56 protein-coding genes (1 of these 56 running past the window's edge) are annotated in these 57,671 nt (G+C 48.2%); 23 read left to right on the plus strand and 33 right to left on the minus strand.

Going from position 1 to position 57,671, the window contains the following annotated elements:
* Positions 1–114: 114 nt before the first annotated feature.
* Both BWI93_RS19815 and BWI93_RS19820 read right to left on the minus strand, forming a co-directional pair.
* Positions 115–3,042: a PAS domain S-box protein gene (locus BWI93_RS19815; protein ID WP_094814499.1), complete on the minus strand. Its 2,928-nt coding sequence runs from the start codon at positions 3,040–3,042 to the stop codon at positions 115–117.
* Positions 3,043–3,104: 62 nt separating this feature from the next.
* On the minus strand, positions 3,105–3,593 hold the full coding sequence (locus BWI93_RS19820) for a methylated-DNA--[protein]-cysteine S-methyltransferase (protein WP_094814501.1): 489 nt from the start codon (positions 3,591–3,593) through the stop codon (positions 3,105–3,107).
* Between the two features lie 187 nt (positions 3,594–3,780).
* On the opposite strand from BWI93_RS19820, the gene rsmA reads away from it, so the two are divergent.
* The 8 genes from rsmA (at position 3,781) to BWI93_RS19860 (ending at position 9,252) form a co-directional block, all read left to right on the plus strand.
* Positions 3,781–4,554 carry a 16S rRNA (adenine(1518)-N(6)/adenine(1519)-N(6))-dimethyltransferase RsmA gene (gene rsmA, locus BWI93_RS19825; protein WP_094814503.1) on the plus strand — a complete coding sequence of 258 codons (774 nt, stop codon included), beginning with the start codon at positions 3,781–3,783 and terminating at the stop codon, positions 4,552–4,554.
* Positions 4,555–4,589: 35 nt separating this feature from the next.
* Entirely contained in the window at positions 4,590–5,951 is a 1,362-nt protein-coding gene (gene mgtE, locus BWI93_RS19830) for a magnesium transporter (RefSeq protein WP_094814505.1), read from the plus strand.
* Between the two features lie 39 nt (positions 5,952–5,990).
* Entirely contained in the window at positions 5,991–6,443 is a 453-nt protein-coding gene (dtd, locus tag BWI93_RS19835; protein ID WP_094814507.1) for a D-aminoacyl-tRNA deacylase, read from the plus strand.
* Positions 6,444–6,447: 4 nt separating this feature from the next.
* Positions 6,448–6,777: a nucleotide pyrophosphohydrolase gene (locus BWI93_RS19840; RefSeq protein ID WP_094814509.1), complete on the plus strand. Its 330-nt coding sequence runs from the start codon at positions 6,448–6,450 to the stop codon at positions 6,775–6,777.
* Between the two features lie 254 nt (positions 6,778–7,031).
* Positions 7,032–7,415 (plus strand): response regulator, encoded by a 384-nt coding sequence (locus BWI93_RS19845; protein ID WP_094814511.1) that lies wholly within the window; start codon positions 7,032–7,034, stop codon positions 7,413–7,415.
* Between the two features lie 78 nt (positions 7,416–7,493).
* Positions 7,494–8,258, plus strand: coding sequence for an MBL fold metallo-hydrolase (locus tag BWI93_RS19850; RefSeq protein WP_094814513.1), 765 nt, complete (start codon positions 7,494–7,496; stop codon positions 8,256–8,258).
* A 95-nt stretch (positions 8,259–8,353) separates the two neighbouring features.
* A complete protein-coding gene (locus BWI93_RS19855; RefSeq protein ID WP_094814515.1) occupies positions 8,354–9,037 on the plus strand; it encodes an HAD family phosphatase in 684 nt (227 codons plus the stop codon).
* A 5-nt stretch (positions 9,038–9,042) separates the two neighbouring features.
* Positions 9,043–9,252, plus strand: a complete 210-nt coding sequence (locus tag BWI93_RS19860) for a hypothetical protein (protein WP_094814517.1) — start codon at positions 9,043–9,045, stop codon at positions 9,250–9,252.
* A 63-nt stretch (positions 9,253–9,315) separates the two neighbouring features.
* Here BWI93_RS19860 and glmM read toward each other — a convergent pair whose 3' ends face one another.
* The gene (gene glmM / locus BWI93_RS19865) at positions 9,316–10,707 is read right to left on the minus strand and encodes a phosphoglucosamine mutase (protein WP_094814519.1); all 1,392 of its coding nucleotides are present in this window, start codon (positions 10,705–10,707) and stop codon (positions 9,316–9,318) included.
* Between the two features lie 239 nt (positions 10,708–10,946).
* On the opposite strand from glmM, the gene yidD reads away from it, so the two are divergent.
* Entirely contained in the window at positions 10,947–11,156 is a 210-nt protein-coding gene (yidD, locus tag BWI93_RS19870; RefSeq protein WP_094814521.1) for a membrane protein insertion efficiency factor YidD, read from the plus strand.
* Between the two features lie 4 nt (positions 11,157–11,160).
* On the opposite strand, the gene BWI93_RS19875 is transcribed toward yidD, so the two are convergent.
* From BWI93_RS19875 to BWI93_RS29005, 6 genes are all read right to left on the minus strand, one after another.
* The gene (locus tag BWI93_RS19875; RefSeq protein ID WP_094814523.1) at positions 11,161–12,228 is read right to left on the minus strand and encodes an ATP-binding protein; all 1,068 of its coding nucleotides are present in this window, start codon (positions 12,226–12,228) and stop codon (positions 11,161–11,163) included.
* Entirely contained in the window at positions 12,225–12,734 is a 510-nt protein-coding gene (locus tag BWI93_RS19880) for a PAS domain-containing protein (protein WP_094814525.1), read from the minus strand. The genes BWI93_RS19875 and BWI93_RS19880 overlap by 4 nt, the downstream gene beginning before the upstream one ends.
* 51 nt (positions 12,735–12,785) lie before the next feature.
* Positions 12,786–13,799 (minus strand): glycosyltransferase family 2 protein, encoded by a 1,014-nt coding sequence (locus BWI93_RS19885; protein WP_094814527.1) that lies wholly within the window; start codon positions 13,797–13,799, stop codon positions 12,786–12,788.
* A gap of 102 nt (positions 13,800–13,901) precedes the next feature.
* Positions 13,902–14,234: a YbaB/EbfC family nucleoid-associated protein gene (locus tag BWI93_RS19890; protein WP_094814529.1), complete on the minus strand. Its 333-nt coding sequence runs from the start codon at positions 14,232–14,234 to the stop codon at positions 13,902–13,904.
* Between the two features lie 91 nt (positions 14,235–14,325).
* Complete coding sequence (locus tag BWI93_RS29730) at positions 14,326–14,616, minus strand: T9SS type B sorting domain-containing protein (protein ID WP_369679192.1); 291 nt, start codon at positions 14,614–14,616, stop codon at positions 14,326–14,328.
* Positions 14,508–16,319 (minus strand): hypothetical protein, encoded by a 1,812-nt coding sequence (locus BWI93_RS29005; protein ID WP_255157965.1) that lies wholly within the window; start codon positions 16,317–16,319, stop codon positions 14,508–14,510. Before BWI93_RS29005 ends, BWI93_RS29730 begins: the two co-directional genes overlap by 109 nt.
* Positions 16,320–16,550: 231 nt before the next feature.
* Here BWI93_RS29005 and BWI93_RS19900 point away from each other — a divergent pair, with 231 nt between their 5' ends.
* The gene (locus BWI93_RS19900; RefSeq protein WP_094814531.1) at positions 16,551–17,783 is read left to right on the plus strand and encodes a bifunctional 3,4-dihydroxy-2-butanone-4-phosphate synthase/GTP cyclohydrolase II; all 1,233 of its coding nucleotides are present in this window, start codon (positions 16,551–16,553) and stop codon (positions 17,781–17,783) included.
* Positions 17,784–18,230: 447 nt separating this feature from the next.
* Positions 18,231–18,656, plus strand: a complete 426-nt coding sequence (locus BWI93_RS19905) for a hypothetical protein (protein WP_094814533.1) — start codon at positions 18,231–18,233, stop codon at positions 18,654–18,656.
* Between the two features lie 95 nt (positions 18,657–18,751).
* Here the strand turns inward: BWI93_RS19905 and BWI93_RS19910 are convergent, their stop codons facing one another.
* From BWI93_RS19910 to BWI93_RS19950, 9 genes are all read right to left on the minus strand, one after another.
* The gene (locus tag BWI93_RS19910) at positions 18,752–19,657 is read right to left on the minus strand and encodes a DUF4249 domain-containing protein (RefSeq protein ID WP_094814535.1); all 906 of its coding nucleotides are present in this window, start codon (positions 19,655–19,657) and stop codon (positions 18,752–18,754) included.
* Between the two features lie 28 nt (positions 19,658–19,685).
* Complete coding sequence (locus tag BWI93_RS19915) at positions 19,686–22,046, minus strand: TonB-dependent receptor (RefSeq protein WP_094814537.1); 2,361 nt, start codon at positions 22,044–22,046, stop codon at positions 19,686–19,688.
* Between the two features lie 174 nt (positions 22,047–22,220).
* Positions 22,221–23,546, minus strand: coding sequence for a DUF4270 family protein (locus BWI93_RS19920; protein WP_094814539.1), 1,326 nt, complete (start codon positions 23,544–23,546; stop codon positions 22,221–22,223).
* A gap of 60 nt (positions 23,547–23,606) precedes the next feature.
* Positions 23,607–23,921, minus strand: a complete 315-nt coding sequence (locus BWI93_RS19925) for a DUF4907 domain-containing protein (RefSeq protein ID WP_094814541.1) — start codon at positions 23,919–23,921, stop codon at positions 23,607–23,609.
* 15 nt (positions 23,922–23,936) lie between these two features.
* Positions 23,937–24,938 carry a galactose oxidase gene (locus BWI93_RS19930; protein WP_141217540.1) on the minus strand — a complete coding sequence of 334 codons (1,002 nt, stop codon included), beginning with the start codon at positions 24,936–24,938 and terminating at the stop codon, positions 23,937–23,939.
* 582 nt (positions 24,939–25,520) lie between these two features.
* Positions 25,521–26,234, minus strand: coding sequence for a LytTR family DNA-binding domain-containing protein (locus BWI93_RS19935; RefSeq protein WP_094814545.1), 714 nt, complete (start codon positions 26,232–26,234; stop codon positions 25,521–25,523).
* Between the two features lie 100 nt (positions 26,235–26,334).
* Positions 26,335–27,021 (minus strand): sensor histidine kinase, encoded by a 687-nt coding sequence (locus tag BWI93_RS19940; RefSeq protein WP_094814547.1) that lies wholly within the window; start codon positions 27,019–27,021, stop codon positions 26,335–26,337.
* A 2-nt stretch (positions 27,022–27,023) separates the two neighbouring features.
* On the minus strand, positions 27,024–27,407 hold the full coding sequence (locus BWI93_RS19945) for a hypothetical protein (protein ID WP_094814549.1): 384 nt from the start codon (positions 27,405–27,407) through the stop codon (positions 27,024–27,026).
* A gap of 37 nt (positions 27,408–27,444) precedes the next feature.
* A complete protein-coding gene (locus BWI93_RS19950; protein ID WP_094814551.1) occupies positions 27,445–28,152 on the minus strand; it encodes a head GIN domain-containing protein in 708 nt (235 codons plus the stop codon).
* Positions 28,153–28,348: 196 nt separating this feature from the next.
* On the opposite strand from BWI93_RS19950, the gene BWI93_RS19955 reads away from it, so the two are divergent.
* Positions 28,349–29,236, plus strand: coding sequence for a PorP/SprF family type IX secretion system membrane protein (locus BWI93_RS19955; RefSeq protein ID WP_094814553.1), 888 nt, complete (start codon positions 28,349–28,351; stop codon positions 29,234–29,236).
* Positions 29,237–29,332: 96 nt separating this feature from the next.
* Here the strand turns inward: BWI93_RS19955 and BWI93_RS19960 are convergent, their stop codons facing one another.
* From BWI93_RS19960 to BWI93_RS19975, 4 genes are all read right to left on the minus strand, one after another.
* Positions 29,333–30,946: a Na+/H+ antiporter gene (locus BWI93_RS19960; RefSeq protein ID WP_094814555.1), complete on the minus strand. Its 1,614-nt coding sequence runs from the start codon at positions 30,944–30,946 to the stop codon at positions 29,333–29,335.
* A gap of 186 nt (positions 30,947–31,132) precedes the next feature.
* A complete protein-coding gene (locus BWI93_RS19965) occupies positions 31,133–31,432 on the minus strand; it encodes a hypothetical protein (RefSeq protein WP_094814557.1) in 300 nt (99 codons plus the stop codon).
* A gap of 164 nt (positions 31,433–31,596) precedes the next feature.
* Positions 31,597–33,537 (minus strand): glucosamine-6-phosphate deaminase, encoded by a 1,941-nt coding sequence (gene nagB, locus BWI93_RS19970; RefSeq protein ID WP_094814559.1) that lies wholly within the window; start codon positions 33,535–33,537, stop codon positions 31,597–31,599.
* A 156-nt stretch (positions 33,538–33,693) separates the two neighbouring features.
* Positions 33,694–34,524, minus strand: coding sequence for an Fpg/Nei family DNA glycosylase (locus BWI93_RS19975; RefSeq protein ID WP_094814561.1), 831 nt, complete (start codon positions 34,522–34,524; stop codon positions 33,694–33,696).
* A gap of 202 nt (positions 34,525–34,726) precedes the next feature.
* Between BWI93_RS19975 and BWI93_RS19980 the strand changes: the two genes are divergently transcribed.
* Entirely contained in the window at positions 34,727–35,542 is an 816-nt protein-coding gene (locus BWI93_RS19980) for a TIGR02757 family protein (RefSeq protein ID WP_094814563.1), read from the plus strand.
* Between the two features lie 46 nt (positions 35,543–35,588).
* On the opposite strand, the gene BWI93_RS19985 is transcribed toward BWI93_RS19980, so the two are convergent.
* The 5 genes from BWI93_RS19985 to BWI93_RS20005 all read right to left on the minus strand — a co-directional run bounded on the left by BWI93_RS19985 (position 35,589) and on the right by BWI93_RS20005 (position 39,650).
* Positions 35,589–36,596, minus strand: a complete 1,008-nt coding sequence (locus BWI93_RS19985; protein ID WP_094814565.1) for a lipopolysaccharide assembly protein LapB — start codon at positions 36,594–36,596, stop codon at positions 35,589–35,591.
* Positions 36,581–37,054 carry a hypothetical protein gene (locus tag BWI93_RS19990; RefSeq protein ID WP_094814567.1) on the minus strand — a complete coding sequence of 158 codons (474 nt, stop codon included), beginning with the start codon at positions 37,052–37,054 and terminating at the stop codon, positions 36,581–36,583. Before BWI93_RS19990 ends, BWI93_RS19985 begins: the two co-directional genes overlap by 16 nt.
* 83 nt (positions 37,055–37,137) lie before the next feature.
* Entirely contained in the window at positions 37,138–37,893 is a 756-nt protein-coding gene (locus tag BWI93_RS19995) for a zinc ribbon domain-containing protein (protein WP_094814569.1), read from the minus strand.
* Positions 37,894–37,978: 85 nt separating this feature from the next.
* Positions 37,979–39,079: a Nif3-like dinuclear metal center hexameric protein gene (locus tag BWI93_RS20000; RefSeq protein ID WP_094814603.1), complete on the minus strand. Its 1,101-nt coding sequence runs from the start codon at positions 39,077–39,079 to the stop codon at positions 37,979–37,981.
* Positions 39,080–39,125: 46 nt separating this feature from the next.
* Positions 39,126–39,650, minus strand: coding sequence for a DinB family protein (locus BWI93_RS20005; RefSeq protein WP_094814571.1), 525 nt, complete (start codon positions 39,648–39,650; stop codon positions 39,126–39,128).
* A gap of 218 nt (positions 39,651–39,868) precedes the next feature.
* On the opposite strand from BWI93_RS20005, the gene BWI93_RS20010 reads away from it, so the two are divergent.
* The 3 genes from BWI93_RS20010 to BWI93_RS20020 all read left to right on the plus strand — a co-directional run bounded on the left by BWI93_RS20010 (position 39,869) and on the right by BWI93_RS20020 (position 43,220).
* On the plus strand, positions 39,869–40,294 hold the full coding sequence (locus BWI93_RS20010) for a response regulator (protein WP_094814573.1): 426 nt from the start codon (positions 39,869–39,871) through the stop codon (positions 40,292–40,294).
* Positions 40,295–40,779: 485 nt separating this feature from the next.
* A complete protein-coding gene (locus BWI93_RS20015; RefSeq protein WP_094814575.1) occupies positions 40,780–42,135 on the plus strand; it encodes a glycoside hydrolase family 105 protein in 1,356 nt (451 codons plus the stop codon).
* A gap of 131 nt (positions 42,136–42,266) precedes the next feature.
* Complete coding sequence (locus tag BWI93_RS20020; RefSeq protein ID WP_094814577.1) at positions 42,267–43,220, plus strand: helix-hairpin-helix domain-containing protein; 954 nt, start codon at positions 42,267–42,269, stop codon at positions 43,218–43,220.
* A 55-nt stretch (positions 43,221–43,275) separates the two neighbouring features.
* Here the strand turns inward: BWI93_RS20020 and BWI93_RS20025 are convergent, their stop codons facing one another.
* Positions 43,276–43,998 (minus strand): TIGR00730 family Rossman fold protein, encoded by a 723-nt coding sequence (locus BWI93_RS20025; RefSeq protein ID WP_094814605.1) that lies wholly within the window; start codon positions 43,996–43,998, stop codon positions 43,276–43,278.
* Positions 43,999–44,232: 234 nt separating this feature from the next.
* On the opposite strand from BWI93_RS20025, the gene rpiB reads away from it, so the two are divergent.
* Entirely contained in the window at positions 44,233–44,661 is a 429-nt protein-coding gene (gene rpiB, locus BWI93_RS20030; protein WP_094814607.1) for a ribose 5-phosphate isomerase B, read from the plus strand.
* Between the two features lie 53 nt (positions 44,662–44,714).
* Here rpiB and BWI93_RS20035 read toward each other — a convergent pair whose 3' ends face one another.
* The gene (locus BWI93_RS20035; protein WP_094814579.1) at positions 44,715–46,124 is read right to left on the minus strand and encodes a DUF6427 family protein; all 1,410 of its coding nucleotides are present in this window, start codon (positions 46,122–46,124) and stop codon (positions 44,715–44,717) included.
* Positions 46,125–46,417: 293 nt separating this feature from the next.
* On the opposite strand from BWI93_RS20035, the gene rbfA reads away from it, so the two are divergent.
* Together rbfA and BWI93_RS20045 are read left to right on the plus strand one after the other, a co-directional pair.
* Complete coding sequence (rbfA, locus tag BWI93_RS20040) at positions 46,418–46,795, plus strand: 30S ribosome-binding factor RbfA (protein ID WP_094814581.1); 378 nt, start codon at positions 46,418–46,420, stop codon at positions 46,793–46,795.
* A 79-nt stretch (positions 46,796–46,874) separates the two neighbouring features.
* Positions 46,875–48,086, plus strand: a complete 1,212-nt coding sequence (locus BWI93_RS20045; RefSeq protein ID WP_094814583.1) for an ABC transporter permease — start codon at positions 46,875–46,877, stop codon at positions 48,084–48,086.
* A gap of 3 nt (positions 48,087–48,089) precedes the next feature.
* On the opposite strand, the gene BWI93_RS20050 is transcribed toward BWI93_RS20045, so the two are convergent.
* Positions 48,090–48,851: a biotin--[acetyl-CoA-carboxylase] ligase gene (locus BWI93_RS20050; protein WP_094814585.1), complete on the minus strand. Its 762-nt coding sequence runs from the start codon at positions 48,849–48,851 to the stop codon at positions 48,090–48,092.
* 170 nt (positions 48,852–49,021) lie between these two features.
* Here BWI93_RS20050 and rsfS point away from each other — a divergent pair, with 170 nt between their 5' ends.
* From rsfS to BWI93_RS20065, 3 genes are all read left to right on the plus strand, one after another.
* On the plus strand, positions 49,022–49,414 hold the full coding sequence (gene rsfS, locus BWI93_RS20055) for a ribosome silencing factor (protein WP_094814587.1): 393 nt from the start codon (positions 49,022–49,024) through the stop codon (positions 49,412–49,414).
* 164 nt (positions 49,415–49,578) lie between these two features.
* A complete protein-coding gene (ftsH, locus tag BWI93_RS20060; protein WP_094814589.1) occupies positions 49,579–51,624 on the plus strand; it encodes an ATP-dependent zinc metalloprotease FtsH in 2,046 nt (681 codons plus the stop codon).
* Positions 51,625–51,766: 142 nt separating this feature from the next.
* Complete coding sequence (locus BWI93_RS20065; protein WP_094814591.1) at positions 51,767–52,585, plus strand: UDP-2,3-diacylglucosamine diphosphatase; 819 nt, start codon at positions 51,767–51,769, stop codon at positions 52,583–52,585.
* 204 nt (positions 52,586–52,789) lie between these two features.
* Here the strand turns inward: BWI93_RS20065 and BWI93_RS20070 are convergent, their stop codons facing one another.
* The 3 genes from BWI93_RS20070 to fsa all read right to left on the minus strand — a co-directional run bounded on the left by BWI93_RS20070 (position 52,790) and on the right by fsa (position 56,661).
* Positions 52,790–55,237: an outer membrane beta-barrel protein gene (locus BWI93_RS20070; RefSeq protein ID WP_094814593.1), complete on the minus strand. Its 2,448-nt coding sequence runs from the start codon at positions 55,235–55,237 to the stop codon at positions 52,790–52,792.
* Positions 55,238–55,513: 276 nt separating this feature from the next.
* Positions 55,514–55,861: a hypothetical protein gene (locus tag BWI93_RS20075; protein ID WP_141217541.1), complete on the minus strand. Its 348-nt coding sequence runs from the start codon at positions 55,859–55,861 to the stop codon at positions 55,514–55,516.
* Between the two features lie 143 nt (positions 55,862–56,004).
* Complete coding sequence (gene fsa / locus BWI93_RS20080) at positions 56,005–56,661, minus strand: fructose-6-phosphate aldolase (protein ID WP_094814597.1); 657 nt, start codon at positions 56,659–56,661, stop codon at positions 56,005–56,007.
* Positions 56,662–56,984: 323 nt separating this feature from the next.
* On the opposite strand from fsa, the gene BWI93_RS20085 reads away from it, so the two are divergent.
* Positions 56,985–57,671: the 5' portion of an efflux RND transporter periplasmic adaptor subunit gene (locus tag BWI93_RS20085; RefSeq protein WP_158242695.1), read on the plus strand. It continues 399 nt past the right edge of the window; only the first 687 of its 1,086 coding nucleotides appear in the window; it begins with the start codon at positions 56,985–56,987; the stop codon falls past the right edge of the window.

Genomic DNA, 57,671 nt, shown 5'->3' on the forward strand with positions numbered 1-57,671 from the left:
AGCTAATTAGCTAACCCCTTTTTCATTGAATGCCCTGTAGATGATGTACTACAGCAGGCGGATTCATTTCTAAATGGCTCAATCGCATTTGCACCTTTTAAGTAGCCCATCACTTCAGACCTTGTAGCACCTGGGCGTATGTTTCTTTAAAATGCGTAACTCGGTTTCAATGGGCGGAAACTCCGTCGTAAACGTACTGAAATTGCCCACCTTGGTTTTTAACTCCAGCGTTTTTACCACTTCATGCAAGCGTGTGATGCCCAGCGTACCCGCATTGCCTTTCAGCGTATGAAGATTGGATTCAACCATTTGAAAATCTTCACTCGCAAAGCCTTCCTTGGCCGCAGCAATCTGTTCCGTTGCTTCCTGTTCGAATTCCGCAAATACCTGTTCAACCATTTCCTTACCCGCCAGTTCGGCCAATTGATTCACTACGCCAAAATCGTACAAGTCACTGAGTTCATTCGTAACGGGCGGTTCAGGCACTACGGGTTCAGACACGGCATTCGTAGCATTCGTTTTCGCTTTCTCGATTCCAACCCGATCTACCCATTCCTTGACCTTGAGCACCAGGATTTCAGCCCGGATGGGTTTGGATACGTAATCGTTCATACCCTGACTCAGGAAACGTTCCCGGTCTTCCTTCATCGAATAGGCCGTCATGGCGAGAATAGGCGGCAATGCTTCGGCAAATTGCTTCCGTAAGGCCTGCGTTGTTTCCAGACCATCCATATCCGGCATCTGAATATCCATCAAAATCAGGCTGTACGGATCTGTTCCAATTGTTTGTTCCACCAGTTGAATGGCTTTCCGGCCAGAATCGGCCGTTTCTACCCGACAACCCGCTTTTAGTAGAATTTCGCTCGCCACTTTACGGTTCACGGCGTTGTCATCCACCAGTAAGATATGAGGCTGTTCTTTGGCCAGATAGCCCACAATCTGGAACTCGTCGGCGTATCTTTTCTCCTGCAAGGGAGCAATCATCGTTTCCTTGAGTTCCACCGTAAACCAGAACGTACTGCCCTGCCCTACTTCCGATTCGACTCCCATCTCTCCTTTCATCAGGCGGGATAATTCCCGGGAAATCGCCAACCCAAGACCCGTACCACCGAAGGATTTCCGGGTTGTATTGTCTAATTGCTGGAAAGCTCCGAAAAGCTGTTTCAGACCGTCCTCTGAAATACCAATTCCACTATCCTCGACCTCCACACGTATTTTGTGCCATTTGCCGTGCGTAGCCAGATTCATAACCCGAACCTTCACGGAGCCCTGTTCCGTAAACTTGAGGGCGTTGGAAGTCAGGTTGGAAAGAATCTGTAACAACCGGGTTTCATCAGCGATGATGTACTGTGGCAAGTCCGATCCCAGCTCGTACGTAAGCGTATTATTCCGGTTTTTGGCCGTTTGTCCGAACAGACTGATTAATTTATCGAAGACGCTACGGAACTCAAACGGTGCTTCGTGCAGGACCATTTTTCCGGCTTCGATTTTGGACAAATCCAGAATGTCGTTCAGAATATTCAGCAGTGTTTCCGAGGACTTCTTAATCGTATGCACGTATTCCCGCTGCTCCTCTTCCAGTTTGGTCGTACCCAGCAGGTCAATCATTCCGATCACCCCATTCATGGGTGTACGGATTTCGTGCGACATATTCGCCAGAAAACGCTCTTTTACTTTGAGTGAACGTTCGGCTTCTTCCTTCGCTTTGAGCAATTCGCGGGCGGAACGTTTCAGGGGCGTAATATCCCGGGCAATGCCCGCTACCTCCTCAATCGTTCCATCGGCCAGCAAAATCGGATTCAGGTATACTTCCAGCCAGATGTCATCGCCGTGCCGGATATGCTCCATGTGCACTTCGTACGACTCGGCTTTACCCCGAAAAGCAATTTTGTACTTTTCTTCCATGATCTTTCGGTTGGAAGAATCCATCAGTCGCCAGGCAAACTGGTCAGTCGTAACATTAACCTGCGGGGGCATATTGAGCTGACTTTGAATCAGCTTCATGTAATTGTCATTGAACGAAGTCAACTGCAACCGGCGATTGACCGTCCACATCAGGTGACTCGACGACTCGAAAATGGCGTGTAACCGGGCCGTTTGTTTCCCCAGTTCGGCCTCCGCCTGTTTGCGTTCGATGGCAACGGCTACCTGACCCGAAATAAATTCGAGCAGTTCCAAATCCCGGATGTCGTACTTGTTGGCCCGCTCGTAGGATTTTACCCCGATAATTCCCGTAATCCGGTCACCAATCCGTAGCGGCACGCACAACATGACCTTCGGAATTTCGCCGTAGATGTACAACACCCGTTGCCGGGCCAGATCGAGAATTTCATTTTCCGTAAGCATCAGGGGCCGATTGGCCACAATGGCGTACTCCGTAAGTCCATTACCCAGTTTACGCTTCGTAAACCGAATATTCTTGTTGAAATACTCATCGACGTAATACGGAAAGTAGAGGTAACTCTTGGTCGGATCGTACAGCGAAATGAAGAAGTTCTTGGTATCAATGACCTTTCCCAATTCTTCGTGGATAAAGTGATACAAATCATCCAGACTCCGCGTACTCAGCGTGGAGTTAGCAATCTGGTAGTACAGATTCTGGGCATTCTCCGCCCGGTTTTTGGCCGTCGCGTCGTGAAAGATGCACCGAAATACAATCGGCTTTCCCTGCTCGTCGTACCGGCAGTTGACCGATCCCGACAGGTACACCCGCCGGCCATCTTTACGCCGGTATACCGCTTCAAAATCCGGAATCTGTTCGCCGTTTTTGACGCGTTCAAACTTACTGAGCGTTTCTTCCATGAACTCCGGGTGAATGACATCCCGTAAATTCATCTGATTCAACTCGGCGGACCGATAGCCGATCGTATCTTTCCAGGCTTTGTTGACGTACAGAAAACGACCCTGTAAATCAATCATCTGGATCAAATCCGTCGTATTCCGGATCAAATCCTGTAACTCCGAGGAAGCCGAACTCAACGGCAATCCCGGCGAGGTTTGGCGAAGCGAAGGTCCCGCTTCCGTACTCAAGGTTTTACTCATTCTGTATCGATGCCTTGGACTTTCGTACCGACGTAGCGGTCAGAAAATCAATTCTTTTTCTGTTAAAATAGCCAGAGCTGTCCTGTACCCGAACATTGCTGCTCATGTTGCAACAGCCAGCGTTTCCGCCAGATTTCCCAGGCGTACCCTACGGGCTTGCCGTCCGTACCGATTACGCGGTGGCAGGGTACGATGAGAGCAATCTGATTTTTGGCGTTCGCTGCCGCAACGGCCCGCGTTGCTTTTTCATCCCCAATTTCGCGGGCCAGGTTGATGTAAGAAACCGTCTCGGCGTAAGGTAATTCCCGCAGGCGTTGCCACACATTTTGCTGAAACGCCGTACCCGTCCATTGTAGGGGCAGGTCAAAATCCCGGCGTTTTCCCGAAAAATATTCGGTCAATTGATGCTGTGTTTCCTCAAGCAGAGTCGTAAAAACCTGACGCCCCTTTTCAGGAACGAAGCGAACTACCTGCAAAGCTTCTGCCGAGGAACCTAGTTCCATCCAGCCCAGCGGTGATTCGTAATAAGCCACATACGCCGAGGATGCCATCGCATTTACGGATTATAACGTGCTTTTTTCGATAAAACTACAAAAAATCAGGGTAATTTTGAGCCATTGATTCAGCCGATTTGCCCGACCTTTCGAAAAATGGAAAGCGTTTTCGGAATAGTCACTACCTGAATACAAAGACGCCCGAGCGAGCCCTGAGCCCTACGGGCGGTTAACTGCCTTTTGAATGAAAGTAAAAGCAAAAAAGCACTTAGGACAACATTTTCTCCGCGATTTACACGCTTGCGAGCGGATTGCTGATTTGCTGTCGGGATACCAGGATTACCGGACCGTACTCGAAATTGGTCCCGGAATGGGTGTGCTTACGCAGTTTCTTTTGCGTAAACCCCAATTTGAAGTACACGTGGTAGAAATTGACCGGGAATCGGTGGATTATCTGCACGAACATTTTCCGGACCTTTCCCCCCGCGTTCATAACTACGATTTTTTGCGATGGGATTTGCGGACGTTCTCTCCTGAGTCTTTTGGATTGATTGGAAATTTTCCGTACAACATATCCAGCCAGATCTTTTTCCGCGTACTCGAATACCGCAATCAGATTCCGGAAGTAGTTTGTATGCTGCAGAAGGAAGTGGCTCAACGCATTGCTTCGCCGCCGGGTAGTCGTGATTACGGCATCCTGAGCGTATTGCTTCAGGCTTTCTACGACATCAAGTACCACTTCACGGTGCCGCCAGGAGCCTTCGATCCGCCACCAAAAGTACAATCAGGCGTTATTCGTCTGCAACGTAATGCAGTAACCCAGCTCGACTGCGATGAGAAGCTGTTTTTCAACGTAGTCAAAACGGCCTTTAACCAGCGTCGTAAAACCCTACGAAACGCTCTCAAACCCATTGGCGTGATCTTTGATCATCCACTTCTGGAGAAACGGGCTGAACAGTTGGGCGTGGCTGAGTTTGTTGACATTACGCAAACCATCGAACGGGCTAAAAAGGCCTAGCTTTCCGCTTTTATTCGTCTTTTGGATCTGATTGTATGGCTTTTGAGCTTACCAAAGAGTACGTAGAACGACTAAGCCAGGCCGTGGAGCTTCGCGATGAATCGACCATCCGGCTGGAACTGAGTGACCTCTTTGCCGCTGATATTTCCGTTTTACTCGACGAGCTGGAAGGCCCGGAAGCTCATTATATCCTTACGTTACTGGATACCGAAACCGGAGCCGAAATTCTGGCTGAATACGATTCGGATTCCCGTCGGGAGCTTTTGAAATACTTTGACTCGGCCGAGATTGCCCGTTACGTCAATATTCTGGATTCGGACGATGCGGTGGATTTGCTCAAAGAACAGTCCGTACGGATTCGGGAGGAAGTCATTGCCCTGATTGAAGACCGCGAACAGGCCCGTTTTATCCTCGATCTGCTGCCCTACGAACCCGATACGGCGGGCGGTCTGATGCAGAAGGAGCTGGTGAAAATCAACGTACGCCAAACAGTAACCGAGTGCGTAGAGGAAATTCGTCGGCAGGCGGAAGACGTGGAAAAGGTATACACCGTCTACGTAGTGGATGACGATCAGATTCTATTGGGGATTGTTTCCCTGAAAGACATCATTCTGGCTAAACGGGGCAGTAAGATTGAGCAAATCTACGACGACGATGTCATTTATGCCTCTACGTACGACTCCGCCGAAGACGTCGCCGAATTGATGTCCCGGTACGATTTGGATGCTCTCCCCGTCGTAAACGTACAGAAACGTCTGCTGGGGCAAATTACCATTGATGACGTGGTGGACGTAATTACGGAACAGGCTCAGGAAGACATCGCCGCTATTACGGGGGTCTCCGAAGAAGTCGAAGAGGATGATTCCGTCTGGAAGATTACGCGTTCGCGTTTACCCTGGCTGGGTATCGGCATGATTGGTAGTTTGCTGGCGGCCAAGTTTCTGGGCATATTCGAGCACGACCTGCTGATGATGGTACCGGCTCTGGCGTTATTCATTCCCATTATTGGTTCAACGGGTGGGAATGTGGGTATTCAGTCCTCCTCGTTCATGGTTCAGATTCTGAGTGATAAATCGGCCCTGAGCGGTGAGTTCTGGCCGCGTATGCTCAAAATTCTGACGGTTGCCGTTTTGAAGGGAGTACTGATTGCGGCCTTTGTTTTTCTCATCACTTACCTGATTCTTTCGCACTCCCTTAAACTTTCGATGGTCGTATCCATTTCGCTGATGGCGGTAGTACTGCTGTCTTCGTTTACGGGAACGGTAACCCCGATTATTCTCAATCGGTACGGAATCAATCCTTCCGTAGCTTCGGGACCCTTTATTACTACGGCCAATGATTTTCTGGGGTATAGCGTGTATTTCGGCATTGCCTACTTGCTGTATCATTACGGGTAAGTATCGTCCTCTGCTTCCATTAAAAACGTACTATTTATCATGATTGCCGTTCTTCAACGCGTTTCGCAGGCTTCCGTCACGATTGATTCCCGCATCAAGGGAGAAATTGCTCAGGGCTTACTGATTTTACTGGGCATCACCCATACCGATACGGAAGAAGACCTGGAATGGCTGGCCCGCAAGATTGTGGGCATGCGAATTTTCGGCGATGAAGAGGGCAAAATGAACCTCGACCTGAAAGCCGTACAGGGAAGTATTCTGCTCATCAGTCAGTTTACGCTGTTTGCCAGTACGAAAAAAGGCAATCGTCCGAGTTATATCGACGCCGCCCGTCCGGAAGTGGCTATTCCTTTGTACGAAAAGATGATCGTTCAGCTGGAAAAAGAACTGGGTCAGCCCATTGCGACGGGCGAATTTGGGGCCGACATGAACGTCTCCCTGCTCAACGACGGTCCCGTCACTATCATTATTGACTCTAAAAACCGCATCTAATTCCATGACGCTGGAAGAAGCCCAAAAAACCGTAGATCAGTGGATTACCACCGTGGGAGTACGCTACTTTAACGAACTGACCAACACGGCCCTGCTGATGGAAGAAGTAGGTGAAGTCGCCCGAATCATGGCCCGCCGGTACGGGGAACAGTCGGAGAAGGAGTCTGACAAAAACAAGGACCTGGGCGACGAACTGGCGGATGTACTCTGGCTGGTGATTTGCTTGGCGAATCAAACGGGTGTAAATCTGACGGAGGCTTTCGAAAAAAACCTCGACAAGAAGAACATCCGTGACGCGACCCGTCACCTCAATAATCCTAAATTACAGGAATAGATTTTCGCTTTTCCAGGGTATCATTCCCGTAGAAAAGTCCTATAAGAAAGAACGTTGCTCTGGTGAATGATTTTTTTCGTACGTTTCAGCGTTCCCTGTAGCGGACAAGCCATTGTCTGTCACCTCTTTATCCCAGATCGATTCGGAGAGCGACATACAGTACAGGATAATTCCTTAAGGATTTCTTAAGCTTGTACCGGAATTAACCGTTATTTCGCTTTATCAATTCGTATAGAAACCCAATTTTTCCGACAATGGCCTTCAAACGCGTCCTGATTGCTGAAGATAGCTCCGTCATTCAAAACCTCGCTAAGAAAATTCTGGAATTCCAGAACTTTGAAATCACTTCCGTTAAAAATGGGGAGCAGGTATTGCAATTGCTTGATAAAGAATCTTTTGACATTGTTCTGCTGGACATCAACATGCCCGTAATGGACGGCATGGAGTGTGCCCGTCAGATTCGCCAACTACCCGATGCCCAAAAGGCACAAACCCCGCTGGTGGCCATCACCGGTAATGCCCGTAACTACTCTCCGGAAGAGTTCAAGTCTGCTGGCTTCAACGACATTCTGATTAAGCCCCTCAACTTTGATGCCCTCGTTGCCAAAGTTCGCGAGTTTACGGGCGGCGAAGTATAATTTTTTTAGCGTGATTGGCTAACATCGTTCTTGAACAGAAGGGAATTCATCATTCTCTTCTGTTCAATAGTATTGGGTATGCAGGTAACTTTTCTCGGTACGGGTACTTCGCAGGGCGTTCCGGTCATTGGCTGTGACTGTCCGGTTTGCCGTTCGCTTGATTTTCGGGATAAACGCCTTCGGGTATCCATGCACGTGGAAGCTGATGGTCGTAGTCTGGTTATTGATACCGGCCCGGATTTCCGTACGCAGGCCCTCCGTGAACGTATCATGCATTTGGATGCCGTTGTCTTTACGCATGCTCATAAAGACCATACGGCGGGTCTGGACGATGTACGACCCTTTAATTTTCGGCAAAATTCCGACATCCCGCTGTACGGACAGGCAGCTGTACTGGAGCAAATCAAAGTAGAGTTCGCCTACGCTTTTGCCGAGCATAAATACCCCGGTACGCCCCGCTTACAATTGCATCCGATTGAAAACAAACCCTTTGAGATCCTGGGTTTGCAACTGACTCCCATCGAGGTGATGCATCACAAATTACCCGTGTTTGGTTACCGGATCGGGGATTTTTCATACATCACGGATGCAAATTTTATTGCTGAATCAGAACTGGACAAGCTTCGCAACAGCAAGGTTCTGGTGATTAATGCCCTGCATAAAGGTCCCCGACACCTCTCCCACTTTGTTCTGCCGGAGGCTCTGGAGATCATTGAAAAGTTAAAGCCGGAAGTCGCCTATCTCACGCACATTAGCCATTCGATGGGCCTTCATGCTCAGGTCGAAGCCGAATTACCTCCGCACGTGCATCTGGCCTATGATGGGCTGAAAATCAACCTTTAAGAACTTTTTTCGGATCTGGAAAAGGCTTTCTCCCGCGGTTTGACTGCTTGGTTGGTACTACTTTTTTGCCGTTTTTGTCAAAAAATTCTGTTTGTATGAGTATTCAACAACCTGATCCAACCTTACGGGCTGCTTTATTTGATATGGATGGCGTCATCGTGGATAATATGGCCTACCATGAAACAGCCTGGCGTTTGTTCTGCGAAAACCACGGATTTCCCTTTAGCCGGGAAATGTATTATACCAACCTGAACGGAAAAAACTCCTTCGATTCGTTTGCGTATTTGCTCGGCCGCGACCCCTCGCCGGAAGAAGTACGGCAGATGTCTGACGAGAAGGAAGAAATGTACCGCAATAGCTACGGTCCAGCACTTGAACCAGCTGAAGGACTCATCAGCTTTCTGAATATTCTTCATGAATACGGCGTGAAATGTGCCGTAGCAACGTCAGCCCCCATCGAAAATGTGCAGTTTACCCTGGACGGCACGGGCCTTCGTCCGCTTTTCGATGTGGTCGTGGATGCTTCAATGGTACAGAATGGCAAACCCGCTCCGGATATTTATCTGAAAGCCGCCGAATTAGTGGAAGTTCACCCGAGTAATTGTGTCGTATTTGAAGATGCCTTACTGGGCATTCAGGCCGGAAAAGCAGCGGGAATGAAAGTAGTGGGCGTTTCGACCAGCCACAGTAAGGATGAACTGGCCCCACTCACTAGTGCAGTCATTGCTGACTTCCGGGAAATCAACTGGGAACAGTTTGAATTCGTACTCGCTCATTAATCCCTATGAAGCCTTCTGAGACGTATCTGGCATTCATTCATGATGTACTCATTACCGTGCACAGCGGCATTCACGAACTACAGGGTCGGCTAGCCTTCTGCGACCCCGCTGAACGGGATTACATCGAAGGCCGGATTTTCAGTTATAACGAGTTTTTGCAAACGCTCCAGACCAGTGCCCGGGAGTTTGGCCTGTCCGAAGAGATTGGTCTGTAAACACAAGGGACGATGCTTAGTAAGCATCGTCCCTTTCTATTAGCAGTGACTAACGTCCGCGATTTACAGCGTGGCTACCACTTCTTTAATATCCTGAATGATCTTCTTGGCCAGGTTTTCGGCCTTGGTCATAAAGTCAGATTCCGAATAAATGCGGATGATGGGCTCGGTATTCGACTTGCGAAGATGTACCCATTCATTGCCAAATTCAATTTTCACACCGTCTTCCGTATTGATGGGCTGACGGGTATACTTCTGCTGAATTCGCTCCAGTACAACGTCTACGTTCAGCTCCGGCGTTAATTCAATCTTGTTTTTCGAGATGTAATAATTCGGGTACGCCCGCCGCAGAATCGATACAGACTTGCCGAATTTGGCCAGATGCGTCAGGAATAGAGCGATACCAACCAGGGCATCACGACCATAATGCAACTCGGGATAGATAATGCCTCCATTGCCTTCGCCACCGATCACCGCTTCTACCTCTTTCATTTTCGTTACCACGTTTACTTCGCCGACCGCCGCGGAATGGTGCGTACCACCAGCTTTCTGGGTTACGTCCCGCAGAGCAATGGTTGAAGAAAGATTGGAAACGGTATTGCCAACCTGGTTTTTCAGAATGTAGTCCGCTACGGCTACCAGCGTGTACTCTTCGCCGAAAGGCTCACCATCTTCCGAAACAAACGCCAGTCGATCTACGTCCGGATCTACAGCAATCCCCAGATCGTATTTGCCCGTCCGCATTTCCTTGCGAATATCCGTCAGGTGTTCGGGCAGAGGCTCGGGGTTGTGGGCAAAGTAGCCGGTAGGTTCGCAGTGAAGTTTAAGAATATCTTTAACGCCCAGGGCTTCCAGCAGCATGGGTACGGCGATACCCCCCGAGGAGTTTACCGCATCAACAGCAATGCTGAAATCGGCAGCTTCGATGGCAGCTTTTTCTACCAGCGGCAGGGCCAGAATGGCTTCGATGTGCTTTTTCAGGTACGAATCGTCTACGCGATAGCTACCTAATTTTTTCACTTCTACAAAAGAAAACGCTTCAGCTTCAGCCAGTGCCAGTACTTCGGCTCCGTCTTCAGCGGAAATGAACTCACCTTTTGCATTAAGCAATTTCAACGCATTCCACTGAATGGGATTGTGGCTGGCCGTTAGAATGATTCCACCGGCAGCTGATTCCAGAGGGACTGCTATTTCAACGGTGGGCGTGGTAGATAAACCTAAGTCGACTACGTGTAAGCCAAGTCCCTGTAAAGTAGCTGATACTAAACGAACCGCCATTTCTCCGGAAAGACGAGCGTCCCGGCCAATGACAATCTTTTGATTTTCAGGAAATTTACGCTTTAGCCAAGTTCCGAAGGCGGCGGAAAACTTAACAATGTCAACGGGAGTAAGGGCTTCACCCACGTTTCCACCAATGGTTCCCCGGATTCCGGAGATAGATTTAATCAACGTCACGATGCTCTCAATTTTGAGGAAGAACTGTTGGGGATATAAAGCAAAAGTAACAAATTAATTCCTTCTGCTAGCCATTTTCTACGATAGAATCCAATTATAAATCGAACGGATTTTTGCCTTTTCGTATTACGTAAATGGGCGGATTTCTACGACCCACAATACTCGGTGGCATCCGTAAAACTATTCTCCATCCAGCGGATTTACTCGTAAACCCGGGATTATTTTAATAAATAAAATTGATGCGACGTTTTTTTATTGTTTTGATCCGGATTTACCAGGGAGCTTTGTCCCCGTATCTGGGCAACTCGTGTCGGTATACGCCGACCTGCTCGCAGTACGCCATTCAGGCTATTGAAAAACACGGCCCCTGGAAAGGTGGCTGGCTGGCTCTGCGGCGAATCTCCCGTTGTCACCCCTGGGGCGGCCACGGGCATGATCCAGTACCATGACACGCTAGGAAGCACTGGGAAGATAAAAAGTGAACCGAGCCCCTTCACCGGGCTGACTTTCCGCGAGGATTGTCCCCCCCTCGTGCTCTACGATTTTCTTACACAAAGCGAGGCCAATACCGGTTCCCTCGAACTCCGAACGACCGTTGAGTCGCTGAAAAACCTGGAAGATTCGATCTTTGTATTCGGGATCAAAGCCAATTCCGTTATCCTGTAAAGTAATCTCAACCCATTTACGGGCCGTAGATAATCCCTTTTGCCGGACCTGCGTAAGGGATAACGACTGAGCGGCAATCCGAATGATCGGTGGCCGCATCGTATCGGTAAACTTGAGCGAATTGCCAATCAGATTGGAAAACAACTGCCGCATTTGTACGGGTACACCGTAAATTTCAGGGAGTTCATCCCATTCGATAGTCGCTCCTTTTTCAGCAATCTGGGCATCGAAGTCCTCCAGGATTTCCTCTACGATGGGATTGAGTGGCACTATTTCGCGATTTTGCCCCTGTCGTGTTACCCGGGACAAAATCAGCAGGGCGTCAATCAAACTTCGCATCCGATCAATGGCCTGAAGCGTACGCCGCATATAATTCTCCACCTCTTCGTCCTGTTGCGTACCTAATCGTTGTTTTAAGCGGGAAATGAATGCTGAAATCTTTCGCAGCGGCTCCTGAAGATCATGGGAAGCGGCATAGGCAAACTGCTCCAGCTCGCCATTCGATCGTTGTAGTTCTTCGATTTTCTGACGCAGGGCTGATTCGTACTGTCGTAACAGCGTGATATCGGCAATACTGCCGACCAGATGCGTCACCTTCTCTTTTTCATTGACTACGGGGCGACCTACCACCATCAATACTTTCTCCTGCCCTTCCTGCGTCATCACGCGGTGTTCGAGGCGGAAGGCCTGCCTGGTATCAATGGCTTCCTGCACGGTACGCACCACTAAGTCGTCATCGCGATGGTCCAGAAACGTAAAAAATGAGGTATAGTCCGCACAATCTTTCTGAAAGGTTTCCCGTGTATGCCCCATCACTTCGTACAAACCATCCGAACAGATCAGCTCGCCCGTCACCAGGTTTTTTCCCAGCTGCCAAAGTGAAAAGCCTGCTCGGTGATCCGGTGCATTTCCTGGTGCTGGAGCAGCCGGGTATAGGCCAGATGCGTTTCCGTAATATCTTCCGAAACGCCAATGGTTTCCAGGGGGTTGCCCTGGGCGTCACTCCGGAAAATGGTTACGCGGGTTCTAAACAGCCGTTCCGTCTGATTTTTATGCAGTACCAGCGTTTCATATTCCACAAACTGTTTTTTCCGCGTAATCAATTCTTCGATCCGGGCGGCCCGCTGGTTAAACAGACTTTCCGACAGAATGATGGCGTGTAAATCCCCACCCCGATCAGCCAGGTCTTTTTTACTGTAACCCAACAGTTCCGTAAAGCGATCATTGATGTAAATGATCTTTTGCGTGGTCAGGTCCTGTACATGAACGATATCGGGAAACAGCAGATCCAGTTTCTCCAGCATCTGAATTTGCTCGGGAAACTCGGAAGGATACTGATATAGGGCCGATTCGCTATGCATGGACTTTAGAGAAGAAATTAGAGCGTTTCAACGTCAGCAATGTACCGCTTTTCACGAAAGCTCTGAATAGTTCTTTATCCCTTGAAAAAAGTATGCCCTTATGATACTCTTTTCAAACAGGCGAACGGGCCTGTTCTGCTTTCGCAGGCCGTCCAGAGCCCTTCTTTTGCGATGCCAGATTCGTGCTTGTCCGTAAAAAGCAAAATGAGCCCGAATAATAGCCCAGCACAGAGCAAAGTGTCCACCCAGTACGTAACGGACACCGGCCAGACCGTCAAGTACCAATCGTAGCAGAATGATGCCATACAGGTTTTGGGCGGGCCGGTTTTTATACAACATCGCCAGACTGTTCCGGAAATTGAGAAAAGTTTTGCGGGGATTCAGGTAGTCCAGCGTACCTCCGCCCACGTGATACACCGTCGAACCGGCCGTAGCCCAAACCTCATATCCTGCCAGTTGCATTCGCCAGCAAAGGTCTATTTCTTCCATATGAGCGAAAAAATCGGCATCGAATCCGCCCATTTTCTGGTACACTTCCGCTCGCACAAACATACAGGCCCCGCAGGCCCAGAAACAGGGCTCGTCGGTATCGTACTGGCCCTGATCGCGTTCACGCGTCTCAAAGATACGGCCACGGGTGAAGGGATAGCCTAGAAAATCCAGATGTCCGCCAACGCCCCCGCCGTGCTCGAAATGTTCCCGGTAGTTGTAATCGCGAATTTTGGGCTGTACTGCCGCCACCTGCGGATGCTGCTGTAAGAGACGTAAAGGGGCTACCAGCCAGCCCGACGTCACTTCAACATCAGAATTAAGCAGACAATAGTATTCGGCCGGAATCTGTCGGAGAGCTTCGTTATAACCTCCGGCAAAGCCGTAATTGACAGTATTGCGAATGAGCCGTACTTCCGGAAAGTGCGTCTGTAACCAGACTACGGAGTCGTCCGTGGAAGCGTTATCTGCGACGTATACGGCATGACCATCCGCGTAGGCGAGTACGGTAGGAAGGAATTTTTCCAGGTAGGATTTCCCGTTGTAATTCAGGATAACAATGGCCAGAAGGTCCATAAAGGTTTGCCCAGCCAGGCAATGGATACAAAATGGGGAAAGAATAAAAAGAGAAAAGACTAGCGAAAGTCTTTTCTCTTCCTTGACTCGTATAGCATCGACTTATTTACCGAACAAGCCTTCCATGCCGGGAATATTGGGCAACAGACCATCGGTAGCCTGCTTGAGGTGATCGGCCACCCGGGCTTCTACGGCTTCGAGGGCTTTGTTGGTCGCGGCCACGATCAGGTCGCGGAGCATTTCCGTTTCTTCGGGTTTCACCAGATCCGGATCAATCTCCAAATGAACGAGTTGTTTGCGTCCATTCACGGTTGCTTTTACCAGTCCCGCCCCGGCTTCAGCCGTTTCGGTGATGGAAGGAAGGGTTTCCTGAGCGTCTTTCATGCGGGCCTGCATTTCTTTCATCTTGCCCATCATGCCTAGCATATCAAACATGTGTAGTCGTTCGGTTTGAATGTAACTGATTACAAAGGTAGAGAAAACGGGTACAAAACCGTGCCCAGAACCCGCGACGCCCCGATTACCCTTAACGAATGAGGCGGAAAACGCCCCGTTTGGTAAACGAATCGCCTAGCTCATTCCGCACGTCCAGGCGGTAGGAATAGCTGCCCTGCGGAGCGGGTTTTCCATTGACATACCCATCCCAGCCTTCGCTTTCGTCTTCCGTAGAAAAAATAGAATTGCCCCAACGGTCGAATACGGTAAATTTCAGAGCGTTGACGTGTAATACCTTCGGCAGGAAGACATCATTCTGGGAATCACCATTGGGCGTAAAGGCATCGGGTACATAAACCTGAAAAAGCTCCTGAATCGGGATTGGATTAGACCAGCTGGTGTTACCGGATGCTGAAGTGGACTGAATCCGATATTCGTAGTCCGGTGAAATAGGAAACTGAGGCTACTCACGCTGATTTTCGTAGCCTTAGCTACGTTAATGGAAGCCACTACGTTTCCCTGAGCATCCAAAGCCTGCACGGTATACTCGCCCAAGTCTTCGGTAAAGGGGTTGTTACTCGTCCAGGAAAGCTCGCCACCTTTTTGACTTAAATAGATGGTGCATACGGGCGACGATGGATTTGACCAGGTTTTACAGGCACTTTCGTACGAAATCTGATAACAGTATGATCGTTGCGAAGGATTGATCTGCTTATCTTTATACGGACTAACAATCGTTGTATCCGTTTCGATTTTTTCAAATTTGCTCCCGGCTTCGGCTCGTAAAATTTCATAGTCCAGAACTTTACCCCCCGGAGATTCCCAGTTCAATACCGCAGCATTTCCGGCCAGTGTAGCGTAAGCCTGGGTGATGGGATCGGGCTTTACGGTAGACTCGATTTCCTCGCAAACTTCATTGGATATGGAATTGATGTTATTGACCCGGGCCGTTACGCGGTAGCAATACGAGGTGCCGCATTCCAGTTCGGATTGATCAATCAGCTGAGTTTGGTTACGATCTGTAATGACCGGAAAAGTCGTTGTACCATTACTTACCGTATACGATTCGAAAGTAGCCGTGGCTTGCGGATAGGCCGTCCAGTTTACCTCCATCTGCTTTGCTTTTGCTACCACCGTGATGGGTAAAGTACAAATTTCATCCGAACCGCTGGAACTCGCACAGCCCCCTACCGAACGGACCTGAAAACAGTACTGTTTTGTGGGGTTAAGATTGGTAATCCGTTCTGAGGTTAGATTATTTTGAATCTGAATGCCTGTGCTAACGTAAGTACCACCCACTTCCTTCTGAAAAATTTCCTGCGTTGTAGAAACGGGTCCGGCAAACTGAATGGTCGCTACGGTTTTGGTTGCTGACAGCTCCAGTAAGGTTACGATGGGTTTGGGTGACTGGTTGAGCTTGCCGGGGTCAATGAACTTGCTGACTTTAGAACTACTGCATATATTCCCTTCATATGTACCCTGAACCGAAATTGCAACGCCTGTACCGGCATTTTTGTAGATATGCACTTTCGTTAGGGGCAAATCTTTCTTTAGTACTTTTTCTGTATTTCCATCCCCCCACTCTACTGTAAATTCGTCGTAAGGATTTCTGGAACTATCTTTAGGAATCACCAGGGTAACTTGCTCAATTTCACAGGCATCGACTTCGAAGTTAGGATCAGGATTACCCAGCACCTGTACCGTCTGACAGGCATAGTGACCTCCGTTTAATGAACTTCCTACCATAATTAGTCCGTAGGTTCCAGCTTTGTCGTAGGTTTTGGAAGTTTGAATGCTTTCGGGCTTCAGGTCATTATTGAAATCAATTGTAGCATTTTGGTATTCGTACCAAAACCCTGTATTATCTCCGCCTGTCAGATCTTCTACATAAAGCGTCTGGCCTTTGCAAATTTTTAAGGGTTGTTTAGAAGTTCCCGTAAATTCAACAGGGGTTGCCGTTCTACTTCCTACACGGATACTGATCTTTCCGGTTTGTTGCGTTCCCAATACTTTATCACCAACCGGGCACTGAGCCCAGCCTTCCCATACAATTCCTAAAAGCAGTAAAAGTATACGTATCCGCATCTGAAGTTTCTGGTCTTTCTATGAGCTATTGGTCAAATTTCAATGAATCCTGCCATCATTCCAAAATAGGACCGTAGTTTTGAGACTTCATTCACATTTCTCGAAGAAACCTAACACCCAAAAAGGGTGTTGACTGTGGTCAGAACGTAAGAAAGATTCTCAGGCGTATATTTCAAATAGAATTTGCTAGACTTCTGACTTCACAGACCCCCTATACATTGCCAAGCAGCCATGGAAGAAAGTCCCATCGTATTAGACAGCATCGAAGAGGCCATTGAAGACATTCGGGCCGGTAAAATTATCGTCGTCGTCGATGACGAAGACCGTGAAAATGAAGGGGATATGATTTGTGCCTCGGAGCTGATCACGCCCGAAATCATCAACTTCATGACCAAGGAGGCCCGCGGACTGATTTGTGTACCCCTCACGGAAGCCCGCTGTCAGGAATTACAACTGGATATGATGGTTGGCCAGAATACGTCCAACCATGAAACGGCCTTTACCGTCTCCGTAGACTTGCTAGGCAACGGCTGTACCACGGGTATTTCAGCTTCCGACCGGGCCAAAACGATTCGGGCCCTGGTAGATCCGGACACGAAACCCGAAGATTTGGGTCGTCCGGGCCATATTTTTCCCCTGAAAGCTAAAGCCGAAGGCGTGCTCCGCCGCCCCGGCCATACCGAAGCAGCCGTCGATTTTGCCGTACTGGCGGGCTTAAAACCTTCGGGCACCCTGATTGAAATTCTGAACGAAGACGGTACCATGGCCCGCCTCCCCGAGCTACGGAAAATTGCCGATCGTTTTGGAATGAAGCTGGTTAGTATCAAAGACCTGATCGCCTACCGTCTGCGAACCGAAACGCTGATCAAACGCGAAATTGGCGTGGATATGCCCACCGAATGGGGCCATTTTAGCCTGATTGCCTATACGCAGGTTGCTACGGGTGATACGCACTTGGCTCTGGTAAAAGGCGAATGGGAAGAAGGCGAAGCCGTACTAACGCGGGTGCATAGCTCCTGCGTAACGGGCGATATCTTTGGTTCCTGCCGCTGTGATTGCGGGGAGCAGTTGCACCAAGCCATGCAAATGGTCGAGAAAGAAGGGAAAGGCGTGGTGCTGTACATGTTCCAGGAAGGACGTGGCATCGGACTATTGAACAAACTCCGGGCGTATAAATTGCAGGAAATGGGTCGGGATACGGTGGAAGCCAATCTGGAGTTGGGCTTTCAAATGGACCAACGCGACTACGGCATCGGGGCTCAGATTCTTCGGGATTTAGGTATTACCAAATTGCGACTGATGTCCAACAATCCGAAAAAACGGACGGCTCTGTCGGGTTACGGCGTTGAAATTGTAGAAACCATCCCGATTGAGATTCCTTCCAATCCCTACAACGAACGCTACCTGACGACGAAACGCGATAAAATGGGTCACTTGCTGAATGGGCTCAAACCGCTGATTTAAGCTTAATTCTTCACTTGCTTACAAAAGCCTTTCTCTAAGCGGAAAGGCTTTTTTTTATGGCTTTCCGACCCTTACCTACCCTTTATTTCGACTCATACTTAAATCGCTGATTTTTAGCGAAAAAACGGAGCATTTATTTAGATGAATCCAGAATATTTCAACACATTTGTTGGATTAATTCAAAAAAAACTTCAAACAGTACAAAATTAAAACAAAGATTATTGGGTAAAACCACTGAAGTACGCGTTAAAATTTTCTTCAATCCGAATCTTTAAAAATGATTGCCATGAAAACCTTTACCTCGTTAAAATTTACTTTGGTTTTTTTTGTAGCCTTTTTGTTCATTCTGTTTTTGCCAAGCAACAGCCCCACTGGTATTCTGGTAAAGTTGAATTACAATCGGGCGAATGGCTAACGGGCGAGCTACACTTCAATACTGACCTGGGTTTGCTGGAATTTAGTATGGATGGCGTAACCAACGTTCTTTCCGCTCAGAAAGTAGCCTCGTTTTATTATTACGACGAAGAAGCCAACCGGATGCGAACATTTATCGTAGAATCATTCGCTCACCGGGACCGCATGGTACCAACCTTTTTCGAAGTACTGGTCGATGGGCGGATTCGGTTACTGGGTCGCGAGCAAGTACTGAAGGTGCCGTTTCACGACGAAAAACAAAAGAAGAATGTGTACTACTTTCAGCATCCCAACGGACAGATTGTGAAATACAAAGGCCGGCTCCGGCAGATTTACAAAACGCTGCCTAACCAGCAGGACGAAGTTAGCTTTTTTGTGAATCGGGTAAAATGGTACCGCTACGACGAAGAAAAACCCATCGTTGAGCTGTTCCGGTACTGCAATTCGCTTTCCGAATAGTCTTTGCATCAACCGTCTATCCAACCCAAAAGAAAAAGCTTTCCAGCGAAACTGGAAAGCTTTTTCTTTTCGTAGCAACGGGTACCTGTACCGACTTAAGGTTTCGGACGGGCATTTTCCTTGCGGAATACCGTACTAAACCGGCTAATCGACGAACCACCGAACCAACCCAGTGCTCTGGGACCATCCGTACGCGTATTAAGAATATTAGTCGGTACGTTTGACGGGGCCGTAGCAAACAGCCCCTGGTTACTGGACTCTTCCCGTACCGCCCGGATGAAGCTGTACGTAGACTGGGTGATACTGAGCAACTCTACCCGAATGGAATCATTTTCCTGGAAGAGTCGGTCGGAGTTGATCGAACGCCGAACGGGTAACAGAAAGATAAGCCCATCCGTAGCCGCTCCGGGACTAAATCCGGCGTCGTAGGCAATCGACAGGTCGCGGGCCGATCGGTCGTACCGCTGGCCATTTTTGTAGGTTTTGATCCAGTAACAATCACCGGCTCCGGTAAAGTCGCGGGCGTAAAATTCCGCTACATAGCCTTCTTTCGGACTGTCATCCGCTACAAACGTTGGCTTATCGTAGTAATAGGTCAGCGAATCGATGGTCGGTACCCGTTTAATTTCCGTTTCGGCCTGATAGGTTTCGCTGGCGTAAGCAACGTTCAACGTATATTTTCCGCCCAATCGGCCCATCTTCTCGGAAGCCGCTGGTTTCCAGACGTAGTTACCGTCCTGTTTTTCATCCACAAAACGGTAGGTCTTTCCCAGATCATCGGAAACAGTTACCGTCGCTCCCGTCGCGGGCAAAGCCCGGTTGTTGTTAAAATAATTTTGGGAAAGCGTCAGCCGAATGGTTTGTGGCGTAGCGTCATCGTTAATCCAGCCTTCGACCACCAGACGGGTGGGACCCGTTTGCGTACGCAGGTCAATCACATCCTCGCAGGACATGAGCAAGCTGCTCAGGGCGAGTAAAAGGTATAAGGGAAAGGATTTCATACGTTTATAGCGAATACTTCGAATGCGTTTAAAACTTTACGTTGTAGGTGATCGATGGCACCAGCGAACCCAGCACGGCAAAACGAATAGCTTCGGTTTGCAAGCTGTTGTCCCCATTTTGCCGGGCATACACGGAGAATGGATTTCGCCGTCCGTAAACGTTATAAATCGAGTACACCCACTCGGCTTCTCCTTTGCCAAACAGCTTTTTACGAATTTTCTGTGTTACCGCTAAATCCAGGCGATGGTACCAGGGAATCCGGTTGGCGTTCCGGGTATCGAAATAATTATCACCCACGGCAATACCATCAATCTCAAAACGGTCCGTTGGATATGTCGCAGGCGTTCCCGAAGAAGCCGCGAAGTTGGCCGAGAAGGACCATCGCTGGTTAAGCTGATAAAGACCAACCGCCGTCAGGTTGTGCGTTTTATCGAAGCGGGTGGGAAACCAATTGTTCTTGTTGATGCCTTCCACCTGCCGCTCCGTACGAGCCAGCGTATAACTGACCCAGCCCGTGAGTTTACCCTGATTTTTCTTCAGGTAAAACTCCGCTCCGTACGCCCGGCCTTTTCCGTAGAGCAAATCTCCTTCCAGAAAACGATTGAGTAACAGATCGGAACGACGCACGTAATCGATCTGGTTTTCCAGGTTTTTGTAATAGCCTTCAATACTAAATTCGTAGGCGTTGTTTTTGAAATTCTGGAACCAGCCTAATGCAACCTGGTCGGCTAATTCGGGCTTGATGTTGCTCGACGATAGGGTCCAGACGTCAAGCGGCGAAGAAGCAGCCGTATTCGAGAGCAGGTGCAGGTACTGAGCCATCCGGTTATAACTCAGCTTAATTGAAGAGCGGGGCGAAACTTCAATTTTAGCCGAAAAACGCGGTTCCCAGTTACCGTAGGTTTTCAGCACGCCACTTTCAACGCGACGACCGGGCAATTGCGGTTCCAGCCGCTCCCCGGGTACTGTGGGTTCGTAGGTAATCAGATCACCTGGAGCCAGACTCCGGAACAACGAATACCGCAGACCATACTGTAATGTAACCCGACTGCCCAGCCGCTGTTCGTTCGCCACGTACAGGGCCGATTCGTCCCCGTACCGTCCTTCCAGACTAATATCCGTCCGCTGACCCGCTGAAATACCAAAGGCTTTTCCGGGAGCAGAATTATAATGAATATACTGCCCACCGAATGTAATCTGATTGTCGGGCGTGAGGAAGTACGTAAAATCTGCTTTCCCACTCAGGTTTTTAATTTGAGAATTCCATTGAAAAGCGTCTTTGGGATCGTCGCCAGTACCAAGGGAGTACTTGTAATTGGAGTAGTAACCCGTAAGATTCAGGAACAGGCGGTTACTGAAGATGTGATTCCACCGTCCCGAAACCGTTCCGTTGCCCCAGTTGAATCCAAACTGTTTACTACCAAAATTATCCCGTCCGAAATATCCCGACAGGTATACCGTGTTATTCGCATTAATCTGGTAATTGGCCTTCGCCGTGAGATCGTAAAAGTTGAAGATCGTTCCTTTCAAATCGCCCGTCAGGAACGGTTTGGCGAGTACATCGGCGTAGGACCGACGGCCCGCGACGATAAACGAACCTTTGCCCTTAAATACGGGTCGCTCGTACGAAAGCCGACTGAAGATCAACCCGATACCTGCATTAATCTCCTCTTTCTTTGCATTCCCCTCCTTCATTCGAACGTCGAGAATGGAAGAAATACGTCCGCCGTAATTAGCCGGGATTCCTCCCTTCACGAGCTTGACGTCTTTGACTGCATCGGGATTAAAAACGGAGAAAAAGCCGAATAAATGCGAAGCGTTGTAAACGGGTGCCTCATCCAGCAGGATCAGGTTCTGGCCCACGTCGCCGCCCCGTACGTTGAACCCGGAAGCTCCCTCGCCCACGGTCGATACGCCGGGTAACAACTGAATACTGCGAACCAGATCGACTTCACCGAGTAGAGCGGGCATTTGGCGAATCGTTTTGATGTCCACTTTATTGACGGACATTTCAACCGATTTTACGTTCTCGTCTTCGCCCTGACTTCGGATCACGACGTCCTGCAACTGCACGCCCTCGTCTTTGAGTTCAAGGTCCAGTTTCACGTCCTGCGTGGTCAGGTCCACCTGCTTTTCCTGACGCTGATAACCAACGTACGTGTAAACCAGCGTGTACTTGCCTTTCGGCAGCGTAATGGAGTAAAAACCGTAGGTGTTGGTAGTGGTACCGGTACTCTTTTCTTTCACAAATACCGAAACGCCGATGAGTCCTTCGCCGTTGGCAGCATCTTTAATGTAACCGGAAATGGTTGCTTTTTCATTGGATTGCCCCCGGGCGTTCGGTAGCAGCAGGACGCCCAGCAGCCAGATAAGAAGAAAATGTTTCATAGGGTAGAATTGAAGACCTGTCGTTTATGGCTTAAAAACGACAAACTGTATTCAAGGCTTGTTTAACGCTGCAAAGATGCTCGGGAAATGGCTGAATTTGCCCTTTTTGTGATAACCGGGGCATAAGTCCTACCGTTGGAAAACAAAAATCCCCAGCTGAAGCCGGGGATTTTCTTAGTTGGATTGCGTAAAGTATAAACGAAGCCTTACCCGATCCGACGTATAATTTCGATTTCCCAGAGCCGTTCGTGAGAAGTTCAGATACTGAACAGCTCCTACGGGCGGCGTCAGAACCAGGGGTGCATTCTGGACCTTCCTTTTCAAAATCAGATTAAAGTAGTTGGTCACATTAAAGGTATAGTGATCCTTCAGTGCCCAGCCGCTATTGTCGCTCACATACGTAGCCGATACGGGCGTTCCGATGCCCTGCACATTTTCCACGGGCTGATTGGTTAGAATGTCGTTAACGGCATTCGTCTTATACAGCACCAGCGTAGAAGGCGGGTTTGTGTTATCGCGAACATCCGTACGAATAGGATCGAATACCAATTCCGCCCGGTTTACACCCAGTAAGGTAAAGTACGGTTCCAGGGTTTCGGTCAGATAGGGAAATTCAACGCGGGTACGGAGCGGACCACTCTGCGTGATATACGCCATGTTATTGGTCAGGGTGCTATTCACAGACGTTGGTCCCGGTTTTAAGTTAGCCAGCGGCGTTCCGTTGAAATTGCTCGAATAACGGCTATAATGCATGAACGTAAAAGGAATATCAACGGATTCAGCCGTGGGCGTCAACAGGTTATCATCGTGAAAGTACACCCGTAAATAGCTTCGGGGTACGCTAAGCCCTACGATCACGTTTCCCTTCGAAGATCCTTTCAAAGCCACACCTGGCAACAGATTATGCAAGGTCTCGCTGCTGTTGATTGTATTGTTTTGTAAGGCATTAAACAACTGCACGCCTAAGGTATCCGAAAAACGCTGCCGAACACTGGGTGTTGTCCCCCGCCCCGGAGCAAAACTTGCCTGAGCCAACGGTTTGGATTGGTACTGAACCGAAGTGTTGGTATTGTAATAGGCAAGGGTCGATACTAGTGGTGTAGTGGTTTGATGCGTACTAATCTTGAACGTCTGTACACTATCTCCGTAGGACAAAGACAAGGGCAGTACCAGCACCAGCGAATCGTACCGGGCTCCCGACCGCGTATTCAGCGTACTACTAACATAGGTAGGACTCATAAACGCGACGAAGTCCTGCGTACCGGTATTGGCATCTGTCCAGCGACCTACATATACACTGGAATCAGCCGAAGTAACAGCTGAATCGCTTACCGCTACCGTAGATAGTTTTACCGTAAAGGTATCGACCATGACTACGGACAGGTTTTCATTCGGAATGATTTCGGAGCCCAGTGTCAGATCTCCCTTCTGGCATCCGCCTAACGAATAAAGCCCGCTTGCTATAAAGCCTAACGAAAGCCAGGTTTTCCAATTCTTCATTGAATAGTTATATCGAATAAACAGGGAGCGGGCATTTGATCCCGCTCCCGTTCTAATTCCTTAAGGTACTTCTACGCCAATGCCTTTTAATTCTTCGACCGTAAGTGAAGGAGGTAATTGGCGGTTGCTGATTTTTTCAACCACCAGATCTCCCGCCTTTCGGGCCTGCTCAGCGTTGGCAAAACCCTTCTCTCCCACGATACCCGGAATCATTGGCTGGTGAATAAAGGGCTTTCCTCCCTGTTCGATCTGATACCCCCATCCTTTTGCGGTTTCAAACACGCGTACTTCATAGGCATACGTCATTCGCCAATAGTATACGCCTGCCACCAAAAGGAGTATTCCCAACAACCACCAGATACGTTTGTTACGCATAGCTTTACTTTAGTCCTACTCAACTACTTCGCGAGCAGCAGCAGGATTAAAGGAATAGATATCGTCTAATCGGGTTGTAGAAGCAGCACCCGTCGCAATGTATCCTAAGTTTTTCATGCTGAAGCTTACCGCCCGTGAACGGCCACTAGGAGTGACTCTGAATTTATTATTAGAGTTACTATAATCTAAATCAGACGACCAGGTATCCGTAGCCGCATCATAGCTCCATATTTTTGTATCATTAGTGCTCGTAACACCCATTAACAAATAACCCCGGTTATTGATAACAAAGGAGCTGGCATAACTACGCATGATGGCTGACTGGTCCGTCGTGAAATCTTTCTTCTGAGTCCAGATTCCATTGGAGGGATTGAATTCCCACCAGTCACGTAAGGTCTGAGCATTACCCGTACCCGTACCCACGTAAACGAGGTTGTTGATTACCATGGCTACCGCACCTTCACGTTTGGCACCCGGGAAACTGTTTTCTTTGGTCCAGGCTGCCGCAGTCGGATTGTAAGAATATAAGTCGTTCAGGTTATTACCGTCGAAACCCGTTCCTACGTAGCCTTTGTTATTGACGCTAAAGGAAACCGTTCCTACACGGCCCGTTCCCATATAATCCGCAATCTTGGTCCATTTATTGGCCGTTGGATCATACGAATAGAAATCCTTCACATATACACCACCCTGCAGCTGGCCTAAGCCTACGTAACCTTTGCCCGCAACGGCAAAGCCACTAGCACCCGTCCGACCGGCACCGGGGAAATTAGCTTTCTGGGTCCAGGTACGTCCATTGTACTCCCATAAATCAGCCAAGCGGTTGTTATTGTTATCCGAACCTGTTGATATATAGGCGGCTGTATCAATTACAAAGCTGGCAGCACCACTACGGGCTACGCCTTCGAAAGGAGATTCAGCCTTCCAGTTGCCCATCACGCTTTCATCGTTGTTGCTATCCTTGCAGGAAAAGCCCAGGACAGCCAGACCGGCAATGGCAATTAAGGAACGGTTCATTGACCGGAATCCGCGAGAAGTACTACGCACAGAGGTGGGATTTGAAAAAAGAGACATCATAGAAAATTCAAACCGTTTCATGAATGATTAGCGGTATGAGAATAAAGTTTGATTAATGAATCCGTGGAGGTCTGTTTGTCGTCCGTATTCAAAATGACCTTCCATGTTCTGATCCGGAATTATTTAAAATGACTGCTTACGTCTGATTCTTGTTGGGGTAGTTTCGGTTGGCGTACCAGCTTTTCTGCCCAATAAAAACGCAAAAATAGAGGTCTATTTCTAGGAAATAAAATGGCTAGTCGAAAAGCTGAACCAAACGCGAAGCTTTTTCACCGTCCTCGTTCAGGTGCTTTTTCCGAAAAACCCTGATTTCAACGATAAAAACCGCAGTCTTCGCGATTCAAAGCCGTATTTCCCTTCCTATTCCCCAATTATTTAAATCCTGAAATCATTCCGATTTTTCGCTTTATTTTTCGGAAAATCACCCGAAAAGCCGCTGTTCGTTTAAAAGAACTTCATTACTAACGGCCTGTCGCCCGCCTATCGTGTATGCCCGAAACGAATCTTAGCAATATTTTCTGGCTACGCGTGTTTACTCACCTGCAAGGTTTCGTAAATCTGTGGTACGTACTGTTCACTCATGGGTATACTGTTTCCAGCAACGGTGAGTTTCAGTTTACGTATGGCATCAACCCGCTCGGTAGCCACAATGTACGAGCGATGTACCCGCAGAAAAGCCGGCGACGGCAGTAGCTCTTCCAGATTCTTGAGCGTCATCCGGGTAATGACCGGGCGGGCGTGTACAGTGGTATGAATCTTTACGTAATCTTTCAGTCCTTCAATGTACAGAATGGTAGGAATCTGAATTTTCACCAGTGAATAATCGGCGTGTACGAAAAAATGTTCCTCCTGCGACGGCCCTGTACTGGGGGTGCGGGCGAAATAATCCTTGGCCTTTTCGGCCGCCTGCAAAAATCGCGTCAGCGGTACCGGTTTAAGCAAATAGTCCAGCACGCTGAGGTTGAAACCTTCCAGGGCGTACTGTTCATAGGCCGTTACAAAAATGACCTGTGGCCGCTGTTGCAGCGATTTCAAAAACTGGGTCCCCGTCAGTCCGGGCATCTGAATGTCCATAAACACCAGATCGATGGCTTCTTTCTGGAGTACTTCCAGCGTTTCCAGGGCATCTTCACAGGTGGCAACCAGTTCCAGATAGGGCACTTTCCGAATGTTATCGGCCAGTAACTCCAGGGCCAGCGGCTCGTCGTCCACGGCTACGCAGCGAATTTTGTTCATGACAATTCAAGGGTTAACTGAACGGCGTACCAACCCTCGTTTTCCCGAATCTGAAGGTCATGATTGGGATACAGCAGGTTGAGCCGACGTTCAACGTTTTTCAACCCGATACCCGAATGATGATCTTTAGGGTCGTCGGGTTGCATACTGACTTTATTTTTACCAGAAAATACAGCATTCGCTCGCGAACGTGCAGCTGTAACTGAATGGCCGGGCGGGAAATCATTCCAATTCCGTGCTTGAACGCATTTTCCACGAAGGGAATCAGTAACATGGGCTCGATGGAATAATTACCGGCAACGGCTCCCAGATCCAGGTCAATCTGTACTTTCTTTCCCAGCCGCAAGGTTTGCAGATCGATGTAACTCCGCAGGTACCGGATTTCCTGATCCATCGGCACTTTGGCTTCGTCCGATTCGTACAGCATGTACCGCATCAGTTCCGCCAGCTGAATGGTAGCGGGCTCTACGGACTCAGGCTTGAAACGGGCCAGCGAGACGATGCTATTAAGGATATTAAACAGAAAATGCGGACTGATCTGCGAACGCAGGAAACTCAGTTCGGACTTCAGTCGCTCGTTTTCCCGTTCCTTTTCCAGCTGCTGCCTCCGATGAAAATCATTCAGGACCTTGTACGTGGTGCTTAGCGAAAAAATGAATAGTACGGGAAAGATCGTCCCGGTGATGAAGCGGACGTCGGTCAAATCGGCCCTGAACGCCAGTGAACGCAGTTCCAGCGAAAGCAGGACCATCACCAGTCCACATGCCGCCACCACCAGCAGATACATACTCAGCCCTTTTTCTCCAGAAACCGGGGAATCAGAATGCGGGTATTCAGGTAAAAGAAGAGTACGGCCAGTCCGTTTAAAGCTGCCATGTACACGGGGTCGGGCGGTTGATGAAACCGGGGTACGTGGACGGTATGCGAACGGAAAAGCAGCGGCCAAAACACAAACAGGCACCAGAATACGGCCTGTAGCAGCATTCGTCGGGCTTCTGAAATTCGTATCGTAAACGGAGTGGTCATGTCCTCAATACCGCCAGTGATTTTGTCATAATCCTGTTTTCGGAGGCCGAAAACCCAGATCCAGCGATGAGTCCGCTGGTTTTCTCGACGTTTGAAAAGCCGAAGCCTTTGCAACCCAATACCGCAGAAGTCGGTACGGCGTTGCAAAGGCTTCGTATAAATTTTAAATTTTTGTTTTGAAGGACTATTTATCCTGCGAAACCGTACTACCCCCGGACAGATCCAGATTAGTACGAGGATTACCCCGATAGCGTAAGGAACTGGCTCCACTGGCCTTACCTATGAGCTGTTCCGTTACCGAAAGCTGGGCTTCACTGGCTCCGGACAAATCAATTTTGGCCTGTTTGCTGGGGTACTGATAGGCTCGAAGTTTAGAGGCTCCGGAGCATTCAACGTCGAGTTGTTCGGTAGTACCTTCCAGATCGAGGCGACTGGCTCCCGAAAGATCGGCCTGCAGGCGTTCGGTATGACCCGTAAACGCTAGTTCCGACGCCCCCGAAAGCTCCACTTCCAAATCCTCTTCGTCCTCAAAGCCCCAGACGCGGGCGTTGACAGCTCCCGAAAACTCGACCTTCTCCAAAGCTGGCATTGTGATTTCGATTTCCATCGGATGTTTCCGATTGCGAGTCCAATGGTTGTAATTAATCTCCAGATTGTCATTCACCTTCTTCACGCTCAGATCCTGAACGTCGCTGCGATGACCTCGGGCAACAATTCGGTACGTGTTTCCCCGTACGACCCGTACCTTAAAGGCGTTACCCATCCGAAGACGATCGAAATTCGTTAGGCCGTATTCCGCGGTGGTTTCGTCATACGGGCCGACGTCCTCCCAGCGACTACAGGAGAACAGAGTAGTTACAAACAAAAACAGTACAAATGCATACGATTTCATGGCATGAATTGATTGAGCGTTGAAGCGGCAAAATTTCTCTTCTCGCTGTTTCTTTACCACCTTATTCGGATGAATCCGCACATTCGGTGCACCAACGGGAATAAAGTACGCCTGCGTTGTCTACTTCTTCGAAAGACGATTCTGTATTTCTCGCTTGCCTTCCTTACTTTCGCTTTCCATACTCACCTAACCAACGATGCGATCACTTCTATTTTTGATCTTCCTACTGGTCTGTCAGATGGCTTCGGCCCAAATGGAAGGCACCTACAGTAGCTATCCCTTCAGTCAACTGGCCATTAATCCAGCATACGCGGGTACGCGTGATGTAACCAGCATGACCTTTCTTAACCGACGTCGTTCGGTACAGTTCCAAAACACGTATAGTTCGCAGTATTTCACGGTGGATAGTCCGGTGGGTGAAAACTGGGCTCTTGGTTTCCAGGCCTTCCGTGATCCGTATTCGGTAGCTTCCGTGGGCTTCTACGGGACGGCCGCGTATCGGCACCGGATCTCCGAAAACGAAATTCTTTCGGCGGGCGTACAAATGGGGATTACGCAAGTCGTACTCCCTAACAATTTTGTGGGCAATAATGCGTATCCCTTCACTTTGGGCTTCGGTGTTCAGTACAAAACGCCCGTGTACTACGTGGGGCTGTCGACTCAGAATTTAGTAAATCAAACGCACTATTACTCTACGGCTAAACCAATCTTCCTGACGGCTGGCTACGTATTCTCGCTGACGGAAGAATGGAAATTAAAAGCGGCCACGCTGGTACGCGGCCAGAATCCCGGCCTTGGCTTTCAAACGAAAGCGGATGTCAATGCGACGTTCTGGTATAAAAACGTAGGGGTTGGCGTCTGGTACCAGAGTACACTTCAGACCCTGGGCGGCAGAGATGGCATTTTAGGAACGGCGGAAGTACAACTCGGCGATCGTTTCCGGGTCGGAGCCAGTTACGATTTTAACGCTCCTCACAGCGGCGATTTCAGTTTCAGTACGCAGGAAAGTACGATCTGGCAGTTTTTTCTACGGTACGAACTTGATAAGGGTACGGGAAAGGTGGGCCAAATGCGGTACTTCTGATGCCCTGATCCAGGCGAGCCTTTGCGGGGTTCAAAGGTAAGAAGCCAGGGCGAAAACCCTGGCTTCTTACCTTTGCAATTGATTGGAATCCCTAAGCTATTTCACCAACTCAATTTGAAGACGGGTTTCTTCAATATCCAGTTCCGATTCGATTTTCCGGAGTACCTCTTCGTTGCTTTTACCCTCGCGGTGTAATTGCTGAAGAATACTACGCTCTACCTCGATCACTTCTAATTGTACCCGGGAAAACAGGTTAAAAATCCGCAAAGCCGGCGTTTCAGCAAATTTCTGCTCTTTCTCAGGTAGGGGAAGCTCCGTATGTTGCAAGCGTTCAAACCGATTTTGGTAGCTGCTCTTGATGCGTTTGAGCACCACGTCATCCACGCCACTCATGTTCTCCTCAATATGCGTCATAACCGCACTTAGTACCCGACTGCGTACTTCGTATTCCTCGGCCAGAATGGAGTATCGGGGCATTTTCAGTTTACGGATCACCCAGGGTAAAGTTAGGCCCTGAGCCACCAGTGTTACAATAATCACGCAGAACGTCAGAAAAATAATCAGATTCCGGTTAGGGAACAGATCTCCATTAGGCAACGTAAGGGGAATGGACAAAGCAATAGCCATCGATACGACTCCCCGCATACCCGACCAGCCAATGACCACCAGATTACGCCGATCAAAGAGTTCGCGTTCGTTATGTCGGTTAAAAAGCTGGCGGGGCAAAATGGCGGCGGGCGTGAGCCAGATAAATCGCACTAGAATCACCACTATACTTACCACCAGACCATAACCAATCAGTACCCAGATTCCGTGCGTGGTCAGCGAATCCAGGTCTGCCAGTACCATTTTCATTTGTAAGCCCAATAGAATGAAAATTAATCCATTCAGAATAAAACCCACAAATTCCCACACGGCATAAGTCTGTACCCGCGAATCGGTCGTGAACATATCCGCCGAACGATAAGACAAATACAGACCCGTAGTTACTACAGCCAGTACGCCTGAACCGTGAAAGTGCTCAGCTAACAAATACGAAGCAAAGGGCGTTAAAAAGGTAAGAGAGACATCGGCCAGTGCTTCCGTTACGAATTTTCTGTGAATCAGGTACAGCGTATAACCAATGCCCAATCCAACCCCTACCCCGATACCGACTACCAGCAGGAATTGGTAGCCGGCTTCCCAAATATTGAACGCCCCGGTAAGAATGGCCGCCAACGCGTAACGATATACAATCAATCCGCTGGCATCATTGAGCAAACTTTCTCCTTCGAGAATACTGATAATCCTCGGACTCAGGCCCAATCCTTTCGTAACCGAGGTAGCGGCTACAGCATCGGGCGGTGACACGATAGCACCCAGTAAGAACGCTTCGGCCCAGCTAATCCCATCGATGAGGCTGTGTACGGCCCAGCCGACGCACAAGGTTGTAAAGACGACCAGACCAACGGCAGCCATGGTGATGGGTCGAATATTGGCTTTGAATTCGTGCCAGCTGGCCTTCCAGGCGGCTTCGTAAAGTAGCGGCGGCAGAAAGACAAAAAAGACCAGTTCAGGATCCAGAATAATGACGGGTAGGCCCGGAATAAAGCTAATCAGTAAACCCACAATGATCAGAGCAATCGGAAGCGGAAAATTCCTACGAGCACTCACGACCGTCAGGAACGTCACGCCAAATAGTAGTAAGACAATGATTTCTATATTTTCCATGCATTCAAATGGTTAGATTACCCATTAACAGGCCCAGCGGAAGAGATATAAAGGTACAGAAAGGTCGAAGAATCCGCTTCGATTGACTGCTAGCCCGTAAATTAGGAAGCTATGCAGTATTTACGAAAAAGCGGCAAGCCTTTTTGGTGGAAAGGCTTGCCGCTTTTTATATACGCAGAACATATTTTACATACTGGTGACGGGGGCCGAAGTCGACCGACGCGTTTTCATTCGTACGGGTTCATTGTCGGGGACACTTTCAAACAGGTAGAACGTGGACGAACAGTGGCGGCACCGGTAATATTTTAAGGCAATAAAACCCGCTAGCTTTTTTACTACCTCCGGACGATTGGTTCGTTCGATATGGATAGACGTTTTGCAGTCACGGCATTCGCACTTACGCTTGGTTTTAGTCAATACCCAGGTCAGAAAAATCAGGTAACTGACGACAAAAAAAATGGCGGCAACAATAAAAATTCCGGTCATAGCTTACAGTGGATCGATATGTAATGGCGGTACAAAAATTAAACTACTGTCGTAGTTTCTTACGAAATAACCGCTCCACTGGTTTTACGACCTTGGACCAAACCAATAAAAAACGCGACGAAACCCCTAAGGGTGTCGTCGCGTTGATTTTTGGTAAGCTTAACTTAGAACTTCCAGCGTACAAAAGCTTCCACAGCCTGGTACTCCGCAAGCCCCAATTTGTTGTATAAATTCGCCGTTGCCTGGTTCCGCTCTTCGGCCCGTTGCCAGAACTCACGCGAGTCGGTACCCTGGTATACCACACCGTCTTTTTGGGACTGATGTTTAAAGATTCCCTGACGCTTTTTCATCACCTGATCCGGCGACATGGGTACGGCCATTTCGATCAGGTCAATTGCCCATTCATCCCAGGCACCTTTGTACAGCCAAACCCAGCAATCTTTCATGAAGGCTTCGTCTTTCAGACGGCGAACGGCTTCCATGACCGCATCCAGACACACTTTGTGCGTACCATGCGGATCGGCCAGATCACCCGCGGCGTAAATTTGATGCGGTTTGATTTCCCGAATCAAATCCATTACAATCTGGATGTCTTCTTCGCCCAGTGGGTTCTTTTGTACTTTACCCGTCTCGTAGAAAGGCATTTTCATGAAGTGAGCATTCTCCACACCATTGCCCACAAAGCGGCACGTTGCTTTAGCTTCACCTTCCCGAATCAGTCCCTTTACGTGACGAACTTCAGGGGTATCCACATCCGAATCCTTCTTGGTACGCAGGTATTCGGCAGCATCTTTGAAAATTCGCTCAGCTTCGGGGCTTTCAATACCAAAGTGACGGTTGTAATCGACTACGAAGTCAATAAAACGCAGGGCTTCGTCATCAGCTACGGCAATGTTGCCCGACGTCTGATAACCCACGTGTACATCGTGTCCCTGATCCACGAGTCGCTGGAACGTACCACCCATCGAGATAATATCGTCGTCGGGGTGCGGACTGAAGATCAGACAACGTTTGCGAGCCGGTTCAGCCCGTTCCGGACGATTCGTATCGTCGGCGTTGGGTTTTCCACCCGGCCAGCCCGTAATGGTATGTTGTAACTGATTGAATACATCGATATTCAGATCGTACGCCTGTCCTACCTGAGCCAGCAAATCCGAAAGACCGTTGTCGTTGTAATCACGGTTGGTCAGTTTCAGAATGGGTTTATTCAGGGCAAGAGCCAGGTGCGTAACGGCCTTTTTGATCATGGTTTTATTCCAGATCACCTCTTCTACCAGCCAGGGCATTTTGCGGCGGGTCAGTTCAGCGGCAGCCGATTCATCAAGAACGAACTGTACGTTGGGATGTCCCTGCAGATAACTCGCCGGTACCTGATCCGTCACGGGGCCTTCGATTGCCTCATGAATCATGGGAGCTTTGTGCTCACCCCAGGCCAGCAGAATTACCCGCTTGGCTTTCATGATCTGGTTAATACCCAGCGTAATAGCTTTTTTAGGAACGTTAGCCAGACCGCCGAAATCCAGAGCCGCATCAATACGGGTCGTTAAATCGAGCGTCATCAGGCGAGTGCGGGAATTCACATGTGAACCCGGCTCGTTGAAACCAACGTGACCATTCCGGCCAATGCCTAATAATTGAAAATCCAGACCGCCTAGTTCATCAATCCGACGTTCGTATTCCTGGCAGAAAGCCGGAATCTGAGCCGGTGACAGGGTGCCATCGGGAATAAAATAATTGTCTTTAGGGATGTCAATGTGGTTAAACAGCTGCTCCTGCATGAACCGAACGTAGCTCTGTAAGCCGTCGGGCTGCATGGGATAGTATTCATCCAGGTTGAACGTAATGACGTTGTAAAAGCTGAGCCGCTCTTCCCGGTGAATACGGATAAGCTCCGCATACACTTTTTTAGGCGATGATCCCGTAGCCAAACCTAATACAGCAGGTTTTCCCTGTAATTGTTTGGAACGAATGATTTCGGCGATTTCACGGGCAACCGCCGCTGATGCGTCATTGGAATCAGCATAAATCTGCGTAGGAATCCGTTCGAAGGCGATGGGCTGGTTCAGCGTCGGCGTAGCTAACAACGTGTCTGTTTCGGGCAGCATGTTATAGAAGGAGGCTTAGTTAACGCAACAAAAATATAGCTTTTCCCTGACAAGCTTGTACTCCCCACCTGACAAACCCGTATTTTTAAAAAATTTAATAAATTAACCAGACAGTGGCCCTAGTTGCTGGAAATCAGACCTTACACAAGCCAAATTTCAACCCAAAGCGACGGGAACAGGGGGCTGATCTACGGGACAGAAGTAAGTAGTACGCCCTCCCACCCGTTTGATCTGGAGCATTTGCTGACAGCGTGGGCAAAGCAGATGCTGCCCTTGATCCGGGTACGGCGATAAGGCCCATTCGCGGGCATGAATGATGAAATCCTGCGGAAACAGGGCGTAGTTCGCTTCGTATTGAATAGCGGTTAATAATACTTTCTGAATAGCTCCGTGTAAGGCCTGTACTTCCAAGCTCGTCAGCGAGGAAGCCAGCCGTTCGGGATGAATCCGAGCCTGAAACAGTACTTCATCGACAATCCAGTTGCCAATCCCCGCCACTACCGACTGATCCAGCAGTACGGGTTTGATCAGGGCTTTTTTACGGGCCAGTGTCTGACCCAGTTCTTCCGGAGTAATAGCCAGTGCATCCGCCGCAATTCGCTTTTTCAGCAGGTATGCTTTTACATCGTCCACTAACCCAATTCGCTCAAATTTTCGGGGACAGATGAACGCAAGCCGATAACCATTTTGAAAGTAAAAGATGATTCGGGCAAAGCGGGGTTGCTCCTGATCGTACTGATAGTAGGCCAGATCACCCGTCATCCCAAAATGAAAGTGCACAAAGAAACCGCCGTCCGTTTCAACGAACAGGTTTTTACCGACGCGTTGCGTTGCGATGAACTGCCTGCCGCGTAAGGCTGCTACCAGCACGTCGTAATCAGTCGTCAGGAGTTTGGTATCTTCTACCTGAATATCAGCCAGTGGCTGGAAGAGGCAGGTTGCTTCGAAATAACGTCGGTAGGTTTCGACTTCGGGTAATTCAGGCATAGCGGCGTAATGAATGTGGGTTGTCTAGTTTTGGATTGACGGTTGCGTAAGGGAATGTTTTCGATAAAGACTGTCCGCTAGTGACCGACGCATGATTGAAATTATACTGTCGCTCCTCCTCGACTGATCAAGTTTCAAAGCTTCTCCTTACTCTTCCTAGCAAACGGTATGGAATCAGCGATTGTTTGCTGACCTTTGCAGTATGGCACTTTTTGAAAAAACCCATTCCGCAGACTGGTTATACGACTTACTCGAAAGCAAAGTACAGCAATACAACCAACCGAATTTTATACCGAACGATCCCATCAGTATTCCGCATCAGTTTTCGCAGCAACAGGATATTGAAATTATGGGATTCTGGGCGGCGGTACTGGCCTGGGGTCAGCGGAAGACGATTATCAACAAGTGTAACGAGCTGATTCGGCTCATGGACGGGGCTCCGTATGATTTCGTCCGGAATCATCAACCCCTTGATCTGAAGCCTTTTCTACACTTCAAACACCGTACATTTAACGCTACGGATACCCTCTACTTCCTGCACTTTTTCCAGCAGTTTTACGCAGAACACGCGTCCCTGGAAGAGGCTTTCGTACCCGCATCGCTTGCCCTACCCCAGCCCGAGCGGCACCCGGCTTTCCCAGCCGAACAGGCTTTGGTCCGTTTTCATGAAGTGTTTTTTGGTCTGGAAGATGCTCCGGCCCGTACGCGTAAACACGTGGCCACGCCCGCCCGTAAATCGTCGTGCAAACGCCTCAATATGTTTCTCCGCTGGATGGTCCGGAAAGATGCGAATGGCGTAGACTTCGGAATCTGGAATCGTTTGTCACCGGCAGCACTCGTCTGTCCCTGCGATGTACACGTAGAACGGGTAGCTCGAAAGCTAGGCTTATTGCAGCGACCCAATACCGACTGGCAGGCCGCTCTGGAGTTAACGGATCACCTGCGTCGCTTCGATCCGAGCGATCCGGTCAAGTATGATTTTGCCCTGTTTGGTCTGGGCGTAGAAGGGGAAATGTAAATCACTTTCTGATCAAAGATGCTGTACAACCGGTTTCGTAAATCCGTTAATAGCCCATTTCAGTGAGAGCGGCCTTGGCTTTTCCATCCACGGAATTTTTGTATTCGTGTTTTTTGAAGCTAATGGCTTTCTCGAAATAACTTTTGGCTTTGGCCTTATCGTTGCGTAACTGAAAAATGTATCCTAATTGCAGACAGGAGGACGGAGCAAAATGCCAGTTTTGTCCTTCGCCCAGAGCAATAGCCCGTTCATATAAAGGAATAGCCGTTACGAAATCATTCATCTTGTGGTAAATACGGGCTTTGCGATAATTGTACTCCGTTCGGTAGTAGGGCTGCGAAAACTGAGCTTCTGAGGTATTCTTGAGGTTTTGTAAAGCCGTTTCATAATAGCCGCCGTCACCGGCAAAACGAGCTTTGAGTACCAGTTTTTGCGTATCGATCAAAGGCTGGTACGCGGCATTACAAGCTTTTTGAGCCGATTTGTCGGCTTCATTATGGGCCTGCCCTATCGTTTTCACCCGCTCATACTGGGTTCGGGCTTTGGCTTCATCACCCGCCAGAGCATAGCAGAGGTACTGTTTATAGGTCGCGTCTTTAACGAAATTTCCGGCAGGATGCTGTTTCAGAAATTGCTGAAAAGCGGCAATTGCGTGAGCGTACTGGCCTTTTTGTAAGAGGATCTCACCGATATGGTAGTCGAAAAAAGGTATATCCAAGTATTCCGGTGAGTTGGGACGATTTTGAGCCAGGGCCAATGCGGCTTCCCCGTGTCCCTCTTTCATCAGAATGGAATTGCCAAAAAACTGAATCAGTAAGTTATCACTGTTCTGAGTCAGGTATTTCTGGAAATCCGTCACTTCGCGACCACTCAATCGCAGTACATACCCCTGCATGAGGTATTCAATCAGTTGAGCTTCTGTTCGAAACAAGGGTTCTTTCTGCGTCACGGCGTGGATTTCCTGCAACCCCTGCTGAATATTCCCTCGCAATCCCAGCAGCTTGGTTACCCAGCGGTAGCTCTCGGGCGTCGATCCGATCAGCACGTGCAGCATCCCCAGGGCTTTTTTATTGTACGTAACTGCGGGAATTTTCGGGCGTTTTCATCCAGCAGCTTGTACGCTTTGATAATATCCCAGGCTCCCGGCACTTCCTTGCCGAATTTGATTTTTACAAAGGCCCAGTGTAAGCGAATTTCAGCCCGCAGACAGCGATTCCAGGGTGAATCTTCGTCCATATCCTCCAGCTGTTGCAGGCGTTTCTCACCGTTTTTTTCCATGCTTTCGTACGCCTTCCGATCTTCCGTGAGCAGCAGCGACAACATATCGGCATAATCATCCAAATACAGGGCTACCCCGTTCGTTTTCAGTTCGGGAGCCAGTTCCTGCCGACCTTTGTTCAGTTTGAGTTTGAAAATGTCCAGGTAGGCCTGCTGTACACGAGGCGTCCATTCAAAATCGGCTGCCTGACTAAAGCCTGGAAGGAAAAGTAGAAGAAATAAGATTCGTTTCATGGAAGAATGGGCTCAAGCTGGTACAAAAAAACCCGTCGAAAATTCGACGGGTTCGTTCAAATTGGTGTTGCTGTAAAGTAAAATTACCGCCGTGAAGTTGTAGCAACCGTAACAGGAGCGTCTTCGACGTCCGCCAGAATCCGACCGCAATGTTCACAGATGATGATTTTCTTCTGCTCCCGAATGTCGGCCTGACGTTGGGGAGGTACGACGTTGAAACAACCGCTACACGCCGCCCGACGAACCGTTACAACGGCCAGTCCGTTCGAAGAGTTGTCACGGATACGCTGATAAGCCAAACGTAAACGATCCTCCACTTTCAGTGCCTGTTTGTCACGTTGGTCATTGAGTTTCTTTTCATCTTCCTGGCTTTCTCCCAGAATGATGTCCAGTTCTTTACGTTTCGCGTCAAGATCTTTGCGACGTTCTTCCAGTAATTGTTGCGTATGACGAATTTCTTCTTCTTTCAGACGCACTTTTTCGCTGGCTTCAGCCGTACGCTTATCCGCCAGTTTCATTTCCAGTTCCTGAAATTCGATCTCTTTGTTGATGGCATCGAATTCCCGGTTATTGCGGACGTTATTTTGCTGATCTTTATACTTAACAATCAGTTTTTCAGCGTCACGCTTGGCCTGACGATAGCCGTGGATTTCGGAATCAAGCGTGTCGATGGTATCTTTATGACGTTTGATACGGGTTTCAAACCCGGCGATATCATCCTCAAGATCCCGAACTTCTTCAGGCAAATCCCCGCGAATTTTTTTGATTTCGTCTAACTGAGAATCTATGGCCTGTAATTGGAGGAGAAAATCGAGTTTTTGAGCTACCGTTGCTTCCATGAATGAGAGTTTCGAATCTATCGTTTCCAGCTTTTACTTAACAACCGGGCTGACATTCAGCCCATTTAAGAAAAAACTGTAGAACTTACACGAAATAGTGAACCGGATTGGTGTCAGTTTTAGATAAAAGTGTCGCAAAATTAGGAAAATTTTCCGTTAGACGCTCACTTAATAGCTCTTTCGTGAAAACTTCGCTTTCGTAATGCCCAATATCACAAATCATTAGCTGCTTTTCGGCATCGAAGAACTCGTGGTATTTGAAATCAGCGGTTACGAAAACGTCCGCCTGTTGCCGTAACGCATCTTTCAGCAGAAAACTGCCCGATCCACCACAGATAGCAATTTTTTGTACGGTTTTGTTCCGCAGCTCCGTATGACGAATTACTTTCAGGTTCATCCGGCTTTTCAGATACGCTAGCCAATCGTTTTCAGAGAGGGGTCCAGGTAATATACCGATCACTCCGGAACCCACTTCCTGATTACTATTTTCGAGCTGGTGCAGATAGTAAGCCACTTCTTCGTAAGGATGGGCCTGTCGCAGAGCCTGTAACATACGCCCTTCCAGATGAGCCGGGAAAATCACTTCGATCCGGTATTCTTCCGCTTCTTCGGGCTGATTTAATTTTCCCAGAAAAGGGTCTGCTGATCCCGTTGGCGTGAAGGTGCCCGTACCCAGCGTCCGGAACGAGCAGTTTTTATACTCCCCGATCTGACCGGCTCCGGCGGCATGGAGAGCCTCCAGGACCTGCGAGGTTTGCTCCACAGGAACGAAGGTGGTAAGCTTTTCGAGTATCTGCCGTTTGGGAGCCAGTATACGCACTGACGACAGGCCGAGTTGTTGAGCGATCCGATCGTTTACGCCTCCTTTCACACTATCCAGATTGGTATGAATGGCGTAGAGAGCAATGTCGTTTTTCAAGGCTTTGATGACGGTCCGTTCGACGTAATTTTTCCCATTCAGCTGTTTCAATCCCTTGAAAACAATGGGATGATGGGCAATGATCAGGTTACAGTCTCGCTGCAGGGCTTCCTCTACGATGGCTTCCGTGCAGTCCAGGGTTACCAGAATATTTTTTACTTCCTGCTGTGGATCGCCAACGATCAGACCCGCATTGTCGTAGCTTTCCTGATAAGCCAGGGGAGCCCATTTTTCCAGAAAAGAAGTAACGTGTTGAATTGTACTCATGGCCAGGGTATACGTCAATTTTTAACAGGTTTCTTTCCGTAGAAAACTATCCCAATTGATAACGTTCGGTTAAAATATTCAAATGGTGCCGTTCGTGCCCGGCAATCATAAAAATCAGGGCTCGGCTCGACAAAGGGGAACCACTGCTGGTACCCATTCGGGATAGATCCTCCTCACTGAAACTACGGAATAGCAGCAGATTGCTTTTGCGTAAAAATTGATACTGCTGCAGTAAATCTTCCAGAGGCTGTCTGCTAAACTGAGCTACGGCCATGTATTCATCCTGTTCAAAACCCGGTAGTTTCTGGGTTTCTCCCCGAGCAATTACCAGAGCCCGGTAAGAAAAAATACGCTCGGTATCAATCAGGTGGCCCAACACTTCTTTGATACTCCATTTCTCTTCGGCATAGCGAAAGTCTGCCTGCTCCGGTACCAGCAACGATTCATAGCGGTGCCGAACTTCTTCGTACTGACGGTGTAATACCTCCAGTACCTTAGATTCGGGTACTAGTGAGATGTAATGAGCCATCTGGCTCGAAGCAGGATACTCAGTGGATGAAGGCCGGTTCATGCTAGTTAAACGAGTGATTATACAGGACTTTACAGAAATGGTTGGGAAATCCCTTCCACTAAATCCGTAGTCAGTCTGAAAGCTTCGCTTCGAAATAGTGAAAAAAATCTTACTTCGTTCCCAGCTTTACTCAGTTTTTATCAAGGAATGTTTTTTTTGCTTCTAGTCCTTTAGAAAAGGTATTCGTATGCCTGAATACTACTAAGTGCGTTGGTGTCATGAATGAGACTTCTATCTTACATATCCTATTAGCAGACGACGATGCAGATGACCGATTCCTGGTGCAGGAAGCCTTTGAAGAAGCGGGAGCCAGGGTTCAATGGGAAAATGTAAGTACAGAATCTGAATTGCTCCATCGGCTTGATACCAAGCAGAAGTTGCCTGATTTGCTCTTACTCGACTGGAATCTCCGTCCTGGCGGTGGGCCTGAGCTTTTGCAATATATTCGGAAACACGCTCACGCCTGTTTTCTGCCGGTTATTGTCATGAGTACCTCTTCTGTTCCCGAAGACATTAAAAATGCGTATCGTTTCGGGGCAAATTCCTACATCGTAAAGCCATCGAGTTACAACGACTTAGTCAATACGTTCAAGAGCCTATACGAGTTCTGGGGCCAGATTGTACGTCTGCCACCGGAACAATGATTCGCTTTTCCCCAATTATTTCTAATAAGATGCAATTGTCTACTCAACGTATATATACTTACTTACGACATCATTATCAACTAAATTTTGCCGAAAAACAGGTATTTACTACTATTTACCGCTCTAAATATCCCTTTCACCGAAAACTCAGTTCGGCTCGTTTTAGAGGCAGTAGTTTTGTTTCATCAATCTAATCAAGTGGCGGCTTGAAAGATTGATTTTAGAAGCAGAATAGCTTCATGACGGTGTAGCTAGTTCTGAGTAGTAAAACCCCTCTCATCTTTTAGATTTGAGGGGTTTTCTTAAGAACAAATCGATTTCGACGTTCAACCATAACCTGTCTGTTCAGTACATCCAACCTTCAATCTACCCATTTACAGCGTTTATATCCAACCCCTCCCAAAGCCCTATCTAAGGGCTTTTTTTTTGTTTATCCGTCTTTGATTTGCGTATCTTACTCTATCCTATTCTATACAATCGCTTCCATGAAAAAATGTATCTTCACTAGTCTTGTTTTAGTGGTGCTGTGTCAGATAACTTTTGCTCAACGCAATGAGACCCGGGCTACCGACGCTGATACGCCTTTGCACTTGTTACAACCCGACTATCCGGTCCCTTATGGTAAAGTTTCAGCAGAAGCGGTAACCCAGGTACTAGACCGGGTTTACGCGTACTTGAATGCTGTAACGCCTACCCAACTTGCTGATAAACAAAGCAATAAGATTCTGACGGATTTTTCTTCTATTGATGCGAATACCACCTTTGCTAAGGCTGACTTCCGCCTTACCAGCTATGAATGGGGCGTTACGTACGCGGCTCTGTTACAGGCCAGCGAAGCAACGGGTGATGCCAAATACAAAGCTTATACGGATGAACGACTGAAATTTCTGGCTGAAATCGCTCCGCATTTTCAGAAACTGCTTAAAGAAGATCCTCAGAACCGGCTTGCCATGCGTTCGTTTCTCAATCCGCACGCATTGGATGATGGGGGAGCCGTTACGGCAGCCATGATCAAATCCGTACGTGGAGGGAATACGGCAGCCCTGCGTCCCCTGATCGACCATTTCATCACGTACATTCTTACTAAAGAATACCGTTTGTCGGATGGGACGCTGGCCCGTAATCGTCCGCAACCCAATACGCTTTGGCTGGATGATTTATTCATGGGCGTGCCAGCCCTTGCTCAGATGGGTAAGCTTACGGGCGAGGCAAAATATTACACGGAAGCGACGCGACAGGTTATGCAGTTTTCGAAGCGGATGTTTAACCCCCAGAAAGGTCTGTACATGCACGGATGGGTCGAAGGAATGAATGTCCATCCTGAATTTCACTGGGCCCGGGCCAATGGCTGGGCTATTCTGACTAAAGTGGAGCTACTCGACGTATTACCGGAGAATCACCCGCAACGGGCTAAAATTCTGGAATTATTACAGGCTCATGTGAAAGGCCTGACCGCCTGCCAGTCGGGCTCAGGTTTCTGGCACCAGCTCCTCGACCGCAATGATTCCTACCTGGAAACTTCCGCTACGGCTATTTACGCCTATTGTCTGGCCCGTGCGATCAACAAAGGCTGGATTGATAAGGTGGCTTATGCCCCCGCCTGTTTGCTAGCCTGGAATGCCGTTTCTACGAAAGTGAACGCCAAAGGGCAGGTGGAAGGTACCTGCGTGGGAACGGGTATGGGCTTCGATCCGGCTTTTTATTACCACCGCCCCATCAGCCCCTACGCGGCTCATGGCTACGGTCCAGTCATTCTGGCGGCTTCGGAAGTCATTCAGTTATTGAAAAAACAACCTTTTGAGATCAACGACAGTTCGTTGCAGGCTCTTCAACGGAAATAGTATTGTATTAGGTTTTCGGAATCCGTACGGGCTTACCTGTGCGGATTTTATTTTTAGATCCCTCCACTTAGTAAACGGTTGACTTTGCGAAAGGAAGCTACTCGTAATTTGAAGCATTAATTGCTTCACTTATGCCTTCCAAGCTCACCCAATGGATACGGAATTATTTTGGTTTCAGTCGCACCGAATCACGGGGCTTTCTGGTTCTGCTGTGTCTGCTGATTATACTGCTTATCTCTCCTTTTGTACTGGATTTCTTTCCTGATTCTGTACAGGATTCGCAGGATGCACAAAAGCTTGACACGCTGATGGCCCAGTTGGAGGTGCAGTCTGAAACGCAAAAAGCGTACTCCGAACACGATTCCCGCGATTACAACCATTCCCCCGACAAGCGTCTAAGTAAACCTACGCGTTTGTTCGCCTTTGACCCGAACACCATCACCTCCGAACAGTGGCAGGAATTGGGCGTGGCCCGCTGGATGGCCGAGCGAATTGTCAAGTACCGATCCAAAGGGGGCGTATTCCGTAAAAAAGAAGATTTACTACGCATCTATGATTTCCCGGAAGAGCAGTATCGGCAACTGGAAGCGTACATTCGTCTGCCCGCTACCCCTACTTCCTTTTCCAATCCAACCCTTAAGTCTAGTACTGAAACTCGTTCTACGCCATCGAAAGCGGACCGTACTACATTTACCTTTCAACTAAATGAAGCGGATACGACCGATTTCAAGAAGGTCTACGGCATTGGCTCGAAACTGGCTCTTCGCATCATTAAATTCCGGGAAAGTCTGGGTGGTTTTGTAAACGAAAATCAACTACGGGAAGTCTGGGGACTCGATTCGACGGTAGTACAGGAATTGCTCAAACACGGGCGTCTGACGGGCCCGGGTTCCGTACGGAAAATTAAAATCAATGAAGTAAGTCTGGAACAGTTCCGCCACCCCTACTTGAAGCCCTACGTAGCCAAAGCTATTCTAGCCTATCGCCAGCAACACGGTGATTTTCAGTCCGCCGCTGATTTGAAAGCCGTAAAGCTCTTAGACGAAGGTACGCTGAAGAAACTGGAACCGTACCTCGCCTTTTAATTTTTACGGTCTGGTACTAGATCCAGTAACAGGATCTAGTACAGACCGATTTATTTTAGAAATTAGGCTTCAGCATATACCGGGAATAGAATTTCTCGATGACTCCCACGGCTTCATCCGCCGTATCGACTACACTAAACAAATTCAGGTCGTTTAACTTGATGTAGCCGTTTTCTTCGCCCATTACATTCCGGAGCCAGTCAACCAGCCCACCCCAGTATTCGCGACCCACCAGTACAATCGGGAAACGGCCAATTTTCTGGGTCTGAATGAGCGTGAGTGATTCAAACAATTCATCCATCGTACCAAAGCCGCCGGGCAGGGCAATGAAGCCCTGGGCGTATTTGACAAACATTACTTTCCGTACGAAGAAAAAGTCAAAATTGATACTTTTATCGTGGTCAATGTAAATGTTTGGCTGCTGTTCAAAAGGTAGTTTGATATTTAACCCAACGGATTTACCGCCATTTTCCTTTGCTCCCTTGTTACCGGCTTCCATGATACCGGGACCGCCCCCCGTAATCACACCGTAACCGAGTTTCACGAGTTTTCCCGCGATTTCTTCGGCCAATTTGTAGTGGGGGTGATCGGGTAAGGTACGAGCCGAGCCGAAGATGGAGACACAGGGACCGATTTTGGCCATTCGGTCAAACCCTTCCACAAACTCCGCCATTACTTTAAACACAACCCAGGAATCGGCACTCTTGATTTCGGCCCAGTCTCGGTTTTCGAAGGCTTCCCGAATACGGGCTTCGTCTTCAATGACCGCCGGATTCATTAAGGAAACATCGGTTAAAGGACGGATATTTTCATCGCTTCCGGGTAACGGTGGTAATCCCGTAGGCTTTATTTCTTGATTATTTTCTGACATCGTAATAAGTGGTTTACTTGAACATTTTCCCGCTGGAGCAGAGCTTTTACTAGAAGGCTCCTACTTTTGTAAAACGGGAAGGATATAACTGTTTTCCGCTCCGTAATGTTGCAGTTTTTACTTAAACTTCCGAATACACGCATGAAAATTGCTATCGGCTCCGATCACGCCGGATTTGATTACAAAAAACGCCTGGCCGATTACCTTACCCTGCAAGGTCATCACGTCACGGACTTTGGCACGTACTCCCTTGATTCCGTCGACTATCCGGACTTTGCTCATCCCGTGGCCTCAGCGGTCGAGACGCAGGAAGCGGACTTTGGCGTATTGTGTTGCGGCAGTGGTCAGGGCGTTTGCATTACGGCGAATAAACATCAGGACGTTCGGGCAGCTCTGGTCTGGGGCCGGGAATTAGCCGAACTTTCCCGTCAGCATAACAACGCAAATGTCATTTGCATTCCCGCCCGTTTCATTGCGTATGAAATTGCGGAAACCTGCGTACAAACGTTTCTGGACACTCCTTTCGAAGCCGGTAGACACGCTACCCGCGTTGGTAAAATCAGTTGCTAAACGTGTTCCAAAACGAAACGAGGCCCGACTTCTGATTCGGGCCTCGTTTCGTTTTAAGCGTGTATTTTGCGGTAGATTCCCTTATCGATTTGCTCGTACTGCCGGGCCAGAGCGGGAATGCGTTTGAAAAGCGTTGGAGCCAGATTACGGCGGTCAATCAGGTACTCCGGCGGGTCTTTCTCAAAGTTTCGGAGGATATTGATGACGTTGTTGTAATTGTTCAGATTTTCCAGATCGAAACGGGCCAGATTCCAGTTCAGATAGGCCGTTGCCGGGTAATTTTCGAGGTATTCACCCATGCCATCGCCCAATACCAGAATTCGTTTGTTTTTAATCTCACTGGGTAAGCGTACGGGTTGTACGGTCAGATTTTCCAGTTTCAGAATCGTATTGGAAAAGGCCGGTAACAGGGTCAAATAAAACAAAATCCCGACTCCTCCTACAAAGATTACAAACATCATTTCTGGAATCCATCTGCGGCGAGTATAGGTCTCAAAGAAGTAGACACTAAAAAAGGCCAGACCGGGCGTGAAAATGACAAACTGCATGGGAGCCAGATAAGCCATCAGCCCCACCGAGAGCAGACAGGCTCCCAGGTACAAAGCCATCACCTGTTGTACCCGCGATTGGAAATTCGTATAGCGTCCGTGTTTGAGAATTTGTAGAAAGCCCAATCCAGCCAGTATGACGGGTAAAATGAGTACTGTAATCAGGGTTTGAAAATCATTTAGATCGTATTGGCGGATCTGGAAAATGATACTGAGAAAATTCCGGGTAAAAGCATCGTACCGACCATCCAGATAAAAATAGAGGTTCACAATGACCAGCGGAAAGAGAAACCCGAGGATATTCATGATGTGCTGGCGGAAGCTCGCACCGCTATACAGGAGTAAGGCTAGTACTGCCCATAGAATAAACACCATACAGGGTGGGTAAAACAGCGTAGCTATGCCAATGTAGAAGCCCACTTCCAATAATTCATCCCGAATGCCTTCCCGATCCAGTTGCTTGAGCATGGTGCCCAGAGCCAGTAAGAGGAAGGTAGTGGCAAGCAGAGCTGGTGAGAGTGTCGTGTAATCGAACGAAAGATTCATCAATACCAGATAGATAAACCCCGGTACGTAATTCCGATCCGCAAAGACACTTTGCCGACTCATAATCAGATTGAAATAAATCATCTGAAAAGCGGCTATCGCGTAAGCCACAAAGTGATACATGACTTCGGAACGACCGAAAATCCAGTGCAGACCCGCATAGACCGCCGCCGCCATGGGAGCCGTACTATCCCAGATGCCATCGTACAGGCCGTGCCCCTTACTGAGTTGTTCGCCCAGCAACGTCCATTGCATTTCAGGAATCAACAAAGGGGTGGTGCCCATCAGGACCGGCAGGCGGACCAGAAACAGAATTACTAATAGTACGAAGAGCTGATAGGCCGCATTGACCCGGAAAAAACTAAGCAAGATTGTAAAGCGTTTTATATCTGAATGAATCGGCCATTGGCTTGATTCTTTAATTCATCTCTTACGAGCAGAAAAGGCCTGATTGTAACAGGTGCAGTCCGGATAACGGAACGGCCTGGCGTTCCATTTGGCACTTCTAATCCTTTGCTTCTTCTGTAATTCTATGGTAAAATTAACTACTCTATTCCGAAACCTCTGCGATCCTTCCTAAACTCACGGGGAAAATTCGGATATTTGCGGGGTTCGGGATGAGTTTAACCCCGGAGAGGCCTTCCTCTCCCTAGACGAATGGTATGGAATCGAAACGACAACAAAAATTTGCCCGGCAAATACAGAAAGACCTGGGAGATATTTTTCAACGGGAAATGCAGAGTCAGTTTGGGAATGCGTTTATCACCGTTACGGACGTGAAAGTAAGCCCCGACTTGGGCATTGCCCGGGCGTATCTGAGTTTTCTGTTAACCGAAGACAAAGATCAACTGCTGAAAAACATTCAGGACAAAACGAAACACATCCGGCAGATTCTGGCCAATAAGATCCGGAATCAGGTACGGATTATTCCAGAGTTACAGTTCTTTCTGGATGACACCTCCGAGTACGCGGCTAAAATGGATGCCCTGTTTGCGGGAATCACCATTCCGCCCGCTACTGACGAGCCCGAAGAAAAATAAGTACGGGTCTGATCCGGTTTTATCCGTGGATAAAACCGGATCTTTTTATATTTCTTCCCTACCCTTTTGAAGTTCAGGCATGAATCTGGCCTTTCTAGTTGCCCGCCGTTATTTTCTTACCAAGAAAAAAACCTCGTTTATCAACCTTATCGCCATTATCTCCATGCTGGGTGTATGCATTGGTACGATGGCTTTAGTGGTGGTTCTGTCCGTGTTTAATGGACTGGAAGACTTTAACCGGCAGCTTTTTAAAACCTTTGATGCTGATTTACGGATCGTACCCGCCAGTGGCAAGAATTTTCGGGTAACGGATTCGCTCTGGACGGAACTTAAGAAAATTCAGGGTATCAAGCACATCACACAGGTATACGAAGAAAATGCCCTGGTTCAGTATGGAGATCAGCGAACGGTAGTAACCATCAAGGCGATGGACGATAATTTACAGTCGCATCCGGAAATGGATACGGCCCGTATCGCCGGAAGTCTGATCCTCCAACAACAACAGCAAAATTTTGCCGTACTCGGCATTGGCGTGGCCCGTATGCTGGGTTTAAGACCGGAAGATCCGCTGACGCCGCTGGAAATCTGGTACCCTCGCAGAAACGCTAACCTGGCGGCTCCCGGCCTGGATGCCTTCAATCAGGCGAACATTCAGCCGGGGGGAATTTTCAGTATTGAGCAAACCTTTGACGATCAGTACGTTTTTGTGCCCCTGCGATTTGCGGAAGATTTATTCGAAACGGATGGTAAACGTACGGCTCTGGAATTACAATTACAATCAGGCGTAGCCGTCGAATCAGTACAGAAGCAGGTAAAAACGGCTTTAGGTTCGACGTTCAAGGTACAAAACCCCGACGAGCAACACGCCAGTTTGTTCCGAGCTATTCAGATTGAAAAGCTTTTTGTGTTTATAACCCTGACGCTCATTGTCGCCATCGCTTCCTTTAATATCTATTTCTCTCTATCGATGCTGGCCATCGAGAAAAAATCCGATGTGGCAACCTTGCTGGCTTTAGGAGCCTGGCCCGGACTGATTCGGCGGATTTTCCTGACTGAAGGAGCCCTGGTGGGCTTCAGTGGGGCTTTGGTAGGTTTGCTGGCGGGTATTGGCATTTGCTCGTTACAGCAGGAATATGGTCTGGTAAAAATGGAGCTGGTCGGTTCACTGGTCGATGCGTATCCCGTTCGGATGCAGATGTTCGATCTGGTTGGCGTCACCGTTGCCATTATCATCATTACGCTGGCGGCCTCCTGGATGCCCGCCCAGAAAGCCGCCAAGCAGGAACTTTAGGAATTACTGCTGAAGAAAACTGATTTCCTTTATACCGAAATACCGGATGCCGCTTTCCGTTTCGACCTCGAGTTGCCCGTTGTCAGCAATGCCGCTGATTTTACCCGCAAAGACTTTACCCGTTGTATCCTGATACGGATGCCAGGTTTGATACCGATACAGGCGTTGCAGGTATTCCTGGCGTTGCTGTAAATGATCGCCTTTTCTTAACTGTAGATAGCGGGTTTCCAGGTTCACACAGAGCTGGTTCAGGAGTTTTTCAAGCTGAAACTCCCGACCCGTAACCTGTCGAACTGACGTGGCCGTAGGTATACTGAACTGCAGTTGATTGATGTTTACACCAATTCCTACGACAGCCCCGGTCAACGTACTTCCCATCAGGGAATTTTCGATCAGAATACCCGTCAGTTTTTGATCCCTGTAATACAAATCGTTGGGCCATTTTATGCGTACGCCTTCTCCCAGCAAATGGGACAGAAAGTCGTGCACCCCCAGGGCAATGGCAATACTCAGCCGAAACTGCTGCGGAGCCTGCAGAAAAACGGGTCTGAGGATAAAAGAAAAGGTCAAATTTTCGCCCACATTGGCAACCCAGCTACTGCCGCGTTGTCCTCGCCCGCCAGTCTGTTCATCCGTAATGATCAGAAGGCCCTCGGGAGCTTCTTCGCGTAAATAATCGGCGGCTAGGTCATTGGTAGAATGACAACTTGGCAGATATATAATTTTTTGACCTATAAATTCGGTGTTTGGATAAGATTTGTACAATTATTTTTAGTTTTAAGGGAGGAAATTTACGAATCTAGCGTTATATACGTGTCAGATGAAGTACAAGTCCTAATTTTAAGCGTACTTCGTAATCTTAATATTAAACTCTTCGATTCGTTATGCTGAACACAGATTTATTCTGTCAGCCGCTAACGGTAATCTTTTAACGAATGATTGAAACGGCTCAACGCGTCAAAGAAAATGACATCCCGGCGGATGAACTCTGCCAACTCGTGGTGAAGGGCATGCAGGAGAAAAAAGCCCAGAATATTGTGGTTTTAAATTTAAAAGGCGTCAAAAATGCCATTGCGGATTACTTTGTCATCTGCTCTGGTAAATCAGACACGCAAATTGACGCTATTGCTGATTCCATTGACGAAGAGGTGCACAAGAATACGGGTGTGAACCCCTGGCATCGTGAAGGAAAAAGCCAGAAAGAATGGATCCTGATCGATTATGTCGATGTAGTGGCACACGTCTTTAAACAGGAAAGACGAGATTTTTATCGTCTGGAAGAGCTTTGGGGCGATGCTGAATTTACGGTTATCGAAGACGAAGCCTGATTTTAGCCGTTCACCCTGATTTTTCTGCCATTCGACCCAAGCTGAATCGTCTGACGAAACCATTCATTCATCTTGTGGATTACACTTTTACTAATTAACTGGTTTTACCGCCAGAGTGATCATCGCCGGGTTCCGATTCGGCATCCAAGCAAGAAAGACAGAATATGGCTGAAGAAACCCCAAATAAACCCAAATTACCTAAACCTCCCCGCCGACCAGGTTTTCAGGGCTGGCTTGTAGCGGGATTGGTGGTTGCGATCATTGCGATTATGTTCGTAAGTAAGAGCAGTGCAGTGCAAAGAATTAAGATGAAACAATTCTTTGAAATGGCTGCGAAAGGTGAAGTAGAACAAACCGTGGTTGTCAATGACAAACTGGTGGAAGTTACCCTGACCCGGGAAGCCTTGCAGAAACCTGAATACCGAGGTCTGACCAATCAGAAATCGTATTTTCCTTCGACGCCAGGACCCCATTTTGCTTTTCCCATTCCGTCGACCGAAATTTTTAATGACGATGTAAAGGAGTTTAACAAAGCACACCCGACTGCCCCCATTGACTATACCGTGGATGAGCGGGCCGGACTCGTGGAATTTTTCTCCAGCTGGGGTTTCCTGATTCTGATCGTAGTTACGATGTACTTTATGATGAGTCGCATGGCTGGCGGTGCTGGTCCGGGTGGACAAATCTTCAATATTGGTCGTTCGCGGGCTACGCTTTTCGATGCGGAAAACAAAGTCAAAATTACATTTGACGATGTAGCAGGTCTCGACGAAGCTAAAGAAGAGATTAAGGAAATTGTTGAATTCCTTAAAAATCCGAAGAAGTTTACGGACCTTGGGGGTAAGATTCCTAAAGGAGCCCTATTGATTGGCCCTCCAGGTACGGGTAAAACCTTGTTGGCAAAGGCTGTTGCAGGTGAAGCGGGTGTACCTTTCTTCTCCCTGTCAGGTTCTGACTTCGTGGAAATGTTCGTAGGGGTAGGTGCCGCTCGGGTACGTGACCTCTTCAAACAAGCGAAAGAAAAAGCTCCCTGTATTATCTTTATCGATGAGATTGATGCGGTAGGTCGGTCACGGGGCCGGGGTGCCATGCCCGGAGCTAATGACGAACGGGAAAATACCCTGAACTCGTTGTTAGTAGAGATGGATGGTTTTGCTACGGATTCCGGTATCATTATCCTGGCCGCTACCAACCGTCCGGATGTATTGGATTCTGCCTTGATGCGTCCCGGTCGTTTTGATCGTCAAATCTCGATTGACAAACCCGATATTATTGGTCGGGAGGCTATCTTCAAAGTACACATGTCGAGCCTGAAACTGGCTCCGGATGTAGTTGCCAACAAGCTGGCCGCTCAAACCCCTGGTTTTGCTGGTGCTGAAATCATGAACGTTTGTAACGAGGCGGCTCTGATCGCTGCTCGGAAAAACAAACAGGCCATTGATATGCAGGATTTCCAGGATGCAATGGACCGGGTGATTGGTGGTATGGAGAAGAAAAACAAGATTATTTCTCCGCACGAAAAGAAAATTGTGGCCTATCACGAAGCGGGTCACGCCGTTGCAGGCTGGTTCCTTGAACACGCCGATCCGCTGGTAAAAGTGACGATTGTGCCCCGTGGTGTGGCTGCTTTAGGTTACGCTCAGTATTTACCAAAGGAACAATTCCTGTACCGTACCGAACAGCTCCTCGACGAAATGTGTATGACGTTAGGTGGACGGGCGGCCGAGGAAGTAGTTTTCGGTAAAATTTCCACGGGTGCTTTAAGTGATCTGGAGCGTGTGACGAAAATGGCCTACTCGATTGTTACCGTATACGGTATGAACGAAAAACTGGGTAACATTTCGTTTTACGATTCAAAAGGCAATAACGAATACTCGTTTAACAAGCCTTACTCGGAAGAAACGTCTCGTATCATTGACGAAGAAGTACGGATGATCGTAGACGCAGCTTACGAACGCACGAAAGGACTGTTACGCGATAACATTCAAGCTTTAGAAGTAATCTCTCAGCAACTGTTGACGAAAGAAGTACTCTTCCAGTCTGACTTAGAAGAACTGATTGGCAAACGTCCGTTTGAGCAGGAAACTTCTTACCAAGCGTATATGAAGGGCAAAAACGGTACGCCAGCTGATAAAGAATCAGCTCCTACCGAGATTCCTCAGGATGCTGCTCCTGACAACTCAGAAGTAGTTCCAACGGAACAAGCCTAAGTTTCTCAGTAAAAAACGTCTCTCTGAATACTCGGAGAGACGTTTTTTTATGCTTTCAAGGTTCGTTGTACGAATTCACTAATGGCCTTCTATCTTTGTAGCTTCATTTAGCAGCAGCCCGTTGCTGCTGTTTCCTGTTCTAATGAACGATATTCAACTCCTTCCCGGAAAGAAAATTTTCTTTGCTTCCGACTTTCATTTGGGCAGTGCCCCCCTTTCTAAAAGTGCCGAACGTGAACGTACCGTAGTACGCTGGCTTGAGCAAATCCGCCCGGAAGCTCAGGTACTGTTTTTAGTAGGCGATATTTTTGACTTCTGGCACGAATACCGCGAAGCCGTACCGAAAGGATACGTTCGTTTTTTAGGAAAATTAGCTCAATTACGGGATGAAGGCGTTGAAATTCATCTATTTACAGGCAATCACGATTTATGGATGCGGGATTATTTTCCGAAGGAATTTGATATTCCCGTTCATCGAAACCCGATTGCTTTTCGTGTAACTAGTAATCAAAGTACAAAGCGTTTTTTAGTCGGTCATGGGGATGGCTTAGGTCCCGGCGACTGGGCCTACAAACGAATCCTAAAGCCAGTCTTTACCAATTCGTTTCTTCAGTTTTTGTTTCGCTGGCTGCATCCTGACGTAGGGATTACGCTGGCTTACCGCTGGGCCCGGCATTCGCGAGCCTCTAAAGCTGGTAGACCCGAGGAGTTTTTCCGAAGTGACGAAGCGGAGTTGATTTTTCAGTATTGCCGTGAAATCGAAGCTCAATCTCATCACGATTACTACATCTTCGGTCATCGGCATTTGGTTTTGGATATGGAGGTTTCTGCTACTAGCCGATATCTCAACATTGGCGAATGGATTTACACGCAGTCGTATGGTTATTACGATGGAGAACAGTTTACCATGGAAATATTCGAGAATGATCCGGCCCTATTAGTCCCTGCAAATAAGAAATAGTTGATTGATAGCTGTCCATGGGTTGTACCCATGGCTAATGAGATTAAACCCCTTCGGGGCTGGTAGCTTGTTAACCCCGGAGGGGTTCAATGTCATTAGCCCCGCATGCAATGCGGGGAAGAAGTCAATACGTCTACCAATCAAGTCCAAAGAAAAAACCAACGAAGTCTCGCTGGTTTTCCTACTGTTTTCTAACACAAGTTACTAATTACTGCCCTGATTCACCCGTCCAGCTTCACTTTCCAGACCGGTACTGCGGCGACGGGAAGCCTGAATTTTAGAGTTTCCGAAGCGATACGAGAAGGTTAAGTTCGCTACCCGGTTCTCCCACTTATTCCGAATTTGCATATCTACGTTGCCAAACACGAAGCTTCCCCGGAATTGTTGCGACCAGAAAATATCGCGTACATTCAGCTTTAAGCTAGCTTTCTTATCCCAGAATTGTTTCTGTACCCCCACGGAAACCTGCCACATCGGCTCGCCTTTGATCGTACCTTCCAGAAACCCGCTCATGTAGAAACCGCTGATTTCTGCCGACCAGTTTTTAGGAAGCGTAAACTGGTTTTGCGTATTAAAGGTGGTCGTTACGATGCGTCCGTCAAATTCACCTCCATTAAGCAAGCCAACGAAGCGATTCCGGTTCACATTAAGGTAGTTGATGCTCATCCATTTTTTCGTGATAGGGATATTGGCCGAGATCGCTACGCCGTAGTTTTCGCGGAAACCAAAGTTTTCTTTGTTGATAAAGGTGGTACGAGCGGCATCGTCCTGACGTAAAACTTCGGTAATGATTCCATTCGAACGTCCGTAATTTAAGGTGGTCGTTACGGCTCCCATAAACGTGTGCGTCACTTCAGCTACGTGCGAGAATTGGGGTCTCAGGTACGGATTTCCCTGCTGATAGGTGTACAAATCAAGGAAGTACAGAAAGGGATTTAAATCCTCGTAATCAGGGCGATCGATGCGATAGCTATACGAAAAGCCTACGGTATTCTTCTTATTCAATTCCTGACGCACGAACACACTCGGGAACAGGTTCAGATAGTTCCGGCGAAAGCTCGTGTCTGACGTCACCTGATTCCCCTTCATCACCGTTTGCTCGCCACGCAGACCGAGTTGAACCGAGGTTTTCTTGATTTGCGTACTGTAGTTCAGATACGCGGCATTGATGTTTTCTCTGTAAATAAACTGGTTCGTACGACCGGGATCCACACGGGGTGCTTCTCCCTGCTGAATGGTGAATTTCATGTTGTTATCCGTCGTAACGAAAGCCGTTTTCAGACCGGCTTCCATTTTGGAATTTTTACTGAACGGATGCGTGTAATCTACCTTTGCTGAATAAATATCCACGATGCCCTTGGTATTACCTACGTCGAAGCGGGGGATTTCCAAATCTACTCCCGCTGGATTCACCGTCGTAATTTTGTACCGCTGATCCGAGCGATTATCGTACCGGGCGTAGTCAACATCGGCCGTAAATTCCTTACCCGTTGAATCAATGGTATGTTTCAAATTCAGGTTGGTCGTCAGGCTTTTCCAGGTATTATCAAAGTCCTGACCCGTCGTTGTGGTTTTTTCCAGTACGCTGGTGCCTCTGTAAATTTTGGTGACGTTATCGCCTATACTACCCCAGCTTCCGGCATTTACATTCATTAAGACCCCAATCGTCGTCTTTTTCGAAGCAAAATAATCGGCCCCCAGTTTTACGTTATTGTTGTGATTTCGGGTCGTATTCTCGGCAAACTGATCGTACAAAGCCGTCACCTCATCGCCCGAACGGAACTTGCGAACAATCGACTGATCCCGCCAATTTTTACGAGCCCCGCCCGAATAATTACCAAAGACATTCCATTTGTTCTGACGATAGTTCAGGTTCAGACTACCATTTGCTTTGGGGTTCAATCCGTATCCAAAACCTAAGCTAGCCGAGCCATTCAAACCTGCGTTCTGGTTTTTCTTGGTCCGAATATTGATGATCCCGGCATTACCAGCCGCATCGTATTTGGACGATGGATTGGTCATAATCTCAATTTTCTCCAGTTGATTCGCCTGCGTATTGCGGAGTAAATTAGCCAGATCTTCGTTGGACAGGTACGTAGGCTTCCCATCAATCATCACCCGTACCTGAGCTTTGCCCTTCAGCGAAATATTACCGTCGCGGTCTACCGTTACGCCCGGAGCACGTTCGAGTACTTCCAGAGCGGTATTTCCAGCCGCCACAATGCTATTTTCGACGTTGACAACCGTCTTATCGATTTGCTGTTCAATAAAAGGTTTGGCCGCAGCTACTCGTACCTCCTTCAGATCCTGCGAAGCAGGCTCCATTACTAAAGCAGCCAGTTTCACACTCGGTGATTCCGCATTCAGTACGAACGGCGGCGTTGTCTTTTTAGCAAATCCTACCTGCGTAAGCGTCACCAGGTAACGGCCTTCCGCCAGCCCTTCAATTTCAAAGGTACCATTGGCATCGGCTACTCCCCCCTTAGCCAAAGTCGAATCTTTGGCTTTGAGTACCATGATGGTAGCGAATTCAACGGCCTTTCCTGATACATCCGTAATCTTGCCCGATATGCTTCCCTGGAAGGGTTTCTGGGCAAATCCCAAGCCTATACCGGCTAGTAGAAAAGTTAGGATACATAGAATAGTTTTCATGGCTTTGATGGTAAGGAGACAGATAGAATTGGATGTTTTAATCTCGTTGATGACCCAAAGATGCGAGTCGAATGAAGTACTATGCAATACAAGCTACTATGAATTGCACAATAATCGGATGAACGGTAAAAAAGAGGGGATCAATTGAAGAACTAGAGGGGATAACTAATGGATGCAAAAGCCCCGGATGACGTTGCACGCCTCATCAAATATTTCGAAAAAGAAAAGTCCGGTAGTCGTTCTAGCGATTACCGGACTTGGATCCTATCGGAATGATTATTCTTCCTTACGGGGAGCTTTTTCTTTTTCTACGGAGATATTCAACTGCGTGGGGTCATCCATGACCTTACCCACATCCCGAATGAAGCGAATCACTTTGCCAAATCCACTTCTGGGTTTTTCCCGGGGTGGCACTTCTTCCTCTACTTCAATTCGCAGCTTGGTGGGATTGTCAATGACCTTACCCGCATTTTTGATAAACGTTACTACCTTGGAAAGTCCACCTTCGGACTCTTCCTGTAGAACTGATTCAGAAGCTTTTTTACGCTCAGACGCTTTGCTTTGACCCATAGCGGTCAATCCAAAGCCAAACACAAAAGACAAAAGAAGTATGCGTTTCAACATGAGCGGGTACTTTCGAAAATACAAACTTAAAATTCAGTCCTTACAAATACGTCACCATTCATCATTTTTAGCAACTTTTATTTTAATTTTTTACAAAAAAAGCCTGTTTCGAACAGGTTTTTTTTGTAAAAACAAATAATCTTTTATTCGGTGAAGGTAGCGGCATCGGCCAGAAACTTCTTCAATCCACTATCCGTGAGCGGATGATTCAGTAAGGACGTGATGACGGACAGTGGGCAGGTAGCCACGTCAGCCCCAATCTCAGCACACTTGAGAATATGTACCGGATGACGAATCGATGCCGCCAGTACCTGCGTCAGGAAGCCGTAGTTTTCGTAGATGGATACAATGGATTCGATCAGATCGATACCGTCCATGGAAATATCGTCCAGTCGGCCTACGAAGGGAGAAACGTACGTAGCTCCGGCTTTGGCCGCTAACAGAGCCTGCCCCGCCGAAAATACCAGTGTACAGTTCGTCTTGATTTCCTTGTCAGCAAAATATTTGATTGCTTTTACGCCATCCCGAATCATGGGTACTTTCACCACGATTTTTTCGTCGATTTCCGCCAGCTCCTCTCCTTCCCGAATAATTCCCTTGAAGTCGGTGCTGATTACTTCCGCACTCACGTCCCCGTCTACAATATCACAAATGCTCTTGTAGTGCTTGAAAATGTTGTTTTTACCCTTGATTCCCACTTTGGCCATCAGCGAAGGATTGGTCGTTACGCCATCCAGTACGCCTAACTCGTGGGCTTCCCGAATTTCATCGAGATTGGCCGTATCAATGAAAAATTTCATACGCTACTCTTGGTTATACAGTTTAAAAAGAGGTCCGTTTACTACATTGATCCTGGGTACTCATTTCTTTAAAAGAGGATTCAGGTAAAGGAAGTCCCTCTCTCTTTCTGAGTAAATGAGTAAAAATTACGTCGCAAAACTACGGGAGTTTTTCATACTCCTCCCCTGCTTGGTCTTTGGATTTTGGAAAACCGGAACTCCCTCTCCGGCTTCCCCCATCAATACGCCTAAAAATCTGTTATTTTCGTACAATATTTAATAGTTAACCTCCCATTCTTCTTCCGACTTCTTTCCGAAGCTGGATGTATTTGTTTACAAACCTTATGAAATCATCAAGCCTTGTTCGCTGGTTACTCGTGGTTGTCATTGTTGGCGGCATTGGGTATCTGGTTTATGGCAAATTGAATCGTACTGAACAGAAAAAAGCCGGAAATGAGCGTGCAGGAGGAGGCGGTGGTCCAGCCCGGCCACTTTCGGTGGATGGATACGTAGTTAGTACCGAAAAATTAAGTAACAGTATTGAAACGACAGGTACGCTACAAAGCAACGAAGAGCTTTCGCTACAGCCGGAAATCAACGCCCGGGTCGTGAAAATCTACTTCAAAGAAGGACAGCCCGTACCCAAAGGAGCCCTATTGATTAAACTCTTCGATGCCGATCTTTCTGCTCAGGTACTGAAAGTAAAAACCCAGCGAAAACTGGCTCAGAAATCGCTCGAACGTCTGCAGTACCTGCTCGAACGCGAAGGCGTCAGTAAGCAGGAAGTGGACGTGGCCCAATCCCAGGTTGAAGCCTACGACGCGGATCTGGCCGTAGCCAACGCTCAATTACAACGTACGGAAATCCGGGCTCCCTTTGCGGGCAAGATTGGTCTGCGGTACGTGAGTGAAGGAGCCATCGTTTCGCCCACCACGGTCATCGCCAGTTTTCAGCAAACCAATCCCCTGAAAGTTGATTTCTCGATTCCCGAAAAATATTCGGATGTCGTCCACATTGGCGACGGCGTTCGT

The organism is Siphonobacter sp. BAB-5385 (assembly GCF_002261125.1).
Lineage (GTDB): Bacteria > Bacteroidota > Bacteroidia > Cytophagales > Spirosomataceae > Siphonobacter.

What these genes read in the sequence shown, in the direction of transcription:
- rpiB (WP_094814607.1), top strand. Translation starts at nt 44,233, where the DNA reads ATGAAAATTGCTATCGGCTCCGATCACGCCGGATTTGATTACAAAAAA.
- rsfS (WP_094814587.1), top strand. Translation starts at nt 49,022, where the DNA reads ATGATTGAAACGGCTCAACGCGTCAAAGAAAATGACATCCCGGCGGAT.
- nagB (WP_094814559.1), bottom strand. Translation starts at nt 33,537, where the DNA reads ATGCTGCCCGAAACAGACACGTTGTTAGCTACGCCGACGCTGAACCAG.
- BWI93_RS19815 (WP_094814499.1), bottom strand. Translation starts at nt 3,042, where the DNA reads ATGAGTAAAACCTTGAGTACGGAAGCGGGACCTTCGCTTCGCCAAACC.
- BWI93_RS19885 (WP_094814527.1), bottom strand. Translation starts at nt 13,799, where the DNA reads ATGGACCTTCTGGCCATTGTTATCCTGAATTACAACGGGAAATCCTAC.
- BWI93_RS20020 (WP_094814577.1), top strand. Translation starts at nt 42,267, where the DNA reads ATGCCTTCCAAGCTCACCCAATGGATACGGAATTATTTTGGTTTCAGT.
- BWI93_RS20015 (WP_094814575.1), top strand. Translation starts at nt 40,780, where the DNA reads ATGAAAAAATGTATCTTCACTAGTCTTGTTTTAGTGGTGCTGTGTCAG.
- BWI93_RS19955 (WP_094814553.1), top strand. Translation starts at nt 28,349, where the DNA reads ATGCGATCACTTCTATTTTTGATCTTCCTACTGGTCTGTCAGATGGCT.
- BWI93_RS19920 (WP_094814539.1), bottom strand. Translation starts at nt 23,546, where the DNA reads ATGAAGAATTGGAAAACCTGGCTTTCGTTAGGCTTTATAGCAAGCGGG.
- yidD (WP_094814521.1), top strand. Translation starts at nt 10,947, where the DNA reads ATGCGACGTTTTTTTATTGTTTTGATCCGGATTTACCAGGGAGCTTTG.
- BWI93_RS20025 (WP_094814605.1), bottom strand. Translation starts at nt 43,998, where the DNA reads ATGAATCCGGCGGTCATTGAAGACGAAGCCCGTATTCGGGAAGCCTTC.
- BWI93_RS20045 (WP_094814583.1), top strand. Translation starts at nt 46,875, where the DNA reads ATGAATCTGGCCTTTCTAGTTGCCCGCCGTTATTTTCTTACCAAGAAA.
- BWI93_RS20010 (WP_094814573.1), top strand. Translation starts at nt 39,869, where the DNA reads ATGAATGAGACTTCTATCTTACATATCCTATTAGCAGACGACGATGCA.
- BWI93_RS19845 (WP_094814511.1), top strand. Translation starts at nt 7,032, where the DNA reads ATGGCCTTCAAACGCGTCCTGATTGCTGAAGATAGCTCCGTCATTCAA.
- BWI93_RS19925 (WP_094814541.1), bottom strand. Translation starts at nt 23,921, where the DNA reads ATGCGTAACAAACGTATCTGGTGGTTGTTGGGAATACTCCTTTTGGTG.
- BWI93_RS19930 (WP_141217540.1), bottom strand. Translation starts at nt 24,938, where the DNA reads ATGAACCGTTCCTTAATTGCCATTGCCGGTCTGGCTGTCCTGGGCTTT.
- mgtE (WP_094814505.1), top strand. Translation starts at nt 4,590, where the DNA reads ATGGCTTTTGAGCTTACCAAAGAGTACGTAGAACGACTAAGCCAGGCC.
- BWI93_RS19975 (WP_094814561.1), bottom strand. Translation starts at nt 34,524, where the DNA reads ATGCCTGAATTACCCGAAGTCGAAACCTACCGACGTTATTTCGAAGCA.
- BWI93_RS19840 (WP_094814509.1), top strand. Translation starts at nt 6,448, where the DNA reads ATGACGCTGGAAGAAGCCCAAAAAACCGTAGATCAGTGGATTACCACC.
- ftsH (WP_094814589.1), top strand. Translation starts at nt 49,579, where the DNA reads ATGGCTGAAGAAACCCCAAATAAACCCAAATTACCTAAACCTCCCCGC.
- BWI93_RS19985 (WP_094814565.1), bottom strand. Translation starts at nt 36,596, where the DNA reads ATGCTGCACGTGCTGATCGGATCGACGCCCGAGAGCTACCGCTGGGTA.
- fsa (WP_094814597.1), bottom strand. Translation starts at nt 56,661, where the DNA reads ATGAAATTTTTCATTGATACGGCCAATCTCGATGAAATTCGGGAAGCC.
- BWI93_RS19860 (WP_094814517.1), top strand. Translation starts at nt 9,043, where the DNA reads ATGAAGCCTTCTGAGACGTATCTGGCATTCATTCATGATGTACTCATT.
- BWI93_RS20005 (WP_094814571.1), bottom strand. Translation starts at nt 39,650, where the DNA reads ATGAACCGGCCTTCATCCACTGAGTATCCTGCTTCGAGCCAGATGGCT.
- BWI93_RS20075 (WP_141217541.1), bottom strand. Translation starts at nt 55,861, where the DNA reads ATGTTGAAACGCATACTTCTTTTGTCTTTTGTGTTTGGCTTTGGATTG.
- BWI93_RS19890 (WP_094814529.1), bottom strand. Translation starts at nt 14,234, where the DNA reads ATGTTTGATATGCTAGGCATGATGGGCAAGATGAAAGAAATGCAGGCC.
- dtd (WP_094814507.1), top strand. Translation starts at nt 5,991, where the DNA reads ATGATTGCCGTTCTTCAACGCGTTTCGCAGGCTTCCGTCACGATTGAT.
- BWI93_RS19900 (WP_094814531.1), top strand. Translation starts at nt 16,551, where the DNA reads ATGGAAGAAAGTCCCATCGTATTAGACAGCATCGAAGAGGCCATTGAA.
- BWI93_RS19915 (WP_094814537.1), bottom strand. Translation starts at nt 22,046, where the DNA reads ATGAAACATTTTCTTCTTATCTGGCTGCTGGGCGTCCTGCTGCTACCG.
- BWI93_RS20065 (WP_094814591.1), top strand. Translation starts at nt 51,767, where the DNA reads ATGAACGATATTCAACTCCTTCCCGGAAAGAAAATTTTCTTTGCTTCC.
- BWI93_RS19820 (WP_094814501.1), bottom strand. Translation starts at nt 3,593, where the DNA reads ATGGCATCCTCGGCGTATGTGGCTTATTACGAATCACCGCTGGGCTGG.
- BWI93_RS19880 (WP_094814525.1), bottom strand. Translation starts at nt 12,734, where the DNA reads ATGCATAGCGAATCGGCCCTATATCAGTATCCTTCCGAGTTTCCCGAG.
- BWI93_RS19935 (WP_094814545.1), bottom strand. Translation starts at nt 26,234, where the DNA reads ATGAACAAAATTCGCTGCGTAGCCGTGGACGACGAGCCGCTGGCCCTG.
- BWI93_RS19850 (WP_094814513.1), top strand. Translation starts at nt 7,494, where the DNA reads ATGCAGGTAACTTTTCTCGGTACGGGTACTTCGCAGGGCGTTCCGGTC.
- BWI93_RS19960 (WP_094814555.1), bottom strand. Translation starts at nt 30,946, where the DNA reads ATGGAAAATATAGAAATCATTGTCTTACTACTATTTGGCGTGACGTTC.
- BWI93_RS29005 (WP_255157965.1), bottom strand. Translation starts at nt 16,319, where the DNA reads ATGCGGATACGTATACTTTTACTGCTTTTAGGAATTGTATGGGAAGGC.
- BWI93_RS20070 (WP_094814593.1), bottom strand. Translation starts at nt 55,237, where the DNA reads ATGAAAACTATTCTATGTATCCTAACTTTTCTACTAGCCGGTATAGGC.
- BWI93_RS19990 (WP_094814567.1), bottom strand. Translation starts at nt 37,054, where the DNA reads ATGAAACGAATCTTATTTCTTCTACTTTTCCTTCCAGGCTTTAGTCAG.
- BWI93_RS19940 (WP_094814547.1), bottom strand. Translation starts at nt 27,021, where the DNA reads ATGTATCTGCTGGTGGTGGCGGCATGTGGACTGGTGATGGTCCTGCTT.
- BWI93_RS19950 (WP_094814551.1), bottom strand. Translation starts at nt 28,152, where the DNA reads ATGAAATCGTATGCATTTGTACTGTTTTTGTTTGTAACTACTCTGTTC.
- BWI93_RS19965 (WP_094814557.1), bottom strand. Translation starts at nt 31,432, where the DNA reads ATGACCGGAATTTTTATTGTTGCCGCCATTTTTTTTGTCGTCAGTTAC.
- BWI93_RS19980 (WP_094814563.1), top strand. Translation starts at nt 34,727, where the DNA reads ATGGCACTTTTTGAAAAAACCCATTCCGCAGACTGGTTATACGACTTA.
- BWI93_RS19995 (WP_094814569.1), bottom strand. Translation starts at nt 37,893, where the DNA reads ATGGAAGCAACGGTAGCTCAAAAACTCGATTTTCTCCTCCAATTACAG.
- rbfA (WP_094814581.1), top strand. Translation starts at nt 46,418, where the DNA reads ATGGAATCGAAACGACAACAAAAATTTGCCCGGCAAATACAGAAAGAC.
- BWI93_RS19910 (WP_094814535.1), bottom strand. Translation starts at nt 19,657, where the DNA reads ATGAAATCCTTTCCCTTATACCTTTTACTCGCCCTGAGCAGCTTGCTC.
- rsmA (WP_094814503.1), top strand. Translation starts at nt 3,781, where the DNA reads ATGAAAGTAAAAGCAAAAAAGCACTTAGGACAACATTTTCTCCGCGAT.
- BWI93_RS19855 (WP_094814515.1), top strand. Translation starts at nt 8,354, where the DNA reads ATGAGTATTCAACAACCTGATCCAACCTTACGGGCTGCTTTATTTGAT.
- BWI93_RS20000 (WP_094814603.1), bottom strand. Translation starts at nt 39,079, where the DNA reads ATGAGTACAATTCAACACGTTACTTCTTTTCTGGAAAAATGGGCTCCC.